The 57671-nt window shown below is 63.1% G+C and carries 48 protein-coding genes and 2 tRNA genes (2 of these 50 cut by a window edge); 37 read left to right on the plus strand and 13 right to left on the minus strand.

From position 1 onward, the window contains the following. Positions 1 to 1225 carry the 5' portion of a methyl-accepting chemotaxis protein gene (locus tag GEV01_RS31410; protein ID WP_152803157.1) on the minus strand. 437 nt of this gene lie to the left of the window's left edge, so the window shows 1225 of its 1662 coding nt (coding positions 1-1225); the start codon lies at positions 1223 to 1225; its stop codon lies beyond the left edge, outside the window. 139 nt (positions 1226 to 1364) lie between these two features. Here GEV01_RS31410 and bla point away from each other — a divergent pair, with 139 nt between their 5' ends. Together bla and GEV01_RS07740 are read left to right on the plus strand one after the other, a co-directional pair. Then, on the plus strand, positions 1365 to 2174 hold the full coding sequence (bla, locus tag GEV01_RS07735; RefSeq protein ID WP_235914276.1) for a subclass B3 metallo-beta-lactamase: 810 nt from the start codon (positions 1365 to 1367) through the stop codon (positions 2172 to 2174). Positions 2175 to 2188: 14 nt separating this feature from the next. Further along, a complete protein-coding gene (locus GEV01_RS07740; protein ID WP_328595456.1) occupies positions 2189 to 2878 on the plus strand; it encodes an alpha/beta fold hydrolase in 690 nt (229 codons plus the stop codon). Here GEV01_RS07740 and GEV01_RS07745 read toward each other — a convergent pair. The 7 genes from GEV01_RS07745 to fdnG form a co-directional block, all read right to left on the minus strand. After that, a tRNA-Sec gene (locus GEV01_RS07745) sits at positions 2863 to 2958 on the minus strand. The two genes, GEV01_RS07740 and GEV01_RS07745, sit on opposite strands and share 16 nt — an antisense overlap. 6 nt (positions 2959 to 2964) lie before the next feature. Further along, positions 2965 to 4866: a selenocysteine-specific translation elongation factor gene (gene selB, locus GEV01_RS07750; RefSeq protein ID WP_152803162.1), complete on the minus strand. Its 1902-nt coding sequence runs from the start codon at positions 4864 to 4866 to the stop codon at positions 2965 to 2967. Beyond that, a complete protein-coding gene (selA, locus tag GEV01_RS07755; RefSeq protein WP_408014823.1) occupies positions 4863 to 6341 on the minus strand; it encodes an L-seryl-tRNA(Sec) selenium transferase in 1479 nt (492 codons plus the stop codon). The genes selB and selA overlap by 4 nt, the downstream gene beginning before the upstream one ends. Then, positions 6338 to 7336, minus strand: a complete 999-nt coding sequence (fdhE, locus tag GEV01_RS07760) for a formate dehydrogenase accessory protein FdhE (RefSeq protein ID WP_152803164.1) — start codon at positions 7334 to 7336, stop codon at positions 6338 to 6340. The genes selA and fdhE overlap by 4 nt, the downstream gene beginning before the upstream one ends. Before the next feature lie 70 nt (positions 7337 to 7406). After that, positions 7407 to 8060 (minus strand): formate dehydrogenase subunit gamma, encoded by a 654-nt coding sequence (locus GEV01_RS07765; RefSeq protein ID WP_152803165.1) that lies wholly within the window; start codon positions 8058 to 8060, stop codon positions 7407 to 7409. After that, positions 8057 to 8971, minus strand: coding sequence for a formate dehydrogenase subunit beta (fdxH, locus tag GEV01_RS07770; protein WP_152803167.1), 915 nt, complete (start codon positions 8969 to 8971; stop codon positions 8057 to 8059). The genes GEV01_RS07765 and fdxH overlap by 4 nt, the downstream gene beginning before the upstream one ends. A gap of 19 nt (positions 8972 to 8990) precedes the next feature. Beyond that, on the minus strand, positions 8991 to 12062 hold the full coding sequence (fdnG, locus tag GEV01_RS07775) for a formate dehydrogenase-N subunit alpha (protein ID WP_152803169.1): 3072 nt from the start codon (positions 12060 to 12062) through the stop codon (positions 8991 to 8993). 247 nt (positions 12063 to 12309) lie between these two features. On the opposite strand from fdnG, the gene GEV01_RS07780 reads away from it, so the two are divergent. Genes GEV01_RS07780 through GEV01_RS07790 form a run of 3 tightly spaced genes read left to right on the plus strand, consistent with a single transcriptional unit; the run spans position 12310 to position 14627 of the window. Beyond that, positions 12310 to 12804 carry a nuclear transport factor 2 family protein gene (locus GEV01_RS07780; protein WP_152803170.1) on the plus strand — a complete coding sequence of 165 codons (495 nt, stop codon included), beginning with the start codon at positions 12310 to 12312 and terminating at the stop codon, positions 12802 to 12804. A 42-nt stretch (positions 12805 to 12846) separates the two neighbouring features. Further along, on the plus strand, positions 12847 to 13881 hold the full coding sequence (locus GEV01_RS07785; RefSeq protein ID WP_328595457.1) for a sensor histidine kinase: 1035 nt from the start codon (positions 12847 to 12849) through the stop codon (positions 13879 to 13881). Continuing rightward, entirely contained in the window at positions 13878 to 14627 is a 750-nt protein-coding gene (locus GEV01_RS07790; protein ID WP_152803173.1) for a LytR/AlgR family response regulator transcription factor, read from the plus strand. The genes GEV01_RS07785 and GEV01_RS07790 overlap by 4 nt, the downstream gene beginning before the upstream one ends. Here GEV01_RS07790 and GEV01_RS07795 read toward each other — a convergent pair. From GEV01_RS07795 to GEV01_RS07815, 5 genes are all read right to left on the minus strand, one after another. Continuing rightward, a complete protein-coding gene (locus GEV01_RS07795) occupies positions 14624 to 16171 on the minus strand; it encodes a histidine-type phosphatase (protein ID WP_152803175.1) in 1548 nt (515 codons plus the stop codon). The genes GEV01_RS07790 and GEV01_RS07795 overlap by 4 nt on opposite strands. A gap of 3 nt (positions 16172 to 16174) precedes the next feature. Beyond that, positions 16175 to 18286 (minus strand): TonB-dependent siderophore receptor, encoded by a 2112-nt coding sequence (locus GEV01_RS07800; RefSeq protein ID WP_152803177.1) that lies wholly within the window; start codon positions 18284 to 18286, stop codon positions 16175 to 16177. A 102-nt stretch (positions 18287 to 18388) separates the two neighbouring features. Beyond that, a complete protein-coding gene (locus GEV01_RS07805) occupies positions 18389 to 19297 on the minus strand; it encodes a carbohydrate kinase family protein (RefSeq protein WP_152803179.1) in 909 nt (302 codons plus the stop codon). A 1-nt stretch (position 19298) separates the two neighbouring features. After that, positions 19299 to 20507 (minus strand): AGE family epimerase/isomerase, encoded by a 1209-nt coding sequence (locus GEV01_RS07810; protein WP_175022977.1) that lies wholly within the window; start codon positions 20505 to 20507, stop codon positions 19299 to 19301. 2 nt (positions 20508 to 20509) lie between these two features. Further along, on the minus strand, positions 20510 to 21553 hold the full coding sequence (locus tag GEV01_RS07815) for a LacI family DNA-binding transcriptional regulator (protein ID WP_152803183.1): 1044 nt from the start codon (positions 21551 to 21553) through the stop codon (positions 20510 to 20512). A gap of 410 nt (positions 21554 to 21963) precedes the next feature. Here GEV01_RS07815 and GEV01_RS07820 point away from each other — a divergent pair, with 410 nt between their 5' ends. The 32 genes from GEV01_RS07820 to GEV01_RS07975 all read left to right on the plus strand — a co-directional run. Further along, on the plus strand, positions 21964 to 23214 hold the full coding sequence (locus GEV01_RS07820) for an ABC transporter substrate-binding protein (RefSeq protein WP_152803185.1): 1251 nt from the start codon (positions 21964 to 21966) through the stop codon (positions 23212 to 23214). A gap of 101 nt (positions 23215 to 23315) precedes the next feature. Continuing rightward, positions 23316 to 24242 carry a carbohydrate ABC transporter permease gene (locus GEV01_RS07825; RefSeq protein ID WP_152803187.1) on the plus strand — a complete coding sequence of 309 codons (927 nt, stop codon included), beginning with the start codon at positions 23316 to 23318 and terminating at the stop codon, positions 24240 to 24242. Positions 24243 to 24252: 10 nt separating this feature from the next. Then, complete coding sequence (locus GEV01_RS07830) at positions 24253 to 25119, plus strand: carbohydrate ABC transporter permease (protein WP_152803189.1); 867 nt, start codon at positions 24253 to 24255, stop codon at positions 25117 to 25119. Between the two features lie 24 nt (positions 25120 to 25143). Continuing rightward, positions 25144 to 26283, plus strand: coding sequence for an ABC transporter ATP-binding protein (locus GEV01_RS07835; RefSeq protein ID WP_152803191.1), 1140 nt, complete (start codon positions 25144 to 25146; stop codon positions 26281 to 26283). Positions 26284 to 26321: 38 nt separating this feature from the next. Next, positions 26322 to 28952: a TonB-dependent receptor gene (locus tag GEV01_RS07840; RefSeq protein WP_152803193.1), complete on the plus strand. Its 2631-nt coding sequence runs from the start codon at positions 26322 to 26324 to the stop codon at positions 28950 to 28952. A 93-nt stretch (positions 28953 to 29045) separates the two neighbouring features. After that, positions 29046 to 31694: a TonB-dependent receptor gene (locus GEV01_RS07845; RefSeq protein ID WP_235914277.1), complete on the plus strand. Its 2649-nt coding sequence runs from the start codon at positions 29046 to 29048 to the stop codon at positions 31692 to 31694. 15 nt (positions 31695 to 31709) lie between these two features. Further along, a complete protein-coding gene (locus GEV01_RS07850; RefSeq protein WP_152803197.1) occupies positions 31710 to 34304 on the plus strand; it encodes a family 20 glycosylhydrolase in 2595 nt (864 codons plus the stop codon). An 89-nt stretch (positions 34305 to 34393) separates the two neighbouring features. Then, positions 34394 to 35830, plus strand: a complete 1437-nt coding sequence (locus tag GEV01_RS07855; RefSeq protein WP_328595458.1) for an ABC transporter substrate-binding protein — start codon at positions 34394 to 34396, stop codon at positions 35828 to 35830. Continuing rightward, on the plus strand, positions 35802 to 36509 hold the full coding sequence (locus tag GEV01_RS07860; RefSeq protein ID WP_008450376.1) for a response regulator: 708 nt from the start codon (positions 35802 to 35804) through the stop codon (positions 36507 to 36509). Before GEV01_RS07855 ends, GEV01_RS07860 begins: the two co-directional genes overlap by 29 nt. Then, complete coding sequence (locus GEV01_RS07865) at positions 36502 to 37965, plus strand: ATP-binding protein (protein WP_152803199.1); 1464 nt, start codon at positions 36502 to 36504, stop codon at positions 37963 to 37965. The genes GEV01_RS07860 and GEV01_RS07865 overlap by 8 nt, the downstream gene beginning before the upstream one ends. Positions 37966 to 38195: 230 nt before the next feature. Continuing rightward, a complete protein-coding gene (locus GEV01_RS07870) occupies positions 38196 to 39308 on the plus strand; it encodes an acyltransferase family protein (RefSeq protein ID WP_152803200.1) in 1113 nt (370 codons plus the stop codon). A 15-nt stretch (positions 39309 to 39323) separates the two neighbouring features. Then, positions 39324 to 40478, plus strand: coding sequence for a glycosyl hydrolase family 18 protein (locus GEV01_RS07875; protein ID WP_152803202.1), 1155 nt, complete (start codon positions 39324 to 39326; stop codon positions 40476 to 40478). Between the two features lie 162 nt (positions 40479 to 40640). Next, positions 40641 to 40841, plus strand: coding sequence for a hypothetical protein (locus GEV01_RS07880; protein ID WP_152803205.1), 201 nt, complete (start codon positions 40641 to 40643; stop codon positions 40839 to 40841). Positions 40842 to 40938: 97 nt separating this feature from the next. Further along, positions 40939 to 41706 carry a GIN domain-containing protein gene (locus GEV01_RS07885; protein ID WP_008450364.1) on the plus strand — a complete coding sequence of 256 codons (768 nt, stop codon included), beginning with the start codon at positions 40939 to 40941 and terminating at the stop codon, positions 41704 to 41706. A gap of 20 nt (positions 41707 to 41726) precedes the next feature. After that, on the plus strand, positions 41727 to 42335 hold the full coding sequence (locus GEV01_RS07890; protein ID WP_152803207.1) for a tetratricopeptide repeat protein: 609 nt from the start codon (positions 41727 to 41729) through the stop codon (positions 42333 to 42335). Positions 42336 to 42381: 46 nt separating this feature from the next. Next, positions 42382 to 43362 carry an NAD(P)H-quinone oxidoreductase gene (locus GEV01_RS07895; RefSeq protein WP_152803209.1) on the plus strand — a complete coding sequence of 327 codons (981 nt, stop codon included), beginning with the start codon at positions 42382 to 42384 and terminating at the stop codon, positions 43360 to 43362. Positions 43363 to 43505: 143 nt separating this feature from the next. Then, the gene (gene tpiA / locus GEV01_RS07900) at positions 43506 to 44252 is read left to right on the plus strand and encodes a triose-phosphate isomerase (protein WP_152803211.1); all 747 of its coding nucleotides are present in this window, start codon (positions 43506 to 43508) and stop codon (positions 44250 to 44252) included. 48 nt (positions 44253 to 44300) lie between these two features. Continuing rightward, positions 44301 to 44717, plus strand: coding sequence for a preprotein translocase subunit SecG (gene secG / locus GEV01_RS07905; protein WP_152803213.1), 417 nt, complete (start codon positions 44301 to 44303; stop codon positions 44715 to 44717). Between the two features lie 218 nt (positions 44718 to 44935). After that, positions 44936 to 45020, plus strand: a tRNA-Leu gene (locus GEV01_RS07910). 172 nt (positions 45021 to 45192) lie between these two features. Continuing rightward, a complete protein-coding gene (locus tag GEV01_RS07915) occupies positions 45193 to 45552 on the plus strand; it encodes an NADH-quinone oxidoreductase subunit A (RefSeq protein ID WP_008450355.1) in 360 nt (119 codons plus the stop codon). A 3-nt stretch (positions 45553 to 45555) separates the two neighbouring features. Further along, positions 45556 to 46032 (plus strand): NuoB/complex I 20 kDa subunit family protein, encoded by a 477-nt coding sequence (locus tag GEV01_RS07920; protein ID WP_008450353.1) that lies wholly within the window; start codon positions 45556 to 45558, stop codon positions 46030 to 46032. Between the two features lie 18 nt (positions 46033 to 46050). Further along, complete coding sequence (locus GEV01_RS07925) at positions 46051 to 46641, plus strand: NADH-quinone oxidoreductase subunit C (RefSeq protein WP_070268888.1); 591 nt, start codon at positions 46051 to 46053, stop codon at positions 46639 to 46641. Between the two features lie 3 nt (positions 46642 to 46644). Further along, complete coding sequence (locus GEV01_RS07930) at positions 46645 to 47898, plus strand: NADH-quinone oxidoreductase subunit D (protein ID WP_152803215.1); 1254 nt, start codon at positions 46645 to 46647, stop codon at positions 47896 to 47898. Positions 47899 to 47907: 9 nt separating this feature from the next. Next, complete coding sequence (gene nuoE / locus GEV01_RS07935; RefSeq protein WP_152803217.1) at positions 47908 to 48387, plus strand: NADH-quinone oxidoreductase subunit NuoE; 480 nt, start codon at positions 47908 to 47910, stop codon at positions 48385 to 48387. Continuing rightward, a complete protein-coding gene (gene nuoF / locus GEV01_RS07940) occupies positions 48384 to 49679 on the plus strand; it encodes an NADH-quinone oxidoreductase subunit NuoF (protein ID WP_152803219.1) in 1296 nt (431 codons plus the stop codon). The genes nuoE and nuoF overlap by 4 nt, the downstream gene beginning before the upstream one ends. A 22-nt stretch (positions 49680 to 49701) precedes the next feature. Beyond that, on the plus strand, positions 49702 to 52023 hold the full coding sequence (nuoG, locus tag GEV01_RS07945; RefSeq protein WP_152803221.1) for an NADH-quinone oxidoreductase subunit NuoG: 2322 nt from the start codon (positions 49702 to 49704) through the stop codon (positions 52021 to 52023). After that, on the plus strand, positions 52023 to 53108 hold the full coding sequence (gene nuoH, locus GEV01_RS07950) for an NADH-quinone oxidoreductase subunit NuoH (protein ID WP_008450341.1): 1086 nt from the start codon (positions 52023 to 52025) through the stop codon (positions 53106 to 53108). The genes nuoG and nuoH overlap by 1 nt, the downstream gene beginning before the upstream one ends. A gap of 12 nt (positions 53109 to 53120) precedes the next feature. Then, the gene (gene nuoI, locus GEV01_RS07955) at positions 53121 to 53609 is read left to right on the plus strand and encodes an NADH-quinone oxidoreductase subunit NuoI (protein WP_008450339.1); all 489 of its coding nucleotides are present in this window, start codon (positions 53121 to 53123) and stop codon (positions 53607 to 53609) included. A gap of 79 nt (positions 53610 to 53688) precedes the next feature. Next, positions 53689 to 54327 carry an NADH-quinone oxidoreductase subunit J gene (locus tag GEV01_RS07960; RefSeq protein ID WP_152803223.1) on the plus strand — a complete coding sequence of 213 codons (639 nt, stop codon included), beginning with the start codon at positions 53689 to 53691 and terminating at the stop codon, positions 54325 to 54327. Beyond that, on the plus strand, positions 54324 to 54632 hold the full coding sequence (gene nuoK, locus GEV01_RS07965) for an NADH-quinone oxidoreductase subunit NuoK (protein ID WP_008450334.1): 309 nt from the start codon (positions 54324 to 54326) through the stop codon (positions 54630 to 54632). Before GEV01_RS07960 ends, nuoK begins: the two co-directional genes overlap by 4 nt. Positions 54633 to 54680: 48 nt before the next feature. Beyond that, the gene (gene nuoL / locus GEV01_RS07970; RefSeq protein WP_152803225.1) at positions 54681 to 56768 is read left to right on the plus strand and encodes an NADH-quinone oxidoreductase subunit L; all 2088 of its coding nucleotides are present in this window, start codon (positions 54681 to 54683) and stop codon (positions 56766 to 56768) included. Between the two features lie 31 nt (positions 56769 to 56799). Beyond that, positions 56800 to 57671, plus strand: the 5' portion of a protein-coding gene (locus GEV01_RS07975) for an NADH-quinone oxidoreductase subunit M (RefSeq protein WP_008450331.1). 634 nt of this gene lie beyond the right edge of the window; the window shows 872 of its 1506 coding nt (coding positions 1-872); its start codon is at positions 56800 to 56802; its stop codon lies beyond the right edge, outside the window.

The raw sequence follows: 57671 nt of genomic DNA on the forward strand, positions 1-57671 counted from the left end.
AGCGCTGCGCCAGGTTGCGCACCTCGGTGGCGACCACGGCGAAGCCGCGCCCCTGTTCGCCGGCCCGGGCCGCCTCCACCGCCGCGTTCAAGGCCAGCAGATTGGTCTGGAAGGCGATGCCGTCGATCACGCCGATGATGTCGACGATCTGTTTCGACGAGGCGGTGATCGACTCCATCGTCGTCACCACCTGCGCCACCACCTCGCCGCCGCGCGCGGCCACGCCGGACGCGGCCGACGCCAGCTGGTTGGCCTGGCGCGCAAACTCGGCGTTCTGCTTGACGGTGGCGGTCAGCTGCTCCATCGACGACGCCGTCTCTTCCAGCGAGCCGGCCTGCATCTCGGTGCGGGAAGACAGGTCCAGGTTGCCGCTGGCGATCTGGTTCGACGCCGTGGCGACCGCATCGGTGCCGGCGCGCACCTCGCCGACGATGGCCGACAGCCGCTCGCGCATCGCCGCGATGCTGTGCAGCAGGCTGGAACGATCGCCCGGCCGCAGTGCGACATGGACCGTCAGGTCGCCGGCGGCGATGCGGTCGGTGATGCCGGCGGCATAGGCCGGCTCGCCGCCCAGTTGCCGGATCAGCGAGCGGCTGATCAGCCAGCCCAGCGCCGCCGCCAGCAGCACCGAGGCTGCGCTCAGCGCCACGATCATCCATGCCGACTGCTCGCTGCGCTCATGGATGCCGACGCCGATCTCGTCGATCACCGCCGTCTGGCGCGCGATCAGCAGCTGCAGGCTGGCCAGGTAAGCCTCGCTGGCCGGCAGGAATTCCTGGTCGATCAGGCGGCGGACCTGCTCGGGATCGCCGCCGCTCTTTTCCGCCAGCAGGCGCTTGCGCACGGCCAGATACTGCGTGCGCTTGTCGGCGGCGGCCGCGAACAGCGCCTTGGCGGCCGGGTCGGTCATCAGTTCGGTGATTTGCCGCAGGTCTTCGGTGGCCAGCTTGGAAGTGCGGGCGATGCCGTCCTCGAAGAACTTCTGCATCGCCGGATCGGTGGCCTTGGCCGCCGCCAGCGATCGCTGCAGATTGACTTCGACCAGCGACTTCCAGTGCATGATCAGGCGCTCCACCTTGAGGCGCCCGGTCAGCAGATTGTTGGTGTCTTCGGCCGTGCTGCGTATGCTGAACCAGCTGGTGAGGGCGATGGACAGCAACAGCAGCAGGGTAGCGCCAAAGCCGATGGTTAGCCGTTTGCCAACCTTCATGTCAGATAAGTTCATGGGGCATGTCCTCGATGGAAAAGGACATACTGCTGCTGAAATAATCCACCCGTCTTGATCAAGGTACAATGCCGTGCTCTTCAACCCATCCCCAACACCATTCATGATCAAAATCTGCGTGGCGGGCGCGTTGTGCGCCATGGCCGCTTTCGCAAATGCGCATAATCTCGACGGCTGGAACAAACCGGTCGAGCCATTCCAGATCTACGGCAACAGCTACTATGTCGGCGTATCCGGCCTCAGTTCGGTGCTGGTGACGTCGCCCCAAGGCCACATCCTGATTGATGGCTTGCTTCCCGATTCCCCCAGGCTGATCGCCGCCAGCATCCGCAAGCTGGGCTTCCGCCTGCGCGACGTCAAGCTGATACTGAGTTCGCACGACCACTGGGACCACGCCGGCGGCATCGCCGAACTGCAGCGCATGACGGGGGCGGCGGTGGTCGCCAGCCCGGCGACGGCGGACGCGCTGAAGCAGGGCCACATGGGCGAGGACGATCCCCAGTTCGAAGGCAACACGCCATATGCCAGGGTGGCCAAGGTGCGCACGGTGCGCGATGGGGAAGTGGTCAAACTGGGACCGCTGGCCATGACCGCGCTGTACACGCCAGGCCACTCGACGGGCGGCACCAGCTGGACCTGGAACGCCTGCGAGCAGGGCCGCTGCGCCAGCATGGTGTTCGCGGACAGTATCAATCCGATATCCAGCGGCGACTACAAGTTCAGCGCCCATCCGGCCGTGTTGAAGCAGTATGAACAAAGCTACGCAGCGTTGGAAAAGGCGGCGTGCGACATCGTCGTCTCCGGGCACCCGGACTTCACCGGCATGTGGGACAAGGTCAAGAGCGGCAAGCCGCACGCCCTGCTCGATGGCGGCGAAGGCTGCAAGGCCTACGTCCAGCAGTCGCGCGAGAAGCTCAGCAAGCGCCTGGCAGAGGAGGCGGGCAACTGATCGTCGATTTCGATGTGGCCTACGAAGGCATCGTGCTGAAGGGCGACCAGTTCGTCGGCGCCGCCAGCAACCGCCTGATGTACCTGCACGGCGCGGGCACCGGCAGCCGCCATGGACATCATCTGTTGCGTAGCGCCTTGCAGCAGCGGGGCATAGGCAGCACCAGCTTCGACTGCATCGGCCATGGCGACACCGGCGGCGCGCTGGCGCAATCGTCGGTGGCCAGCCGCACGCGCCAGGCGCAGGCGGTGGTCGAGGCGCGCGGCGTGCCGCAGCCACTGGCGATCGTGGGCGCCAGCATGGGCGCCTACAACGCCGTGCGCATGACGCAAAGCCATCGCGTCGACGCGCTGGTGCTGATCGTGCCCGGCGTGTACACGCCGTCTGCATACGAGGTGCCGTTCGGTCCTGACTTCTCGGCGGTGATACGGCGCGAGCGCAGCTGGTCCGACAGCGACGCATGGGACATCCTGTCGCGCTTCGAAGGCCGGCTGCTGGTGATCGCCGCCGAACACGACGCCACCATCCCGCTGGAGATTCCGCAGCGCCTGGTCGCCGCCGCCACGCGCGCGCAATCGAGCCGCCTGCACGTGGTGCAGGGAGCGGAACACAATCGCCTATGGTCGCTGCTGGCGGAAGACCCGCCCAGCTTTGAAGCGGCCGTCGATATGGTGGCCGATACGGTGAATGGCGGAAGGCAGTAGGAGTCGAACTTACAGGGGAGCGTCTGACGCCCCCCACCGGGTTTGAAGCCCGGCCCCATCACCGGATGAGTATGCCTTCCCTGGTACTACTCGCCACTGTACAGCCAGACCGCGTTTGGCCGTATCAAGTGGGTGTTGCCCACGCGCCGAGTATAGCCGACGCGATCGAAGAACTCCAATATCTGTATGGCCCGCTTGCGACCCAGGCCGGCGGCGTCGCGGAACGAGGACGCTTGCACTTCGGGCAGCGCCATCACCAGCTCCGCCAGTTCGGCCAGGCGCTGCGGATGGTAGAACAGGTCCGGCACCACCTGGCTGATCTCTCCCGTCCGGGATAGCTTGAGTAGCAGGCGGCGCAGCTCCGCCTCCGGCAGCGCGTGTTCGCGCGACAGGTCGCGCACCCAGGGCGGATCGAAGCGGCCCTCCAGCAGGGACGCCAGCAACGGCGCGGCTTGCGCCTTCTCGCTGTCGCTCAGTTCTGCGCTGTGGCCTGGCAGGTGCAGGCTGCGTCCGCGCTGCCTTATCCGGTCGTCGCCGATCAAAGTGTCGATCAGGCGGCTCCACAAGCGGTCCTCCATTTCGGGCGCCACGATGCGCTTGAGGCGCCATCGTTCGGGGCCGGCGTCGTCGGGTGCGCGTTCGTGGAATCCGGCCAGGCCGTTCAGGATGAGCGCTTCCAGCGCCGGCACTTCGGCGCCGGCCAGCAGCAGCCGGTCGCCGCCCTGCAGGGCAATGTCGATGGTGTCTTGCGGCAGCGCGATCCGTTTGGCGGGAAGCTGCGACAGGCGTACCAGCGCCGACATCCGCAAGCCGAGCGGACTGCGCGCCAGCAGCGCGCCGATATCGCCGCCGTTGATGAAGTCCGACAAAGCCTGCAACCACGCCAGCCGCGCTGCGCTGCGCCGCTTGCGCGACGGGCCGAAGGGATCGAGCACGACGCCGCCGCCGACGGTGGCGGTGGCCTGGGCGTTGCGGATCACGAAGCGGTCGCCGGGAACGGCATGCACGGGCACGGGCAGCACCAGCTGCACGCGGGCGGTTTGTCCAGGCGCCAGCAGGTCGCCGTCCAGAAGCACTACGTTGGCCGTGCGATGCGCGGCGCCCAGGTGCACGTGCACCGGCGACCAGGGTTTCAATGTCTGGCCGCAGTCCGGCATCAGCGTCAGTTCGGCATCGATGCGTTCGGAGCAGGCCGCGAGCGCAGGCGCCACGACCCATGTTCCGCGCTCGATGTCTTCCTTGGCCACCCCGCCCAGGTTCAATGCCAGCCGCTGGCCGGCGCGGCCGGTATCGGCGCTGCTGTTCTGCGCGTGGATGCTGCGCACGCGCGCCTGCTGGCCGCCTGGGGCCAGCTGCAGCATGTCGCCGGCGCGGACGCTGCCCGCCAGCGCGGTGCCGGTGACGATGGTGCCCTGGCCCTGCAATGTGAATACCCGGTCCACGCCAAGCCGGAACAGGCGGCGTTCGTCGGCGGCAGGCAGCACCGCCGCCATCTCCGACAGATGCCGCAGCAGCGCATCGACGCCCGCGTCGCCGGCCGTGGCGGCGTTGGTGCGGAAGATCCGGGCGCCGGCGAAATCGGTGGATGCCAGCAGGGCCTCGATTTCAAGCGCCACCTGATCCACGCGCTGTGTGTCGGCCCGGTCTATCTTGGTCAGCGCCACCGCGCCGCGCCGCACGCCCAGCAGGCGCAGGATGGCGAGGTGCTCCAGCGTTTGCGGCATGATGCCGTCGTCGGCGGCGATCACCAGCAGTGCGGCGTCGATGCCGGTGACGCCGGCGGCCATGGTGCGGATGAATTTCTCGTGGCCCGGCACGTCGATTACGCCGAGGATCTCGCCGTTTTCAAGCGGCGCGTAGGCGTAACCGAGTTCGATCGAGATGCCGCGTGCCTTCTCTTCCTTCAGCCGGTCGGTATCGACGCCGGTGAGCGCGCGCGTGAGCGTGGTCTTGCCGTGGTCGATGTGGCCTGCGGTGCCGACGATCATACGGCCAGCAGCGCCAGTTGATCGGCAAAGCGCTGGCGCTGGTGGTCGTCCAGGCAGCGCAGGTCCAGCCACAGCGCATCCTGCGCGACGCGGCCGATCACCGGCAGCGGCAAGGCGCGCAGGCGCTGCTCCAGCAGGCCCAGCGCGTTGCTGACGCGGCCAGTCGCGGCGGCGCGTATCACCAGTCCGTGGCTGGGCAACTGGTCGACGGGCAGGGCGCCGCTGCCGATCTGGCTCATCATCGGCTCGGCGCCGACTTCATAGCCGGCGCCCAGCGCCGCCTGCAATGGCGGCAGCAGCGCCTGCGCCAGCTCGCGCATGGCTGCCGCGGGGCGGGTCAGCAGCTTCAGGGTGGTCAGGCGTTCGGGCAGCAGGTCCGGCGCGCGGTACAGCGCAAGCACCGGCTCCAGCGCCGCCAGCGTCAGTTTGCCGACGCGCAGTGCGCGCTTGAGCGGATTCTTCTTGATCTGGGCAATCAGGTCGGCGCGGCCGACGATGATGCCGCATTGCGGCCCGCCCAGCAGCTTGTCGCCGCTGAAGGTGACGAGGTCGGCGCCGCCTTCTATGGTCTCGCGCACCGTGGTCTCGTGCGGCAGGCCGTATTGTTCGAGGTCGACCAGCGTGCCACTGCCAAGGTCCACCGTCAGCGGGATGTGGTGCTGCTTCGACAGCGGCGCCAGCTCCGGCAGCTCCACGCTTTTGGTGAAGCCGGTGATGGCGTAGTTACTGCAATGGACCTTCATCATCAGCGCGGTCTGTGGGCCGGCGGCTTCGGCGTAGTCCTTCAGGTGGGTGCGGTTGGTGCTGCCCACTTCGCGCAGCACGGCGCCGGCGCGTGTCATGATGTCCGGGATGCGGAAGGCACCGCCGATTTCCACCAGCTCGCCGCGCGAGACGATCACCTCCTTGCCTTGGGCGAGGGTGTTCAGCATCAGCAGCACGGCGGCGGCGTTGTTGTTGACGATGGTGGCCGCTTCGGCGCCCGTCAGCTCCAGCAGCAGATCTTCGATCAGGTTGTCGCGGTCGCCGCGCTTGCCGGTGTCGATATCCCATTCCAGGTTCATCGGCCAGCGCAGCGCCTCGGCCACGGCTTGCACCGCGCTGTCGGGCAGCAGGGCGCGGCCAAGGTTGGTGTGCAGGACGGTGCCGGTCAGGTTGAAGACGGGCCGCAGCGGCGAGCGGTTGGCGTCGCGCAGGCGCTCGGACAGCATGGCCAGCAGGGCGGGGATGCCGGTGTCGCCCGTTGCGGCGACGGGCACGCCGTCACGGCGGCGAGCCAGCATGACGCTGCGCAGTTCGGCCAGCAGCACGCGGGCCGCTTCCAGCGTTTGTACGCGGCCGTATTCGGCGATCAGCGGCGCGCATGCGGCGTCGGACAGGATCAGGTGGACGGCCGGGAGGTGGATGGCGCCTGCCGCCATAGACGCGTGGGCTTCGGCGCGCGCAGGCGAGGTGGTTTCCGGCTTGGCGCTCATTCGGCGTTGAACCACAGCAGAGGGTTGCCGCTGGCGCGGGCGTAACCCGCTTCGCCGACCAGCAGATCCAGCGCCAGGCTGGCCAGGTCGTCCGCCAGCGGCTCCACGTTGTAGTCGTGTTCCTGATTGAAGATCTTGCGGTAGGTGCGGCAGTCATCGCAGGTTTCGGCGCGCGCGACCTTGCTGGGATCATTGGCCTTGCTGGTGCTTTCCGGTGCGTCGCTCGCATCGGCCGGCTCCAGGCTCTGGTAGGCGATGCGCGAGGTATGTTCGCAGCACGAGCACTTGACCCGCACCATATGCCATTCGCTTGCGCAGCAGCTGCACTGCAGGTAGCGGTAGCCCTGCGACTGGCCGCCGATGCGGATCACGCTGGCCACCGGATGCGCGCCGCACACCGGACACAGGGTGTTCGTCACCAGCGGCTGCACGCGCTGCGCATCGAGCTGGCCGGCACGCATGGTCCACATCACTTGCAGGGCCGCGGCCACGAACGGCGCGTGCAGCGGATGCACGCTGTCGGTCAGCTCGGCCAGCACGGCGTCGGCGCAGCCTTCCAGTTCCGCGCTTTCGAGCCCGCGCAGTTCGGCCAGCACGGCGGCAATCTGCGGCTGGCCTTCCGCCAGCGTGTCCAGCTGATCGAGCAAGGCGTCGAACACCGCGCGCCACGACGGCGGCCGCGCGCCGCTGACCGGCAGCGGCGGCATATTGTGCTCAAGCGAGACGTCGATGTCCGCCGCATCGGGCAGCGCGAAGGTCTCCGCCGGAAGGGCGTGCGCCACGGCGGCCTGCGCGTCCACCAGAGCCGCCATCAGCAGCAGATAGCCGCGCAGCGTTTCGCCGACGGGGATACCTTTGATTTCATTCTTGGCAAGCTGGCGAAGGCGGGCGGCGCGCGCCGCGAAGAGGCTGCGCGGTTGCGGCAGCAGCAGGCGTGGTATGGCGTTGTGATCGAGCGCTTCGATCTCGCCGGGGGCAAGCAGACGTTGTACCAAGATGTCTCCCAGATTGCCGGCGGCGACAGCGCCGCCGGCCCGAAGACTATTCTAATCCTAAAATGCCGGGCTAATCACGCGATTTGCGGGCGACCTCCTCAAACCAGCGCGGATGATGTTTTCGCGCCCAGCCATAGGTCACGGTGCCGCGCACCATGGCGCCGATCGACCCCTTCACCCACAGGCCGGCGTAGATGTGCACCACGATCGAGCAGATGATGACGAAAGCGCAGAACGCGTGCAGCAGCGCGGCGAAGCGCACGATCTCGATGGGGAAGTAGAACGCAAAGTATGTGCGCCAGATCACCACGCCGGACAGCAGCAGTCCGCACATGCAGAAGATCAGCACATAGAACAGCAGCTTCTGTCCCGCGTTGTAGCGGCCGACCTTGGGCAGCTTGTCCTCTCGGTTGTTGACGACGTCGCCGATCTGCTCCAGCCACTGCTTGTCGCCCGGCTCGAACCGGTTGTGATGCCAGAAGCGCAGCACCAGCAGCGCGAACGACACAAACATCACCAGCCCGATAAACGGATGCAGGATGCGGGTCCACTGGCCGCCGCCCAAAAACACGGCCAGCCAGGCGGTCGCCGGATGGAACATCGCCAGTCCGGACACCGCTAGCAGGATGAAGCAGATGGCGGTGATCCAGTGGTTGCTGCGTTCATTCGGCGTGTAGCGTTCGATCAGCGGATTGCCGTCCTTGTCGCGATCAGGGGTGTTCATTTTTCGCTCTCCCGGATACGGTTGGCCTCATGCAGCGCCTCGGCTTCTTCGTCCCTGCTGACCTCATTCGGACCCACGCGCGAGTAGTGGAACCAGCCCGCCAGCGCGGTGACGGCAATGCCGGCCAGCGCCAGTGGCTTGGTCAATCCCTTCCACAGGCCGACCATGGGGCTGATGCTCGGATTGGCTTTCAGGCCGTGGTAAAGGCCCGGCTGGTCCGCATGGTGCAGCACATACATCACGTGGGTGCCGCCGACGCCTGCCGGGTCATACAGGCCGGCGTTGGCGTAGCCGCGCGACTTCAGGTCTTCGATGCGTTCGGCGGCATGGTCCTTCATGTCCTCCTTGGTGCCGAAGACGATGGCGCCGGTGGGGCAGGTCTTGACGCAGGCCGGTTCCTGGCCCACGGCCACGCGGTCCGAGCACAGCGTGCACTTGTAGGCGCGGTCGTCCTTCTTGGAGATGCGCGGCACGTCGAACGGACAGCCGGCCACGCAGTAGCCGCAGCCGATGCAGTTCTCCTGATGGAAGTCGACGATGCCGTTGGTGTACTGGACGATGGCCCCCGGCGCGGGGCAGGCCTTGAGGCAGCCCGGATCCTCGCAGTGCATGCAGCCGTCTTTGCGTATCAGCCATTCGAGGTTGCCGTCGTTGGTCTCGTGTTCCGAGAAGCGCATCACGGTCCACGATTGCGGCGACAGGTCGATGGGATTGTCGTACACGCCGGTGGTTTCGCCGATGTCGTCGCGCAGGTCATTCCATTCCATGCAGGCGGTCTGGCAGGCCTTGCAGCCTATGCACTTCGACACGTCGATCAGCTTGGCGACGGTGCCGGTGACGGGCGTGCGCGCCTCCGGCTCCTGCACCGTCGTCGCCGACATGCGCTTGATATCAAGGGATTGCAGTGCCATGGCTATTCTCCTCGGGCCGTCATGTTTTTTCCACCTTCACCAGGAAGGACTTGAATTCCGGTGTCTGTGAATTGCCGTCACCAACCGTCGGCGTGAGGGTGTTGATCAGGTAGCCCGGTTTGGTGACTCCCTTGAACCCGAAGTGGATCGGCAGCCCGACCTGGTGGGTCTTTTTGCCGTCGATGATGAGCGCCTTGATGCGCTTGGTGACAACCGCCTTCGCTACGATATGGCCCCGTTTGGAGCTGACCTTGACGCGGTCTCCGTGCGCGACGCCGAGCTCCTTGCCCAGCTCCTCGCCGATTTCGACGAACTGCTCCGGCTGGATGATGGCGTTCAGGCGCGCATGCTTGGTCCAGTAGTGGAAGTGCTCCGTCAGGCGGTAGCTGGTCGCCACGTGCGGGTACTCCGCCGCCTTGCCCAGTTTTGCCCTGTCGTTCGGGAACATGCGGCCGGCCGGATTGCTGGTGGCGCGCGCATTCGTCGGATGCAGCGGGTTGTGGCCGATCGGCGTTTCGAACGGCTCGTAGTGCTCGGGGAACGGCCCTTCGGCCATGGCGTCGCGCGAGAAGAAGCGGGCCACGCCTTCTGCCAGCATGATGAAGGGCCCCATGCCGTTTTCCGGCGGCTCGTCGGCCTTGAAGTCGGGGATGTCCGGCCCGGCCCAGTTGGTGCCGTTCCAGCCTATCAGCTTGCGGGTGGCATCCCACGGCTTGCCTTTCGGGTCGCAGGAGGCGCGGTTGTACAGGATGCGGCGGTTGGCCGGCCAGGCCCAGGCCCAGTTCAGCGTCTGGCCGATGCCGCTCGGGTCGGAGTTGTCGCGCCGTCCCATCTGGTTGCCGGCCGCTGTCCAGCAGCCGGCGAAGATCCAGCAGCCGCAAGCCGTGCTGCCGTCGTCGCGCAGCTGCGCGAAGCCGGCGACCTGCTCGTTCTTCTTCAGGATAACCTTGGTCGGGTCCTTCGGATCGGTGAGCTCCTTGAGTGCCTTGCCGTTGTACTCCATCGCCAGTTCTTCCGGCGTCGGGCTGTATGGCTTGGCGTAAGGCCAGGTCAGGTTGATGATAGGGTCGGGGAACTTGCCGCCGTCGGCCTGGTACGCTTTTTTGATGCGCAGGAAGATGCCGGACATGATCTCCAGATCGCTCTTCGTTTGCCCCGGACCGTCCGCGCCTTGCCAGTGCCATTGCAGCACGCGCGAAGAGCTGACCAGCGAACCGCGCTCCTCGGCGAAGCAGGTGGTCGGCAGGCGGAACACCTCGGTCTGGATCTTGGTCGGATCGACCTGGTGGAACTCGCCGAACGGACGCCAGAACTCCGCCGTCTCCACGGCCAGCGGGTCCATCACCACCAGGAACTTCAGCTTGGACAAGGCTTCCGTGATCTTCTGCTTGTCCGGCGCCGAGGCCAGGATGTTGAAGCCCTGGCAGATGTAGCCGTTCATTTTCCCTTGATGCATCAGCTCAAACGCCTGCATCATGTCGTAGGGCTTGTCCAGCTTGGGCAGGTAGTCGAAGGCGTAGTTGTTTTCCTCCGTCGCCGCATCGCCCCACCAGCACTTCATGAAGCTGACCAGGAATTTCTTCGCATTGCTGTAGTAGCTGAGCTGATTCGGACGCAAAGGCTTGAGCGCGCGCTTGGCGGCGTAGGCCTCGAAGTCCTGCTCCGCCTCGCCGGGCAGTGTCAGGTAGCCGGGCAGCATATTGGTCAGCAGCCCCAGGTCGGTCAGGCCCTGGATGTTGGAGTGGCCGCGCAGCGCGTTCATGCCGCCGCCGGCAATGCCGATATTCCCCAGCAGGAGCTGCACCATGGCGCCGGTGCGCAGCGTTTCCGCGCCGGTGGAGTGCTGCGTCCAGCCCAGCGCATACAGGATGGTGGCGGCGCGGCCCGGCACGGCGGTCGACGCCAGCATCTCGGCGACCTTGTGGAATTTTTCCGGCGGCACGCCGCAGGCTTTCTCCACCATCTCCGGCGTGTAGCGCGAGTAGTGCTTCTTCATCAGCTGGTACACGCAGCGCGGGTGTTCGAGCGTGGGATCGATCTTGGCGAAACCGTCGTCGCCCATCTCGTAGTTCCAGCTGCTCTTGTCCGTGTACTTGCCGGCCTTTTCGTCCCAGCCCGAATACAGGCCGTCGTTGAAGGCGAAGTCCTCGCGCACGATGAAGGGCATGTCCGTGTAATTGCGGACGTACTCGTGCTGGATCTTGTCGTTCGTGAGCAGGTAGTTGATGATCCCGCCGAGGAAGACGATGTCCGCGCCCGTGCGGGTAGGGACGTAGTAGTCCGCCACCGAAGCGGTGCGGGTAAAGCGCGGATCGACCACGATCAACTTGGCGCCGCGATGCGCCTTCGCTTCCGTGACCCATTTAAAGCCGCAAGGGTGTGCTTCAGCTGCGTTGCCGCCCATGACCAGGATTACATCGGCGTTCTTGATGTCCACCCAGTGATTCGTCATCGCACCACGTCCAAATGTCGAGGCAAGACCTGCCACCGTCGGACCGTGTCATACGCGTGCTTGATTGTCGAATGCCAGCATGCCCAGACTGCGCATGGTTTTGTGGGTCAGGTAGCCTACCTCGTTGGTGCCCGCCGACGCGCACAGCATGCCGGTGGTGGTCCAGCGGTTGACGGTCTTGCCGTCCGCCGTCTTGTCGATGAAATTGGCGTCGCGATCGGCCTTCATCAACTTGGCGATGCGGGTCAGCGCATCATCCCAGGACATCTTGCTCCATTCGGTCGCACCGGGTGCGCGGTACTCGGGCACCAGCAGGCGGTTTTCGGAGTGGATGAAATCGATGAGGCTTGCGCCCTTCGGGCACAGCGTGCCGCGGTTGACCGGATGGTCTGCATCACCTTCGATGTGGATGATGCTGGCCTTGGCGTTCTTGGCGCCGTCGCCCAGACCGTACATGAGTATCCCGCAGCCTACGGAGCAGTAGGGGCAGGTGTTACGGGTTTCGGTGCTGCGCGCCAGCTTGTACTGCCGGACTTCGGCCAGGGCCGTTGCCGGCGCAAAGCCGAGGAGCGCGATGCTCGAACCCGCGATGGTTGCGCCAGTCACCCGAAGGAACTGACGCCTGGTCATCTGGTTCATGGGGGAAGCCTCTCATAATATGAAAAGACCTACCAAGTCTATCACTATAAAAAAGAGAGCCTCGTAACGATTTGAATCAAACGTTGCGTTTGTGACAGTGAATAGTTTCCGTGTGGATACAATCACCGCCTGCGAGGGGCTACACCGCTTCGCCGCAATCCTTGCACGGCCCGGCGCATTCCGCTGGACCGGCGCGCATGGGGTGCTTATCGTGACTTCTTTACTTTTTAGTCACTTTGGAGCCTGTATGCGCATATTGTCTTCCCTTGCTTTTGTCGTCGCCGTATTGATATCGTGCGTCGCACCTGCGCGCGCCGCCGACGCAGCGCATGACGCCGACGTGGCGGCCATCCGCCAGGTCGTGCAGCAGTTTCAAGCCGCGATCATCGCCCATGACGGGAAAACCCTGGGCAGCCTGTTCCTGCAGGACCACGATAGCTGGCTGGCGGTCGACGATGCCACGACCTGGAACGAGATCAAGGCGAAGTTCCCGACGGCGCGCAAGGTGCGGCGCTCGACCTGGCAAAAGTTCGTGGAGTTTGTCCAGACGTCTCCCCAGCCGATCGAGGAGCGGTTCTACGATGTGCGCATCGATACGAATGGCGCCGTGGGTTCGGTGTACTTCAACTTCGACTTCCTCGCCGGCGGCAAGATCAACAACCGTGGCGCCGAAAGCTGGCAGATGGTGTACACCGAAGAGGGCTGGAAGATCAGCTCCATGCTTTTCTCGATCGGCAGCTAACACGTTAGAATCGCTGGTTTCCTATTTCCCCGGACAGTCTGCGTGAAAGAACCCGCTCCACACCTCGTCGCTGTCCTCGCGGCGCTGCCTGTCGCCGTCTGCATGGCGATCCTTGGATTGCCTGAGCTCGGCCACGGCTACGCCGCCGCCTTTCGCGGCTTGTATTTCGTGACCTGCATGGCGTGGATCGTTCCATTGGCCCTGCTGCAGCGCGCCTTGTGGCGCCGTGAGAGTTCGCTGCTGTTCACGGCGGTGGTGCTGCTGGCGGTCAGTTACCTGATGTCGATCGCGAATGCGGTGGCGGGGCAGTGCCTGGCAATCGCACTTGGGCTGCGGACCGATTATCGCTGGACAGGTCTGGCAAGGGAACTCGATGGCTGCTGGCTCGCGCTGATTGCCTTCTGCGCGGTGCATGCGGTGGCGGTGTACTACCTGTCTCTGCAACGCGCCCAGCTGCACCTCGCGCAAGCCCTCGCGCACGCGCGGGACGCCGAGCTGCGCGCCTTGCGTTTGCAGGTGAATCCGCACTTCCTCTTCAATACGCTGAACGGGATATCGGCTCTCGTCTCCGCCGGGGATAATCGCGAAGCCAATCGCATGATCAGCCGCGTTGCCGATTTTCTGCGCGCCACCCTCGCGCACGACGGTCGCCACGAACACGCGCTGGCCGAGGAACTGGCACTGATCGAGGCCTATCTCGACATCGAACAGGCCCGACTCGGCGAACGCCTGCGGGTGACGATGACGGCGGGTCCTGATGTGCTGGACGCTGCGGTTCCGTACCTGTTGCTGCAACCGCTGGTCGAGAATGCAATCCGTCACGGAATCGCACCGCTAGGCACGGCGGGCCGGCTCGACATCCGCGTGGAGCACACCGGCACGCACCTGGCTGTCGATTTGCTCAACGATGGACGCCGATCGGTATCCGAGGCGAGCGCCGGTTCCGGCATCGGCCTGGTCAACGTAGCCGAACGCCTGCGTCACCTGTACGGCGAGGAGCACCAGTTCAACGCCGATTGGCGCGACGACAGCCGCTTCCATGTGCGCCTGATGCTGCCGCTGCGTGCCGCAGCATGAAGTCCATCCCGATACGCGTTGCGATAGTCGACGACGAACCACTGGCGCGGCTCGCGCTGAGAACTCGGCTTGAGAACAGACCTGGCTTCGAGCTGGTCGCGGAATATGGCGACGGCGACACTGCCGTCGAGGGTCTGGCCGCGCTGCGTCCGGACCTCGTGTTCGTCGACGTCGAGATGCCCGGCCGTAGCGGCCTTGAAGTGCTGCGCGCACTGCCCAGTGACAGCAGGCCAATGGCGGTCCTGGTCACGGCCTACGACAGCTTCGCGTTGCAGGCATTCGATCTGGCCGCGCTTGACTACTTGCTCAAGCCAGTCGATGACGAGCGCCTGGACGAGGCGTTGGATCGCGCACGCCGCGCCTTCCCCTGGCGCCGGCAGAGCGACGCCACCCAGCCCGCGCCCTGGATACAGACGTTCACAGTACGGGCGGGAGCAAGCACTGTACTGGTGCGTACCAGCGAAGTTGAACGCATCGAATCGGATGGCGACTACGCGACGCTGTACGTGAGCGAGAAGACTTATCTGGTGCGCGAACGGTTGCACCAGCTTGCCATGCAGCTCGACCCGCTGCAATTCCAGCGTGTGCACCGCTCGGCGATTGTACGCATCGACATGGTGGCCGAACTGCGGGCGTTGACCAATCGCGACGCCATGCTGCGCTTGCGGGACGGCCGCCTCCTGCGCGCCAGCCGCACCTACATGCCGGCGTTACGGGAAGCGCTTGAGCGCCACAACGCGCGCTAGTTCGGCAGGTAGCAGGCGCGCAGCCGGGCGTAGTCGTAGAAATGGCTGCCGGGTGCGATCTTCGCCTGCGCGCATTCGCGCTTGAAGTCGAGTTCCTTCTCGTTGTACAGCATGCGAACCAGCGTGCGGCCCTGGTCATTGGTGTAGACATCCCATTGGATGTTGGCCGCCATCGGCGCGACCTGATCGCCGCGCCAGTTGCTGTTGCTGTAGCTGTAGGTCACGGCACGCGGCAGCTGCTCGGACATGCCGGGCAGGCCGAGTATGGCCGCCATCGGGATGACGATTTCGGCGTGGGCGAAGCGCAGCTTGGCGGCGTGCGACAGATTGCCCTTGGCGATGGCGTCCACTTCGCTGAAAAAATCGTCCAGCAGCGTTTGCGCCATGCGGTAATTGACTCCGCCGTTTTCGGCGATGCCTGGACCTTTGGTGTAGAAGGCGATGGCATCCTCGGTGGCCGCGAACACGGCGGCCTGCTGCGCGGGCATGTAGCGTGTGAAGTCGGCTTTCAGTTCGGCCTTCATGTCGGCGGCGGCCGCGTACAGGTCGTACAGCGCTTGCGCGGTGTCGACGGCGGATTTGATTTCGGTGTCGCCGTCGCCGGTCAGCTTGTTGGTGAACTTGCCGTCGGCGCTGGTGTAGCTGTAAGTGCCGGTGTTGGCGGCGCTGTAGCGGCCTTGGTCCAGACCCGCGACGAAGGCTGGCGTGAACAGGCGCTCCAGCACTGCCTTGGCGGCGGCAGACACCTGCGGCTGCGCCAGCAAGGCGGCCTCGCGTGCGTGCAGCTCCTCGCTCTTTGCCCATGCCTGGTATTGCTGGCTGGCCTGGTAGGTGGCGTGCAGCGGATCGCTGCTGTCGGCCACCGTGTCCTGCTTTGCGCTCAGCTTGTGGAAGTAGAGCAGGAAGCGGTCGGTGCCTGCGGGGCGGCTGTCGTGGTTCGTTTCGGCGCGCGGCGCCAGCGATGGCGGGCGCACGATCAGCGCTTGCAGATTCGGTTGTTGCGCCACCAGCGAGCCGGCGAAGTAGTCGCCGCTGTCGACGGCGCGGTCTTTGCCGGAGGTGACGAGCATGATCTGGCGCGGCTGTCTGCCTGCGCCGCCTGCGGCATCGAGGAACAGCTGCGGCAGGCGGCGCATCATGCGCTCGGCCAGCTGCTTGTGCTCCGTCACACCCTGCATGGTCTCGTTGCCGTAGCCCGGCCTGGTGATGCCCGTCACGCCGTAGCCCAGCAACGCATTGGCCTTCATCATTTGCAGAAGATCGTCACCCAGTTGCGCGCCCAGCGGCGTCAAGGCCTGTTCCTTGCCGGCCAACTGCCACAGCTGGTACAACGCCAGATCGGTCTTCATGCTGCTCAAACCGCGCGACCCATGCCGCGCCAGTAGCTGGGTGTAGACCGCGCGGTAGCCTTGCGGTGCGGCTTCGTAGCTGGCGCTGGCCTGCTGCGGTTGATACGGCGTCTTGGTTTGATAATACTGCTCGCCGAACGCGTTCAACAGCAACAGGGATAGCGCGGCGCCGGCCGCAAGGCGTGGTGGTTTCATACCTTAGAAGTCTACGCGAACATTCACGCTGGCGGTACGTGGCGAGCCGACGTTCAGGTAGTTCTCCTGGTAGTAGGTCCAGTACTTGCGGTTGGCGATATTCGAGATGTTGGCGCGCACGCTGACCATCTTGCCGAAGTAGCGGTGACGGTAGTTGAAGCCCGCGTCAAACAGCGTGTACGCAGGTAGCGTGTTGACGTTGGCTGCATCCATCGGCAACTCGCCCAGATACTGGGTGCCTACATGCAGGGCCAGGCCTGGCTGCACTTCGCGCCAGGTCGCCTGCACCGACACCTGACGACGCGGGGCGCCGACGGCGCGCTTGCCGGTGTAGGCCGCGGCGGCGTTTTCCAGCTTTGCGTCCAGCAGCATCAAGCCGCCTTCGATCGACAGATTCCTCGCAGCCTGCACCACGGTGTTGAATTCCACACCCTGATACTTGGATTCGCCGTCCGCCACATAGACGTTGGCGGCGTTGGTGTATTGCGCGCCGCGCTTGATGTGGAACAGCGCCGCGCTGGCGTTCCAGAAGCTGCGCTCCGTCTTGATGCCGACTTCGGCCTGCTTGCTCTTCAGCGGTGCGAAAGTCTGGTTGGCGTTGACGGTGGAAGTCGGCGCGCTGGAAGCCTGCTCCATCGCCTCGACGTAGCTGCCGTAGACGGTGGTGTCGGCGGCCGGCTTGTACATCAGCGCCACGGTCGGCGTGGTGCGCTGCGCCGGGTAGTTGGCGATGACGAGGCCCTTGGTGGAGTAGGCGTTGTCGTTGTAGCGGGTGTAGCGCGCGCCGGCCAGCACCGACCAGTTGTCGTTCAGTTTTACGGTGTCGCTGGCGAAGGCTGCTTCCTGGCGGGTGGCTTCGTCGCGGTAGGTGCCGCCGCTCCAGTTGATGCTGTCGACGTTTATGATGGTCGGCGCGTACAGGTTGCCGGTGCCCAGATAGGTCTTGGGTGTGACGGCCGAGGAGGTCGACGACAGGTTTTGCGAAGTGATGCCGGCGACGATTTCATGCGACAGGCCGAAGGCGTTGACCTTGCCTTCGAAGCTGGCCTGCGCCTGGTCGAAGTGGTAGCCGTGCAGCTCGGAGGTGACGCGGTCCTTGTAGTCGCCCTTGTTGCTGGTGATGTAGTACTGGTCCTTCTTGTAGACGCGGGTCGAGTTCGAAGTGCGGTACGACAGGTTGGCAATCCATTCAGGGCTAAGGCGGTATTCCATGCCGACGGTGGAAAGAGCGAATTCGACGTCGCTGCCTGCGCCCACGCTATTGAGTTTGCTGTCGCCGGCGATAGGCGAAGGCACCACGAACGATGGCGAGATGACGACATCGGTGCCGCCCACGCTCTTGCGGCGCTGGTAGATCGCATCGTAGGTGATCGCCACGTCGCGGTTGACGCGCCACTCCAGGTTCAGGCCCGCCGCGTTGCGTTTGATGGAGCCACTTTCTTCCTGTACGCCGCCGTCTTCATGCAGCAGGTTCAGACGATATCCGAAGTCGCCTTCCTGGCCCATGCGGCCGCCCATGTCGATATGTTCCTTGATCGCGCCGCCTTCCTGGTAGCCCAGCGCCGCGCTGAAGCTCTTGTCGGTGGTGGGGCGTTTGCTGACGTAGTTGACGATACCGCCCGGCGAACCGAAGCCGTACATAAAGCCGGTGAGGCCTTTCAGCACTTCCACGCTCTCGAACATCTCCAACGGCATTTCGGTGCCGCGGTTGACGTTGGCCAGGCCGTTGACCTTGTATCCGTTCAGGTCATCAAGGCGCAGGCCGCGCATCTGGATGGTGGCGGGGTGGGTGCTGATCGGCGGGCTGATGGCCGTCACCGAGGCGTCGTACTTCAACACTTCGGAAATGCTGGTGGCCAGGCGGTCCTCGATCTCGTCGCTGCTGACAGCCTTGGTGGAGAAGGGCGTATCCAGTTCCGACTTGCGGCCTAATGCACCGCCGCTCACGCTGTCGCCCAGTTTTTTCTTTTCCACCGTCGCCTTGATGACGACCTTGGACAGTGCGCCTTCGTTGCCGTCTTCAGTGGCAAAAGCGGCGCCGTGCAGCGCGCACAGGCCGGCGGCCGCGAGGGCCAGGTGCAAACGGGATCGGACGAACGGAGTAGTCGGGAACATGAGGACCTAGGGAAGAGGGACAATGGGTTTTATACAAAGTCGGCAATCTTATCGAACTTGTATGACAACCGTATGACGGTGTCCCTGTCTCTTCCCCAGGTTTTACTTGATCAGCGCCTCGATCTGCGCCAGCGATGGCGGCGATGCGCCGGGCGCCATGCAGGCGGCGGCGCCCGCGGCCACCGTGAACTGCAAATGCTGCGCAGGCTGATGCTGCGGCCGATGCATCATGCTCCAGGCCAGCGCCGCGATGCTGGCGTCGCCCGCGCCGACGGTGTCGGCCACGGTGATGGACGGCGCCGGAAGATGCCAGGCGACGTCGCCGATGTGCAGCGATGCGCCGTCGCCGCCCTTGGTGTACAGGCAGGTGGCGGCTGGGTTCCAGCTGCGCAGCGTGGCGAAGGCCTGGTCGATGTCGTAGGTGCGGAACAGGCCTTCCAGATCCTCTTCCGATACCTTGATCACGTCCGCCAGTTCGGTCATGCGGCGCAGCGTGGCGTCGTAACGCTGGTCCATCAGCAGGCGGTAGTTGGGATCGTAGCTGATGCGTACACCGTCGCGTTTGAGCTGTTCGGCCAGCGCCACCAGCTTGTCCGCCAGCGGTTGCCGGGCCAGGCTGATGCCGCCGAAGTGCGCCCACTTGCAGTGCGCGCGCCAGCCCTGCGGCAGCGCCGCCGCGTCGAATTGCAGGTCCGCGCTGTCGTCGCCGACGAAGAAGTAGGCCGGCGGATCGGTGCGGTGCACGATCGCCAGCAGCGGCGATTTGTCATAGCGTTGCAGGAAGCGCAGGTCCAGCCTCGCGGCTTCGCTGGCCTGCCACAACGCGTCGCCGAACACGTCGCGGCTGATGGCGCCGGCGAAGGCGGTCGGCGTATCCAGCCTGGCCATGGCGCGCGCCACGTTCCAGGTCGAGCCGCCGGTCTGGCTGAGCCACTGGCGTTGCGCCGGGTCTTGCACGATCATGTCGGTCAGCGCTTCGCCCGCCGCCACGAAGATGGGAAATGCCGTCATCTCAATCCTTCAATACGTTCAGTACTTCGTAGCACGCGCCCATGGTGTGGTAGTCCACCTTGCCGGCCGGGCTTTTCTCGTCGGTCAGCTTGCTGTTGTCTGTGCCCAGGATGCGGTACCACGCGCCGTAGCGGTGGTCGACGAAATGCACCCAGCTGTAGGCCCAGATTTTGTCGTACCAGGTCCAGTAGCGGGTCTGGCCGGTGCGCGCGGCCAGCAGCGCGGCGGCGGCCAGGCTTTCGGCCTGTACCCAGAAGTATTTGAGATCGTCGCAGATGCTGCCGTCCGGCGCGAAGCCGTAGTAGACGCCACCATGCTCATGATCCCAGGCCTTGGCCAGCGCGCTGTCGAACAATTCTGCGGCGCGCGGCAGCAGCCAGTTGGTGCCGCCTGCGAGATGTTCGCCGTGGCGCTCCAGCAGCAGCAACAGCTTGGCCCATTCCGTCAGGTGGCCCGGCTGATAACCCCACGGACGGAAGATGTTGCTCTTGTCGTGGCGGTTGTATTCGGTATCGACCGACCAGTCGGCGTGGTAGTGCTCCCAAATCAGGTTGCCGGACAGCGCGGCCTGGCGTTGCGTGATGTTGCGGGCCAGCGTTTCCGCCCGCAGCAGGTAGGCACGTTCGCCGGTCGCTTCGAAGGCGGCGATCAGCGCTTCGCAGGCGTGCATATTGGCGTTCTGGCCGCGATAAGGCGACAGGTAGGACCAGTCGGAACTGGCTTCGTCCGCATACAGGCCGTGGGCCGATTGCCAGAAGCGCAGCTCCATCAGCGCGTAGGTTTCGGCGATCCATTCGCGGGCCTGGGTTTCTCCCGCCATCAGCGCGTGGCTGTAGGCCAGCAGCACGAAGGCCAGGCCGTAGCAGTGGTTGGTGCCGTCGGTAACGGTGCCGCTGCCGTTGCTCCAGTCCAGTTGCCAGGCGTAGCCGCCGGTGGCCGGGTTGCGGTGGGCGTCGCGCAGGAAGGCCAGTGCGTGGCGCAGGCGCTGCTGGTCCGCCGCCTCGCCGAACTGGCGCCACGCCATCGCGTAGTTGAACACGAAACGCGTGCTGCTCACGACGTGGCGGGTGTGCTTGTCGTAGACGGTGCCGTCGTCTTTGTAGAAGTGATAGAAGCCGCCGCTGGGGTCCACGCAACGCGGATCGTAGAACTGCTTGGTGTGGCGGATGTGGTCCAGCAGGGTGCTGCGGGACTGAAAATCTGGGGCCATCGTCAGGTCCATTTAGGGGTTGCGGGATGCTTCGGGCGCCAGCCTTCGACCACGGTGCTGGCGCGTACGATCAATTCCACCGGCGCGATTTTTTCCACCGGCCCCGCCATCTGGCCTTGCAGCAGCAGCTCGACGCCCAGCGCGCCCAGTGCTTTTTTGTCGATGCGCAGCGTCGTCAACGGACGGTGCCCCAGTACGGCGGTGGCGATGTCGTCGAAGCCCACGATCGCGATGTCGTGCGGGACTTTCAGGCCCTTGGCCAGGCAGCAGCGCATCGCCACCAGGGCGGCGCTGTCGTTGTAGCAGAACACGGCGTCTGGTGGATGGGGCAGGGACAGCAGCTGCTCCATCGCTTCCCATGCGCCGGTTTCAAGGTCGACGCCATCGGGCAGGCCGGCCTCCAGGCGCGGGTCGGCCAGTATGCCTTCCTCGAACAGCGCCTGGCGGTAGCCGCGTGCGCGCTCGCGGATGCTGTAGTGCGACAGCGGGCCGGAGATCAGGCCCACGCGCGTGCGGCCCGCGTCGATCAGGTGTTTGGTGGCGAGGTAGCCGCCCATCATATTGTCCGGATTGACGGAGCTGTAACCGCGCAGCTTCATATCGATCAGCACCAACTGCTTGCCGGTGGAGCGCAGCGCTTCCAGCGTCTCCGGTTCGAAGAAGCCGGCGCAGACGATGCCGTCCGGCGCGTGCATGCGTATCTGGTCGATCAAACCATCCGCCGGGCCGACCGCCATGAAGGACAGTACGATGCCTTGCTTACGGCAGGCCTCTTCGGCACCGTGCAGCACCGGCGAGTAGAACGGGCTGCTGGAGGCGGTGTTGTGCTGGCGGTGCAGCAGGAAGGTCAGGCGGCGCAGGCGTTTCGGACGCAGTTTGCAGAAGTCGTAGCCGAGTTCCCGCGCTGCCTCCAGCACCATCTGGCGCGTGGCTTCGGTCAATCCTGGTTCGTTTTTCAACGCGCGCGAAATCGTCCCGGCGGACACCCCGGCGACGCGGGCGATATCCCTGATCGTCACTGCGACGTCTTTGGTGGCTTGGTCCATCTTGTCTCCATTATTTTTCGAGAAGTCTGCATCAGCGTCCTGCCAGGGTCAAACGACTTGGCGGCTTAGGTGAAAAGTTTAGCGCAGGTTTACTAAACAAGGCTTTATCTGGTGATCGCGGCCGCTTTGCCTCCTTCCTGCAACAGGCGCCACAACAGTTTTGTTAAGTTTTGTAAGCATTTCTTGCGAAGCCTTGCACAGTGCTGCGCCAACCCGGGGCGCAGACCCCGTTGCGGCCCCTTCGGCGGTAAGGAAATGTAATGCGGTGGCCGTCCCGGAAAAACTTATCCCAATAAATTCAATGTCTTATGTGTTTAATTCCATAATGCAACTAACCCTCTTGTCACAGAAAAGCCAATGCTAGAATAAATTCATCGTTGTAAATAAAGCTACGCAAAAAGGACTTAACCATGCAAGTACGCCGGATTGTTCGCAACGCTCTGTTGACCGCCATGTTCTCCGCCCAGGCCGCGCAGGCTGGCACGCTGGTGATCGAAAGCTGGCGCGTCGACGACAAGACGCTGTGGGAAAAGGTATTGCTGCCGGCCTTCGAGAAAAGTAATCCCGGCATCGAAGTGAAGTTCGCGCCGACCGCGCCGACCGAATACGACTCCAGCCTGGCCGCGCGCCTGGCCGGCGGCACGGCCGGCGACTTGATCGCCTGCCGTCCGTTCGACGTATCGCTGTCGCTGTACAAGAAGGGGCACCTGGAAAAACTGGACGGCAAAGCGGGCATGCAGAACTTCGCGCCCACGTCGACGGTGGCCTGGCAGACCGACGACGCCAAGGACACCTTCTGCATGCCGGTGGCTTCCGTGATCCACGGTTTTTTGTACAACAAGAAGATCTTCAAGAAGCTGAACCTGCAACCGCCGAAAACGGTGGATGAATTCTTCGGCGTGCTGGAGGCGTTGAAGAAGGGCGGCGTAGCGCCGCTGGCGCTGGGCACTGCCGACCAGTGGGAATCGAGCCAAATGGTTTATACCAATATCGGCCCGAACTTCTGGCGCGGCGAGGAAGGGCGCAAGGCCCTCATATCCGGCAAAGCCAAGCTGACCGATGCTCCCTTCGTCGAGGCCTTGCAGTTCGAGCAGCGCATGGGTACTTATCTGAGCAAGGGCGCCAGCGCCCAGACCTACGGCGACAGCCAGAACCAGTTCGCGCTGGGCCGCGCTGCGATCTACCCGACCGGCTCGTGGGATATCTCGTACTTCGGCCAGACGCCGGGCCTGGAGCTGGGCGCGTTTCCGCCGCCGGTGCGCAAGGCGGGCGACCCGTGCTTCATCTCCGACCACATGGACATCGGCATCGGCATCAACAAAAAGTCGCGCAACAAGGACGACGCCTTCAAATTCCTGGCCTGGGTGGGCTCGCAGGAATTCGCGGACATCTACACCAACCGCGTGACCGGTTTCTTCTCGCTGTCCAACCACCTGATCGCGGTGCGCGACCCGGTAGCCAAGCAGATGGCGGAATGGCGCAGCACCTGCGCTTCCACCATCCGCTTCAACGCCCAGGTGCTGAATCGCGGCCAGCCCAGCATGGAGAGCGAACTGTGGAACATCAACGCCCAGGTATTGAACGGCAAGCTGGCGCCCAAGGACGCCGCCACCAAGCTGCAAAACGGATTTGCGAAGTGGTACAAGCCACAGCAAAAGTAGTATCACACCAATCCCTCCCCCTGATTGTGTGATTCCTTTGGCCGGCGCCGGGCGCGGCGCCGGCTCTTTTTTTGCCCGAATTCTGAATTCTGGAGGCTTATTTGAAACATGCGGTTAATACGGTGCGGCCCTGGCAGCTGCTGCTGTTCCTGGCGCCGGCGGTGCTGATCTATTCTCTGTTCAGCGCACTGCCGCTGGTGCAGACGCTGGGGCAGGGCTTCTTCAACGCCGACGACAGCGGCAAGACCGTCTTCGTCGGCCTGGAGAACTTCCGCACCATCCTGCTCGATCCCGACTGGTCGGCCGGCTTCTGGAACGCGATGGCCAACAACGCCAAGTTCTTCTGCATCCATATGCTGCTGCAGAACCCCATCGGCCTGCTGCTGGCGACGCTGTTTAGTTTGAAAGGGCTGCGCGGCGCCCGTACCTACCGCACGCTGATCTTTTTGCCGACGCTGCTGTCGGTGGTGATCATCGGCTTTATCTGGCAGCTGATCCTGTCGCCGCTGTGGGGCGTGGGTGAAAAGCTGATGGGCTTTGCCGGCCTGGCCGACTGGTTCGCGCCGTGGATGGGGCAGGAGGAAACCGCGCTGGCGACGCTCTCGATGATCTCGGTGTGGCAGTACATCGGCATGCCGATGATGCTGATCTACGCCGCGCTGCTGGCGGTGCCGGAGGAAATCGTCGAAGCGGCGCACGTGGAAGGCGCCGGTGCGCTGCGCATCTTCTGGCAGATCAAGCTGCCGCTGATTTATCCGACCTTGGGCCTGGTGACGATACTGACCTTCGTCGCCAACTTCAACGCCTTTGACCTGATCTACTCGATCAAGGGCGCGCTGGCCGGGCCGAACTATTCGACCGATATCCTGGGCACGCTGTTCTACCGCACCTTCTTCGGCTACCAGGCGCAGGTCGGCAATGCCTACCTGGGTTCCGCCGTCGCCACGCTGATGTTCCTGGTGATCCTGGCCGGCGTGGGCGTTTATTTTGTCGGTGTCCAGCGCAGGCTGACCCGCTTTGCACTGTGAGGGCCGCGCCATGACCGCTATCGCCATGAACCCACCCGTACCGCTGGCCAGCCGTTTCGAACCGGGCCGCCTGATGGTGCACGCCGCGCTGATCGCCTACACCGTGCTGGCGCTGTTCCCGATCGCGCTGATCCTGATTAACTCGGTCAAGAGCCGCGCCGCCATCTTTGACGATCCGCTGGCGCTGCCGACGATGGATTCGCTGACCTTCATCGGCTTCCAGAAAGTCCTGGCCAGCACCAACTTCCTGCTCTACTTTGGCAACAGCTTGTATGTGACTCTGCTGGCGCTGTTGTGCATCGTGCTGTTCGGCGCGATGGCGGCATGGGCGCTGTCGGAATACAGCTTCATGGGCAACCGCGTGCTGACGCTGTTCCTCGCCCTCGGCATCATGATCCCGATCCGCCTCGGCACCGTGGCGATCCTGGAGCTGATGGTCAAGCTGGAACTGGTCAACACGCTGGCCGCGCTGATCCTGGTGTACACGGCGCAGGGCCTGCCGCTGGCGGTCATGATCCTGTCCGAATTCATGCGCCAGGTGCCGTCGGAGCTGAAGGACGCGGCGCGCTGCGACGGCGTCGGCGAGGTGCGCATCTTCTTCCAGGTGGTGCTGCCGCTGATACGGCCGGCGATTGCGACGGTGGCGGTGTTCACCATGATCCCGGCGTGGAACGACCTGTGGTTCCCGCTGATCCTGGCGCCGTCCGACCGCACCAAGACCGTCACGCTGGGCGTGCAGCAGTTCATCGGCCAGTACGTCACCGACTGGAATTCCGTGCTGGCGGCGCTGTCGCTGGCCGTGATACCGATGCTGATTTTGTACGCGCTGTTTTCGCGCCAGTTGATCCGCGGCCTGACGGCTGGCGCGGTCAAGTAACCCAATAACTGAAAGAGGAATGTAATGGCAAGTGTCAGCCTGAAGCAGCTGCGTAAATCCTACGATGGCAAGACCGATGTCCTGGCCGGCATCGATCTGGATATCGCACACGGCGAGTTCGTGGTGCTGGTCGGCCCGTCCGGCTGCGGCAAATCGACGCTGCTGCGGATGCTGTGTGGCCTGGAGAGCATCACCGGCGGCAGCATGTCCATCGGCGACGAGGTGGTCAACCATCTGCCGCCGGCAGAACGCGGCATCGCCATGGTGTTCCAGAGCTACGCGCTGTATCCGCACATGACGGTGTTCCAGAATATGGCCTTCGGCCTGAAGGTGGCGGGGCAGGGCAAGGCGGCGATCAAGGAGCGCATCACCCGCGCCGCCGCCACGCTGAAGATCGAGCATCTGCTGGAACGCCTGCCGCGCGAGCTGTCCGGCGGCCAGCGACAGCGGGTGGCCATCGGCCGCGCCATCGTGCGCGAACCGCGCCTGTTCCTGTTCGACGAGCCGCTGTCCAACCTGGACGCCGCGCTGCGCGTGCAGACCCGCCTTGAGATCGCCAAGCTGCACCGCCAGCTCGACGCCACCATCGTCTACGTCACGCACGACCAGGTCGAGGCGATGACCTTGGGCGACAAGATCGTCGTCATGCACGAAGGGAAGATCCAGCAGGCCGGCACGCCGCTGGACCTGTACCAGCAGCCGCGCAACCTGTTCGTGGCGAGCTTTATCGGCTCGCCGAAGATGAACCTGATGGCCGGCACCATCGCCGAGGCGGGCCCCGGCGGCGTGCTGGTGCTGCTGCCCAGCGGCGAGTCGGTGCGCGCCTATGTCGACGGCAGCGGCCTGCGCATCGGCACAAAGGTGACGCTGGGCCTGCGCGCCGAACATATCAGCGAATTGCGCGCCGGTTCGGAAGTTTTCAAAGGCGAGGTCAGTGTGGTCGAACACCTGGGCGAAGCCAATTACATCTACGTCAGTCGTGAGGGTGGAGAAGACGTGGTGATACGCGGAGACGGCGAACGTCACGTCGAGATCGGACAATCCATCGTCTTCTCGGCCGACAGCACCGCCTTCCACGTGTTTGACGAAGGGGGACAGGCGCTACGACGCCTGCGTCCGGGGAATATGGTTTCGGCCGCGCGCGGCATGATGCGCAGTGTCTGAGATCTATGCGGTTCACATTTTCAAACAAGGAGAATTGAATGACTAAGCCGGTATTTAAGAAAAAACTACTACCTAACTTGATCGCGCTGGCGCTGAGCGGCGGCTTTGCGCACCATGCTTACGCAGCCGATCCAGTTGCGGCCGAAGCGGCGCAGGCCAGCGACGCGGTACCCGCTGGCGACACCGCAACCGTTGAGGTGCGCGGCATCCGCGAGCGCCTGAAGCGCAACCTGGCCGAGAAGCGCGATTCCGGCAACGTCATCGACACCGTGACCGCCGAGGAAGTCGGCAAGTTCCCCGACAAGAACGTGGCCGACTCGCTGCAGCGCGTGCCGGGCATCTCCGTGGACCGCACCTGGGGCGAGGGCCGCGACATCTTCGTACGCGGCACCGACAAGAACCTGAACCTGACGCAGTTGAACGGCCAGGCAGTCGCCTCGGGCTACTGGTGGAAGAACGATTCGCAGAGCCGTGGCTTCAACTACGACATCCTTGCATCGGAACTGGTGGGCAGCATCGACGTGTACAAAAGCCCGTCGGCCGACCTGGACGAGGGCAGCATCGGTGGCCTGGTCATCGTCAAGACCCGCAAGCCATTCCAGCTGAAGCCACTGGTGGCGCAGGTGTCGGCGGAAGCGACCTACAGCAAGCTGCCGAAGAAGACCGACCCGCAGCTCTCCGGTTTGCTGAGCTGGACCAATGAACAGAAGACCTTCGGCGCACTGGTCGCCCTGAGCCGCCAGCAGCGCACCATGCGCCGCGACGGCCTGGAAAACTTCACCGATTCGACCAAGTACAACATCGTCGACCAGAACGGCGTCGTTACGCCAGGCGCTTATGCGTCGTGGGGCGGCGGCTCGGCCATCTTCCGCCAGGACCGCAAGCGCACCACCGGCGACATCACGCTGCAGGCCCGCCCGAACGCCAACACCGACCTCTCGCTGAACTACATGAACTCGGATATGAGCATGGACAACAGCAACCAGAACTACCTGTGGGAAGCGGGCGGTCTGGCGGACAAGAAGGGCAATATCGCCGTCACCAATCCAAAGTTCATCACCACCTCCGACGGCACCAAGGCGCTGGTCGGCGGCACCGTCGGCCCGACGGGCGGCGTGTCGTTCGAGCCTATCTTCCGCCAGTCCTACGTGAAGTCGGAAGTGCTGGACCTGGAAGGCACCTACGATGCGGACAACTGGAAATTCCACGGCCAGGCCGGTACCACCAAAGGCTCCGGCGGCAGTGACCATGACCGCAACTTCTGGTTCGTCGGGAACACCCGCACCACCTTCAACATCGCGCCGGACACCTATGAGGTCAAGTACCTGGACATCAATCCGCTCGACGCGAGCAAGCTGACTTTGCAAAGCTCGCGCGACTGGATCCGCCGCATGGAGACCAAGGAGAACTACGCGCAGGGCGACCTGACGCTGGACTTGAACAACGGCTTCCTGAAGTCGATCAAGGTGGGCGCCAAGTTCCGCGACACCACGGTGCAGAACCATCGCATCATCGGCACCGACGGCCCTGGCAACGTGGGCTGGCAGTCGTTCTCGTTGGCCGATCTGTCGACCGGTGCGTCGCCGCTGTTAAGCCAGAAGGCCGCCAATCCTGGCTCGCTGACCCAGTATGCGTGGGTGGATGACGGCCTGGCTTACTCCAAAGGCTTCCCGATGTACGACAAGGGCATGGTCTACGCGGAAGCGAAGGGCGAGTACTACAAGATCAAGGAAAAGATCTACGCGACCTATGCGCGTGCGGACTTCGCCTTCGGCCAATGGCGCGGCGACTTCGGCGCCCGCATCGTCAAGGCCGACCAGAACTCCGAGGCTTACCAGGACTTGACGGGCACCGGCAACTACTCGCTGGCCAACGTCAGCCGCAGCTACACCGATGTGCTGCCCAACCTGAACGCGGTCTACACCGTCAACAAGGACCTGCTGGTGCGTGGCGCCGTGGCGCGTGTGATGGCGCGTAACACCTACAGCGATTTGAGCGCCAGTACGGAAGTCAGCGGCACCACCAACGCCGCCACTTCCGGCAATCCGCTGCTCAAGCCTTACCACGCCAACCAGGCGGAGATCGGCGCCGAGTGGTACTACGCCGATGCGTCGCTGCTGTCGGCGACCTTGTTTGCCAAGAAGCTGGACACCTTCATCTACACGCAGACGACGCAGGAAAACGTGGCCGGTGTGGTGCGTCCTGTGACTCGCCCGTACAACGCCAACAACGGCGAAACGGTCAACGGCCTGGAACTGCAATGGCAGCAAGCCTTCAGCAGCGGCTTCGGCGCCATCGTCAACTACACCTACACCGACGCCAAGACCGGCGCAAATGCGGGTGGCGTGAAGCTGAACGTGGTGGGCAACTCGCGCAACCAAGCCAACATCACCGGCTTCTTCGAGAAGAACGGCTACAGCGCGCGGCTGTCGTACAACTACCGCTCCAAGGCCTACGGTGCCCTGGATGAGGGCGGCCAGGATGTGACCAGCGCCTACGGCCAGTGGGATGCGTCGGCCAGCTGGGATATCACGCCGAAGGTCAGCCTGTACTTCACGGCGGTGAACATCACCAATGAAGTCATCCGGACCAATACCACCGACGGCCTGCCGGTGGGTGTGTATGAAAACGGTGCGCGCTACAGCGTTGGCTTGAAAGCCAAGTTCTAAAAAAGCTGAGCGTAATGCTGGGTAGATGGCGGGATAAATAACGTTTTAATCGGGAGAGCAATGATGTCGCATCACAGTACCAATAAAAAGTTAATGAGTCTCGCCATCGCCAGCGCCTGCGCTGGCATGGCTGGCGGCGCGGCGGCGCAGCAGCAGGAAGGCTCCGATGCGTCGGCCATCGCCACCAAGGACCAGGTGGCGGAAGTCAAGGTAACGGCGACGCGCCATTCCACGTCGCTGCTCAAGACGCCGGTAGCGGTAACGGCGGTGACACAGGAAGCATTGAGCCGTGACGGCATCACCGACGTGCGCGGCTTGAGCGGCCAGATCCCCAATCTGCAACTGGGGACGTCGAACGATGGCAGCGGCGGGGTGCAGATCGCGATCCGGGGCGTGAGCAGTTCCGACTTCACGGAGATCGGCAACCCGGCCGTCGGCCTGCACGTGGCGGGGCTGTATCAGCCGCGGCCCCAGGCTGCGCTGGCGCTGATGTTCGACCTGGATCAGGTCGAGGTGCTGCGCGGCCCGCAGGGCACGCTGTTCGGCCGTAACTCGACCGGCGGCAGCATCAACATCATCCCGGCCAAGCCGGAATTCGGCAGCAGCTACGGCACCGTCGAGGCGGATGTGAGCAACTACCGTGGACGCCAGATATCGGCGGTGCAGAACATCCCGGTCAGCGACAACTTCGCGCTGCGCGTGACGGCGATGAAGATCAAGCGCGACGGCTACATCAACCAGCAGCAGGACTTCTACGCGGCGGACTTCCCGGCGCTGGGCATCGTGCCTGCGCGCGACGCCGCCGGCAAGATCATTCCGGACGTCGACCAGCGCTTCAACCAGAAGGTCGGCGCCAACAAGTTCTACACCAACAAAGACGAATACGCGGCGCGCTTGCAGGCGCGCTGGAAAATCCGCCCGGACCTGGACTGGCGCCTGACGTACGAGAAGTACCAGAACAACGGCGCGGGCGACCTGCCGATCAAGGACTGCGAACAGGCGGCCGGCACGCCCTACGCCTGCACGGGTGGGCAGTGGGACGTGAAGGTCAACGTGCCGGGCGTGATGGACATGACCATCGACACCGTGCGCAGCGGCCTGGTATGGGACTTGAACCCGTCCACCACCATCGAATACAACGCATCGTGGTCGAGCCAGAAGCGGCGCGAAATCCAGGACAGCGACAGCGGCTACCAGCCTATCGAGAGCGAGCTGGCCACGCGGCCTGGCACATCTCCGTTCAACGACTTCGCCACCTACACCACTGCGTCGAAGTATGTCTCCACCGTCCATGAGCTGCAACTGCGCGGCAAGTACGACCGCCTGCGCTACGTGGCCGGCCTGTTCTGGATGCACGAGAAGAACATGATCGACTACGCGCAGGACTACCTGGGTGCGTCGTGGGGCACTTATGGTTTCCCGGCCGAGTCGTACTTCTACCACCAGGCCGACCGCCAGTCCGATTCCAAGGCCATCTTCGCGCAGGCCGATTGGGAATTCGCGCCAACCTGGAACCTGACCGTTGGCGGCCGCATGACCCGCGACACCCGCAAGGACGTCGGCGGTCAATACTGGGATACGGCGTTCTCGGACGATCCGGCGATCTACTTCAAGGGGCTGCATAATCCCGGCACGCCGGGAACTCCGGGCTTCGTCCCGTTCAACAGCTCGGACCTGAAGCCGGGCATGGGCGGCTACTACGGCGCGGGCGGTTTCGATTCGTCCATTCATCCGGTGGTCAGCGACGATTCGGCGTCGTGGAAGAAGTTCACCTGGCGCCTGGGCCTGAGCCGCCAGCTGACGCCGCGCGACCTGGTCTACACCTCGCTGTCGACCGGCTACAAGGCCGGTGGCTTCAGCGACAAGGAGGACATCTGCCGCACCGGCTTGAACGGCAATTGCGCCGGCATGACGCCGGGACCGCACTACACCAACATGCCGTGGAACCCGGAGACGCTGACCAACTTCGAGCTGGGTTACAAGGGGCGCCTGCTGAACAACAAGCTGACCTTCTCGGCCACCGCGTTCTACAGCCGCTACAAGGACATGCAGCTGACCGGCGGCGTCACTGTCGGCAAGATCATTCCGAAGGTGCCGTGCACCGTCACCAATCCTTACTGCGACAGCGTGGTCATTTACGGCACGCAGAATGCGGCGCAGGCGAATATCTCCGGCCTGGAGATCGAGGGCGAGTACAAGCCCTGGCCAGGTTCGCACATCGGCTATTCGTATTCGCACCTGAAGGCGGTCATCAAGTCCTATCCGACCTACAGCGAGGACAGTTCGATCAGCTGTAATATCCGCGAGAAGTATGGCGCTCCGCCTTGCGTCGCGTACGAGGGCACGGACCCGCTGTTCGCCGGTAAATTCCCGTTGAATATCGCGGGCAACCGCCTGCCGTATGCGCCGGCCAATACGCTGAACCTGAACGCGTCGCAGGACTTTGAGATTGGCGAGTACACGTTGACGCCATGGATTTCGGCGCGCTGGCAGGACAAGATGTACTTCTCGCTGCGGAATCTGGATAATCCCCACATCTCCGATGCGCAGAAAGCCTACACCACGGTCGATGCGGCGCTCAAGCTGGTTTCGCCGAACGGAAAATGGCATGTGGAGGCTTATGTGAAAAACTGGGGGCAGACGCTGGCGAAGAACTATGCAAGCGTGGTGGACCCCGGCTATGTAACGGCATCCTATAACGACCCGCGCATCTACGGCATCCGTTTTGGCGCGACCTGGTAAATGAAAAGGAATCGAATGCGTAAGCAAAGCAAGGGCGGTGGTTTCGTTTTGGCCTCGTGGCTGATGGTGGCGATGGCGGGCGGTTCGTTGGTGCAGGTGGTGCATGCAGCGCCGGAAGCGAAGGCGCCAGCGGCCCGGGGGGCGCTGGAGGGCTATGCCAGCGGCGCGCAGCTTCGCCTGCGCTGGGAACTGGTGCGCAATGTGTTCACGCCCGAGTCGCCGGGCGGTGGAACACAGGCGCGGTTCATCCTGTCCAACGTTGACCAGCAGCCTTTGCCTGCGCAGGGCTGGTCGCTGTACTTCAATGTCATGGACGGCGTGTCGACCGGGCCGCTGGAGGGCAAGCTGGTGCTGGAGCAGGTTGCCGGCAATCTGTTCCGCATTCGTCCCGCACCGGGCTTCGCTGGCGTGCCGGCCGGGCAGACGCTGAATATCGCCTACAACCATCCGGACCTGGTCATCAAGCTTGCCAAGGCGCCGGCCGGGCCTTACCTGGTCTACGATGACGCGCCGGATGTCGGCCAGGCCATCGCCGATTATCAGCTGCTGCCGGTTACGCGCCCGGAGCAGCTGGACAAGGGCAGCAGCGGCGCCAAGCCTGTCGTCACCGTGCAGGATATCTATCGCCGCAACGCCAACGCTGATTGGCTGCCGGCCGCCGCGTTGCCGCCGGTGTTCCCGACGCCGCAGCATCTGGAGGCTGGCGGCGGCAAACTGAAACTGGCCGCGCTGCCGAATATCGCCGCACCGGCCGCGCTGAAGACCGAAGCCGCATTCGCGCGCACGCTGTTCGCGGCCAGCCTGCCGGCCAGCAGCACCGGCGCGACCGCGCTGCGCCTGAGCGTGGGCACGGTGTCCGGCTCCACCTCGCCGGAAGCCTACACGCTGACGATCAAGGCAGGCAGCGGCATCGACATCGTCGGCAACAGCGCCGCCGGCGTCGCCTACGGCCTGCAATCGCTGCGCGACCTGCTGCCGTTGCCTGGCGCGGAAGCGGGCAGCATCGAGCTGCCGGAGCTGACCATCACCGACGCGCCACGCTTCGAGTATCGAGGCTTCCAGCTCGATGTCGGCCGCAACTTCCACACCAAGCAGACCGTGTTCAAGCTGCTGGACCTGATGGCCCGCTACAAGCTCAATAAATTCCACTTCCACCTGACCGAAGACGAAGGCTGGCGGCTGGAGATCGCCGGCCTGCCCGAGCTGACCACCATCGGCGCAGTACGCGGCCATAGCGCGGAGCAGGGCGTGCGCCTGCAACCGGCCTACGGCTCCGGCCCGAACCCGGCTGACGCCAGCGGCACCGGCTACTACACCCGCGCCGAATACATCGAGATCCTGCGCTACGCCGCCGCCCGCCATATCGAGGTGATTCCCGAAATCGAAATGCCGGGCCACGCCCGCGCCGCCGTCAAGGCGATGGAGGCCCGCTACCACCGCCTGAAAGCCGCAGGCAAGGGCGACGCCGCCAAATACCTGCTCAACGATTTCGCCGACAAGTCGGTCTACAAATCGCCGCAGCTGTACAACGACCACGTGATCAATCCCGGCCTGGAATCCAGCTTCACCTTCATCGACCATGTCATCGCGCAGGTTGTGGCGATGCACAAGGAGGCCGGCGCACCGCTGCACACCATCCATGTCGGCGGCGACGAGCTGCCGGGCGGCGCATGGGAGCAGTCGCCCGCCAGCCGTATGGTCATGCAGAAGAAGAAACTGGAAAGCACCGCCGAACTGTGGGACTACTTCTACGACCGCGTCGACGCCATCCTGCGCAAGCACGGCCTGTACGCCTCCGGCTGGGAAGAGATGGCTGCCCGCGCCACCAAAGTGCGCGGCGAGCATAAGCTGATCCCCAATCCACGCTTCACGCAGCGCGGCTTCAGCGCCTACGTCTGGAACAACACGGAAGGCGCCGAGGACTTCGCCTACCGCCTGGCCAACGCCGGTTACGACATTGTGCTGGCGCCGGTGACGAAGATGTACATGGACATGGCCTACAACGCCAACCCCGAAGAACCGGGAGTGAACTGGGGCGACTACGTCGAACTGGATACGGTCTACGACTTCATCCCGCTGGACTACCTGAAGAACGCCAATCCGCCGCTGGTTGGCAAGGACGCACTGACCGACTACGGCAAGCGCCGCATACGCGGGCTGGAGGCGACGCTGTTCACGGAAACCGTACGCACGACGGAACGCATGGACTACCTCGTCATGCCACGCCTGCTGGCGATGGCCGAGCGTTCATGGGCGCCCGATCCCGCCTGGGCGACGGAGACCGACGCCGCCAAAGCCGCCGCGCTGCATCGCACCGCATGGTCCGGCTTCGTCAACACGCTGAGCCAACGCGTGCTGCCACGCCTGGACCTGGAGCGCACCGGCGTTGACTACCGCATCGCGCCTCCCGGGCTGGTGGTCGATAACGGCAAGGTGCTGGTCAATCACGTCCTGCCGGGTATCGCGATGCGCTACACCAGTGATGGCAGTGAGCCGAATACCACTAGCAAACCAGTTAGCGGACCCATATCGGACAAGGGCCAGATCAAGGTCGCCGCGTTCGGCCGCAACGGCAGGCCGGGTGTGGTGTCGCGCATCGACAACCCCTGAGCGGGGAGGGGCCGCGCAAAGCATACCAATTCATCCCGGAGGCTACCTTCTCCGTTATAATCGTGGCACTGTTTTATTCGGGATAACGAGTGATTGCGTCGACAGAAAAAGTAGCCTTGCCGTGGTCAGACTGGTTACGCTTTCGTTCGACCGCCCGCCGCGCGCCGCCCGCCAAGGCCTGGTCCTTCGGCTTGCTGGCCGCCGCCTGCGCCTTCAACTGCGGCGCATTGACCATGGCCCAGGCCACGCAACTGCCGCAGCAGCCTGCGGCGGCCGGCGCGACGTCACCGGTCGCCTCGCTCAATACGCTGCAGGTGCTGCACTGGTGGACCTCCAGCAGCGAGCGCAAGGCCGCCAATGTTCTGGCCTCCCGCATGGCCGACGAAGGCCTCGAATGGAAGGACGCCGCGATTCCCGGCGGCGCGGGGCTGGGCGCCGGCAAGGTGCTGAAGAGCCGCGTGCTGGCGGGCGATGCGCCCGAAGTCACGCAGATCATCGGCGTTTCCGTCGCCGAATGGGCGGAACTGGGCCTGCTGCTGGAAATCGACAACGTGGCCAGCGCGGGCAACTGGAACGGCTTCCTCTTCCCCACCATCCAGGTGCTGATCCAGCACCGCAAGCACGTGGTGGCTGCGCCGCTCGGCATCCACCGCGTCAATACGCTGTACTACAACCGCGCGCTGTTCGCCCAGCTCAAACTGGCGCCGCCGCAGACGTGGGCGGAATTCCAGAACGTCGCGCTCAAGTTCAAGGCCGCCGGCATCACGCCGCTGGCGCAGAGCAGCGAAGCCTGGCAGGTCGCCGCGCTGTTCGAGAACCTGGTGTTGGCCGAAAGCGGCCCTGAGTTCTATCGCGATCTGTTCGTGCGCCGCAATCCCGCTGCCGCCATCGACCGCCGCACCACCGAGGCGCTGGAGAGGCTGCGCGTGGTCAAGGGCTGGATCAGCGGCCAGCTCGATGAGCGTCCATGGCCGGAAGTGGTGCGCCAGTTCGCGCGCCGCGAGGCCGCGATGATGATTATGGGCGACTGGGCCAAGCCGGAGCTGGCCGAACGCGGTATGGCGCTGGACGACGACTATGCCTGCGGCACCGCGCCGGACACGGGCAAGTACCACCTGTACAGCGTCGATACGCTCACCATGTTCGCGGGCGACTACCGCCACATGGCGTCGCAGGAAAAGATGGCGCGGCTGCTGGTGTCGTCGCCGGCGCAGGCCGAGTTCAACGCGCTAAAGGGCGCGGTGCCGGTGCGGCGCGACGCCGACGTGTCGAAGATGGACAGCTGCGCGCGCGCCTCCTGGACCACCTTCGCGCAGGGCGCGGCGGTGCAAGCGCCAAGCCTGGTGCACCGCATGGCCACCGACGAAGCAAGCCGCGACGCCATCATCGCCGAAATCCACCGATATTTTCTAGACGACCGGGCCACGCCGGCCGAGGCGCAACGCCGCCTGGGCGCGCTGTTCCGCTTGTTTAACCTCAGAAGCCAAGGAGCACCCGGTGCGCAAGATACTGATCGTAGACGATGACCAAAAGACCCGCGTCCTGCTCAAGACCTACCTGGAGAAAAACCAGTACGAGGTGATCCTGTCGCACAACGGCGAGAGCTTCCTGGCCGAGCTGCACGCGCACACCGACCAGCTGTCGCTGGTGATCCTGGACGTGATGCTGCCCGATACCGACGGTTTCGCGCTGTGCAAGCAGGTGCGCCAGCGCTCGAATGTCCCCATCATCATGCTGACCGCCAGCTCCGACGAGACCGACCGCATCGTCGGCCTGGAGCTGGGCGCGGACGATTACATCGCCAAGCCATACAGCCCGCGCGAGCTGCTGGCCCGCATCAAGGCCATCCTGCGCCGCACCGCGCTGGAGACGCCGTCGGCGCGCTACTACCGCTTTGTCGGTTTCACGCTGGACCTGATGGAGCGCAAGGTGCTCGACAACGCCGGCGCCGTGGTCGCGCTGACGGGGCTGGACTTCCAGCTGCTGAAGTACTTCGTCGAACATCCGGGTGTGATCCTGGACCGCAGCGTGCTGTGCGAAGAGACTCGTGGCCGCGACGCCGGCCCGCTGGACCGTTCGCTGGACGTGCAGATCAGCCGTTTGCGCCTGCGCCTCAACGACGACGGCAAGCAGCCGGCCCTGATCAAGACCGTGCGTGGCGCCGGCTACGTGTTCTCGGCCGATGTCAGCGTCTCGCATGCTTAAGCGAGTGCCTGAACGGCTGGGCAGGATCTGGCCGCAGTCGCTGCTGGGCCGCCTGATGCTGGTGATGGCGGCCGGCCTGCTGGTGACGCAGCTGGCGGCCAGCGTGATCTGGGCCAGCCAGCTGCGCGCCAAGGCGCAGGTGGAGGCGCAGTCGGCGTCGCAGTACATGGCGCACGGCGCTTCCGGCGCGATCCGTTTCTTCCGCAGCCTGCCGCCGAACTACCGCCTGCTGCTGATCCAGCAGCTGCGCGAGATGGGCGGCACGCGCTTCTTCGTCAACCTCAATCACGCCTACGTGCCGGTGCAGCAGATCGCTCCACATCCGCTGGCCAGCAGCGTGCTGGCGACGGTGGGCGCGACGCTGAAAAGCGATCTGCCGCATTCGCCCAGCTTCCACCTGGCTTTCGCCTGGCCGGAGCAGCTGGTGGTGTCCGAAGACGGCGTGCACCTGAGCGACCTGCCGGACGCCTGGGTCCAGCACATCCTGCTGCTGCAACCGGACCCCGCGCCCATCCTGGTGATCCAGACCGAGATCGAGCCGGGCAACTGGCTGTACATGGCGGCGCTGATGCCCAACCCGTACTTCTTGAGCAGTAACGATCCGCTGGCGTGGGACCGCCTGTCCCTGCAAGGCCTGTCGCTGGCCGTGGTGCTGCTGCTTTGCCTGCTGGTGGTGCGCTGGATCACGCGCCCGCTGGCCGCCTTGTCCGATGCCGCCGCCGCCTTTGGCCAGGGCCAGGACGACCGCGCGCCGCCGCTGCCGGAGACGGGCAGCCGGGAATTCATCAACACCGCACGCGCCTTCAGCGCCATGCGCGAGCGCATCCAGCGCTACATCGAGGATCGCGAGCGGCTGTTCATCTCGATCTCGCACGACTTGCGCACGCCGATCACGCGCCTCAAGCTGCGCTCCGAACTGCTGGACGACGAGGCGCTGCGCAACGAGTTCGAAGAGGACCTCGATGAACTGGACATGATGGTCAAAGGTGCGCTGCAATGCGTGAAGGACAGCGACATCCATGAGAACCCGGCCGAGGTCAAGCTGGACGCGCTGCTGGGCCGCCTGGTGCGCAGCGCGCGGCTGGCCGGACACGAAGTGGGCTATCGCGACAGCAGCATCACGGTGCGTGCCAAGCCGCTGGCCTTGAAGCGCGCCATCGGCAACCTGCTGGACAACGCCTTGTACTACGGCGACCGCGCCGAGATCAGCGTCAGCAGCGGGCCGGACGTGGTGGCGATCGCCGTGCGCGACCACGGCCCCGGCGTGCCGGACGATGCTTTCGCCAGCCTGTTCGATCCCTACGTGCGGCTGGCGCACGGCCGCGAGCAGAACGACGCCGGCATGGGCCTGGGCCTGGGCATCGCCCGCAGCGTGATCGAAGCCCACGGCGGCCAGCTGGTGCTGGAGAACCATCCCGAAGGAGGCTTGAACGCCACCATCCGCCTGCCGGCTTGAGCATAAACGCAACAGCATGCAACAGCGCGCAATACATTTTGTAAGGCTCTGTGAAGTTTTGTTGCAGCCGCCGTCACGCGCTCCCGCCAGGCCCGTCCTTACGCGTAAGGAACTGTAAGCCGGGCAGGGAATTGAATAATGAAATCAAAGGCTTATGGTCATTCGCCGTGCCTTGGCGAAGATGATAACGTTTGCAGCAACCCAATACATTCACTGAAAGTCGACGATCAATGAAAACACAGCATCAACGTTCGCAAGCCATCGACGTGCTGCGGGGCCTGACGGTCGCGCTGATGATCATGGTGAACATGCCGGGCACGCCGGCCACCACCTACGCGCCTTTCCTGCACGCCGAATGGCACGGCCTGACGTTGACCGACCTGGTGTTCCCGACCTTTATGTTCGTGGTGGGCACGGCGCTCAGCTTCACGCTGGAGAAGTACGAGGGCATGGGCGAGGCGGCGGTGCTGAAGAAAATCTTCACCCGCACAGCGCTGATCTTCCTGTGCGGTTTCCTGATGTACTGGTATCCGTTCTTCAGTACCGAGGGTGGTTCGCTGACTGTACTGCCGCTGTCCGGCACCCGTATCTTCGGTGTACTGCAACGCATCGCGCTCGGTTACTGCGCCGGTTCGCTGATCCTGCATTACTGGAAGGAGAAGGGCGCGCTGGTGTTCGCGGTGCTGGCGCTGCTGGGCTACTGGGCCGTCATGTACGGCTTCGGCGACTACACGCTGGCCGGCAACGCGCAGCGCAAGCTGGACCTGCTGGTGCTGGGCGAGGCGCATATGTATCACGGCGAAGGCATCGCCTTCGATCCGGAGGGCATATTGAGCACGCTGCCATCTATCGTCAATGTGTTGGCCGGTTACTTCGCGGGTCGCCTGGTGCGCCGGCTGGGCGCCAGCTACGAGACGGTCGCCAAGCTGGCCATGTCCGGCGCTGTGCTGACTGTACTGGCACTGTGCTGGAGCAGTGTATTCCCGCTGAATAAAAAACTGTGGACCAGCTCCTATACGCTGATCACCATCGCCATCGACCTGTTCACGCTGTCCTTGCTGCTGTATGTGATCGACATGCTGGGCAAGCGTGGCTGGACCTACTTCTTCGAAGTCTTCGGCCGCAACACGCTGTTCATCTACCTGTTCAGCGAAGTGGTGGCGACCACCTTCTTCCTCTTCAAGATCGGCGACCTGAATGTCTTCGATTGGATCTACCTGAATCTGTTCCGTCCGTGGGCGGGTGCCTACAACGGGACGTTGCTGTGGGCGGTGGTGTACATGCTGGGCTGCTGGTTGGTCGGGTATGTGCTGGACCGTCAAAAAATTTATATCAAACTTTAATCGGAGGAATACGCGATGAAAAAATTACTGATAGCGGCCTGTATCGCCGCTGCGTTGGCCGGTTGCGGGGGCTCCGACCCCGCAGGCCAGCAATCGCCCAAAGCCATGGCGCGCATGGGCAATCTGGCTGCGGGGCGTGTCGCGCCGCTGCCGGACACGCCGGCCGATGCCGGCGGCGAGCGCGTGGTGCAGGGCGGCGCGCCTGGCAGCAAGGCGCTGGCCAACGGCAAGATGGTGCTGGCCTATTATTCGGGCTACAGCAACAACTACAATTCGCTGACCAAGTACTACGCCAACGTCAACGCGGTGGCCATCGACTTCTGGAACATCACCAGCGCCGGCGCCATTGTCGGCAACGGCGATCCGACGCCGAGCAACGCCATCACCTTCCTCAAGTCCAAGGGCATACCGATTTATGGCTGCATCTCCAACGTCTCCAACGACGGCTGGGATCCGCTCATCTCGCATGCGGTCACGGGCGCCAAGCGCGCCACGGCGGTGGCCAACCTGGTTGCCTTCGCCAAGGCCAACGGCTTCGCCGGCATCAATGTCGATTTCGAAGCGGTGGACCAGGCAGATCGCGCCAACCTCAGCGCGTTCTCCGCTGCGTTGTCCACGGCGCTGCACGCGCAGGGCCTGAAGCTGATCATGACGGTGCCGGCCTTCTCGGCCACCGACGAAAACGATCCTTACAACCTGCCGTTCGACCTGGCCGCGCTGGGCCAGTCGGCCGACTATATCCAGGTGATGACCTACGACGAGGCGATCCCTGCCTGGGCGCCGGGCGCGGTCGCCGGTTCCGACTGGATGGAGAACGCGCTGGACTATGCCACCAGCAAGGCGCCGGCGGCCAAGGTGTTGAACGGCATTCCGGCCTACGGCTATGACTGGGTGAAGGAAGGCGAGGGCAGCCAGCTGTTCTGGCGTAACGTGCCGGCGCTGCTGACCAAGTACGGCGTCACGCCGAAGTACGATAACAACGTCAACGCCATCACCTTCAACTACACCACCGGCGGCAAGAAGCACACGGTGTGGAATGAGAACGCCAAGAGCGTGACCATGAAAACCGGCCTGGTGAGTGCCTACGGCCTGGCCGGCACCTCGATCTACGCCTTCGGCATGGAGGACGCCAGCTTCTGGAGCGCCGTCAACGCCGGTCTGAATCAGTAACATCCCCTCGCGCAGCGGCGTCCGCCGCTGCGCATTCCAGCCCTATTCCCGGTTTTCTGTCGCCCAGTCCCCCATTTGTGCAGTTCGTCGCAATCCGCATGATCGTTCGTCAAGTGATGGCTATAGTGATCACATACCGAAACGCATTCAAGGAGAGCAAAAATGAACATCGCCAAAAACATGGAAGCCATCTTCGTCACCGCCGCCGTTCTGCTGGGCGTATCCGCCTACGCCAGCGCCGCCGCCGAAGCCACCGTCGCCCTGCAACCCGCCATCCACGTTGCCGCCGCCCACGCTCCGATGCAAGTTGTCGTCATCAAGGCCAAACGCCTGACCGCAGTGAAAAAAGCCAGCCTGTCGTAATTTGACAATTGGTCGTACTGCAAAGATTGCTAGAAAGCTTAGTGCGCTGCTACATTAGCCCTTTGCCGCACCAAGAACAACATCAGAGGAACCGATAATGAACAAGCTTTTCCAATTTGGCCTGCTGTTTGCCGCTTTCTGTGCGCTGTTTGGCCGCGCCCAGGCTGCCGACGAAGCCACCGAGAAGCGCGTCATCACGCTGGATGCCCGCGTGGTGCGCGTCAAGCTCGACGGCGTACTCGACTTGAAGCTGCGCCAGGGCGCCACGCCTTCGTTGACGCTCTACGCGGACAAGCGCACCATGGAAAAGATTACGACATCGACCGCCGGCGATACGCTGCACCTGGAGACCGAAGGGCGGGGGCTGAAGATAGGCCGCTCCTCCACGCGTGCCGAGCTGGTGCTGCCGATGTTGCGGGAAGTGGTGTCCGAGGGCGTGGGCTCGACCGAGATCAACGGCTTCAGCGGAGACGAACTGGAATTGACGATGGATGGCGCCGGCACGATGAAGGTGGTCTGTGACTACAAAGTCCTGAAGGCCAACCTGGGCGGCGTCGGCAGCATGCATCTGTGGGTCAGCGAGAACGACAGCGTGGAACTGGATCTGCGCGGCGCCGGCTACATCACGCTGGGCGGCAACAGCAAGTCGCTGAAGGCGACGCTGGGCGGACTGGGCGGATTGAATGCGCAGAAGTTCCAGGCCGACTCCGTCAACATCGACCTGAGCGGTCTGGGCAACGCCACGGTCAACGCCAAGACCAATGCGACATTGAACTTGAGCGGCCTGGGATCGGTCACTGTCTATGGCAAGCCCCTGAACCGCAACGTGAGCGTTGACGGTCTGGGCAAGGTAAGTTGGAAGTAAAACACACACACCTACGCGACATGAAAAAATTCATACTAGCGATCGGTCTCGCACTGGGCCTGCAACAGGCTGCGATGGCCGGATTCGCCGAAGGCGCTACCGCCTATAACAACAAAAACTACTCGGCGGCCTTGAAAGAGATATCGCCGCTCGCCAAAGCCGGCAATGCCGACGCCCAGCACCTGCTGGGCTTGATGTATTACATGGGCCGTGGCGTCACCCAGGATTACAAGCAGGCGCTGGAGTGGCACCGCAAGGCCGCGCTGCAGGGCAAGGCCGACGCGCAGTATGTGGTCGGCGCCATGTACTACACCGGCAATGCCGTGATCCAGGACCACAAGCAGGCCGTCACCTGGTTCCGCAAGGCGGCCGAGCAGGGCCACCCGGACGCGCAGCAGGCGCTGGGGCTGATGTATCGCTATCACATGGCCGGCATGCCGCAGGATAACGTAATCGCCTACATGCTGTGGAACCTGGCTGCGGCCAACGGTTCGATGAACGCGGCCGAGCAGCGTTCGGCCGTGGTCAAGAGCATGACGCCGGAGCAGATCGAGGAAGGGCAGGCGCTGTCGGCCGCCTGGAAACCGAACACGCCCTTGCCCAAGCAATCGCGCACCGGCGGCAGCTAATTTTCAGCTGTCGTACAATCGCCCTTTCTTCACGAGAGGGCGAGCCATGCGCGCGATTGAAATCACCCATCCCGGCCCGGCCGATGTCCTGAAACTGTGCGAACGGCCGATGCCGGTCGTCCGAGGCGGCGAAGTACTGATCAAGGTCCATGCGGCCGGCGTCAACCGCCCCGACGTGTTCCAGCGCATGGGCAACTACGCGCCGCCAGCAGGCGCTTCCGACCTGCCTGGCCTGGAGGTGGCCGGCGAGATCGTCGACGGCGATCTCGATTACACCACCTTCGATATCGGCGACAAGGTTTGCGCGCTGGTGCAGGGCGGCGGCTACGCCGAGTACGTGGTCGCGCCGCTGGAGCAGGTGCTGCCCATCCCCAAGGGCTGGAGCATGCTGGAAGCCGCCACCATCCCCGAAAACTACTACACCGTGTGGAGCAATGTGTTCGACCGCGCCCATCTGAGCGAGGGCGAGACGCTGCTGGTGCAGGGCGGCAGCTCGGGCATCGGCGTGACGGCGATCCAGCTGGCCAGCGCGCTGGGCCACCGCGTGTTCGCCACCGCAGGCAGCGACGACAAGGTCGCCGCCTGCATGCAGCTGGGCGCCGAGCGCGGCATCAATTACAAGACCGAGGATTTCGCCACCGTCGTCAAGTCGCTGACCAATGACCGCGGCGCCGACGTCATCCTCGACATGGTGGGCGGCGACTACCTGCCGCGTGAGATATCCTGCCTGGCCGACGACGGCCGCATCGCGCTGATCGCCACGCTGGGCGGCGGCAAGGCCACGGTGGACCTGGGCCAGGTGCTGCGCCGCCGGCTGACCATCACCGGTTCGACCCTGCGCCCGCGTTCGGCCGCCTTCAAGGGCGCGATCGCCAAGCAGCTGCTGGACAAGGTCTGGCCGCTGATGGCGGCGCGCAAGCTCAAGCCGGTGATCTACGAAGTGTTCCCGCTGGAGCAGGCCGCCGCCGCGCACGCGCTGATGGAGAGCAGCAATCATGTCGGCAAGATCATGTTGCAAGTCATCTAGGTCAATTCCGGGTCAAGAATGGCGCAGGGAGCTGGGCTCGACCGTAGTATTTTTGCGATTTCCGGGGCGACGCGCCCAGCCGCTGGTTTGACCGGGCTTCCAGCCTCGCGTTAAAATAGCGGGTTATTGAATTTTAGGCTACTATGCGTCGCAAACTCGTCATCGGCAACTGGAAAATGAACGGCAATCGGGCCGGCAACACTGCTTTATTGTCGGGCATTATCGCCGGCTTGAACGACTTTGGCGCCGATTGCGCAGTCTGCGTACCGGCTCCTTACCTGGCCCAGTGCCAGGCTGAACTGCAAGACAGCCCGGTCGCCTGGGGCGCGCAGGATCTGTCGGTTCACGCAGCCGGCGCCTACACCGGCGAAGTCTCGGCCGCGATGCTGGTCGATTTCGGTGCCCGCTATGTGCTGTGCGGTCACTCCGAGCGCCGCGCCTATCACAAGGAAAGCAGCGAGCTGGTGGCGCAGAAAGCCGTCGCGGCGCTGGCTGCCGGCTTGACGCCGGTGGTGTGTGTGGGCGAAACGCTGGAGCAGCGCGAAGCAGGGGAGACCGAAGCGGTCATCTGCGGCCAGCTGCAAGCAGTGCTGGATGTGGTTGCCGCCGACGACCTGGCCAAGATTGTTGTTGCTTACGAGCCTGTCTGGGCCATCGGCACCGGCAAGACCGCCACGCCGCAGATCGCCCAGGAGGCGCACGCCTTGCTGCGCGCGCGCGTGGCGCAGAAGAATGCGCCGGTCGCGGCCGGCATGCAGATTTTGTACGGCGGCAGCATGAAGCCGGACAATGCGAAAGAATTGATGGCCCAGCCTGATATCGACGGCGGCCTGATAGGTGGTGCCGCATTAAAAGCGGCGGATTTCCTCGGGATTATCCAGGCCGTGTAAGTTGTAGAAACAAAACGATACAAATCTTTTATTTTTGAATGGAATAACATGAACTCCTTGTTCAATCTGGTTATCGTAGTGCAGGTGGTCTCCGCAATCGCCATTATCGGCCTGGTATTGCTGCAACATGGCAAGGGCGCCGACATGGGCGCGGCCTTCGGTTCGGGCGCCTCGGGCAGCCTGTTCGGCGCCACCGGCTCGTCGAACTTCATGTCCAAGTCGACCGGCGTTGCTGCCGCGATCTTCTTCAGCGCCACGCTGGCCCTGTCGTACATCTCGACCCAGCACAGCAGCGGCGTAGTCAGCGGCGGCGTGATGGACAAGGCCGTGCCAGCGGCGCCAGCCCCGGTTCCAGCGACCGGCGCAGCAGCGATTCCGACCGCGCCCGCAGCAGCACCGGCCGCTCCGGCAGCCGCTCCAGCCGCTCCGGCAGCAACGGGTCCTGCAGCTTCGATCCCAAAGTAATACAATACTGAACTAAGTAGCGAAGCAAGTTGTAAAATAAGTTGAAGTCCCTTAGCAACTTTTTAAGTTGTTTGCTCATTGTTTTGGCAGTACATTAGCGTTGCAAGCTAGAAAAACAATTCAGAGTAAAAAGAAGCAAAGATTTATCGTTTTTCTTCTTGTTTTGGCGCAATACGGATTAACAACCGCGTGAAAACACAGTAGAATAGCGGCCTTACGCCGACGTGGTGAAATTGGTAGACACGCTATCTTGAGGGGGTAGTGGCGCAAGCTGTACGAGTTCGAGTCTCGTCGTCGGCACCAGAAATATAAGGCCAGCAAGGGAGCACCGAAGTGTACCTGAGCTGGCTTTTTTACGAGGATGTGTCGTTCGATCCTGGTCTAAGCGGTTTTACGATTGGGTCGAACGTTAAGAGCACCGCAGAACATCGCAGTGTGTCCTTTTAACCGACCGTTCAATATAAGCTCATCAATCGTGAACCTCGAAAATTATCTCCCCGTCCTGTTGTTCATCCTCGTCGGTCTCGGCGTAGGCATCGCTCCCCAAGTCCTTGGCCACTTACTCGGGCCGAACAAGCCTGACTCCGCCAAGCTCTCCCCATATGAATGCGGCTTCGAAGCTTTCGAAGACGCGCGCATGAAATTCGACGTCCGGTACTACCTGGTCGCGATCCTCTTTATTTTGTTCGATCTGGAAACGGCATTCTTCTTCCCGTGGGGCGTATCCATGCGCGAACTGGGCTGGGGCGGCTTCGTCACGATGATGGTGTTCATCGCCGAATTCGTCGTCGGTTTTTGGTATATCTGGAAGAAAGGTGCCCTTGATTGGGAATAAGCCATGGCTATTGAAGGCGTATTAAACGAAGGTTTCATCACCACCTCGGCCGACAAGCTGATCAACTGGGCGCGCACGGGTTCGATGTTCCCGATGACGTTCGGTCTGGCATGCTGTGCGGTTGAAATGATGCACGTGGGCGCAGCCCGTTACGATATGGACCGCTTCGGCGTTGTGTTCCGCCCATCGCCGCGTCAATCCGACGTGATGATCGTGGCCGGCACGCTGTGCAACAAGATGGCTCCCGCGCTGCGCAAGGTCTACGACCAGATGCCGGAACCGCGCTGGGTCATCTCGATGGGCTCCTGCGCCAACGGCGGCGGCTACTATCACTACTCCTACTCCGTGGTGCGCGGTTGCGACCGCATCGTCCCGGTGGATGTCTACGTGCCGGGCTGTCCGCCGACGGCCGAGGCTCTGCTGTACGGCATCATGCAGCTGCAAAACAAGATCAAGCGCACCAATACGATCGCACGCTAACGGGGCTGCTTCAAGAATATGACTACACATCTGGAACAACTGCAAACCGCCCTCGGCACTGCCCTGGGCGATCGCGTTACTACGACCGTGGCGTTGGGCGAAATCACGCTGGTCGTGAAAGCCGCCGACTACTACGGCGTGATGCAAACGCTGCGCGACGACAAGTCGCTGGGCTTCGATCAGCTGATCGACCTGGCCGGCGTCGACTACCTGAACTACGGCGATGGCGCCTGGGACGGCCTGCGATTCGCAGTGGTCGTCCATTTGCTGTCGGTGAAGCACAACTGGCGCGTGCGCGTGCGCGCGTTCTGCGCCGACGACGAAATGCCGCTGCTGCCGTCGCTGGTGCCGCTGTGGCGTGCCGTCAACTGGTACGAGCGCGAAGCGTTCGACATGTTCGGCATCCTGTTCGAAGGCCACAACGACCTGCGCCGCATCCTGACCGACTACGGTTTCATCGGCCATCCGTTCCGCAAGGACTTCCCGGTATCGGGCTATGTCGAAATGCGCTACGACCCCGAGCAGAAGCGCGTGATCTACCAGCCGGTCACCATCGAGCCGCGTGAAAACGTGCCTCGCGTGATCCGCGAAGAAAACTACGGGAAGTAAAACATGGCTGAAATTAAGAACTACACCCTGAACTTCGGTCCGCAACACCCGGCCGCGCACGGCGTGCTGCGCCTGGTGCTGGAGCTGGACGGCGAAGTGATCCAGCGTGCCGACCCGCACATCGGCCTGCTGCACCGCGGCACCGAGAAGCTGGCTGAACAGAAGACCTACCTGCAGTCCGTGCCTTACATGGACCGCCTCGACTACGTCTCGATGATGTGCAACGAGCACGCCTACGTGATGGCCATCGAGAAGCTGCTGGGCCTGGAAGTGCCGCTGCGCGCGCAATACATCCGCGTGATGTTCGACGAGATCACCCGCATCCTGAACCACCTGATGTGGCTGGGCGCGCACGCGCTGGACGTCGGCGCCATGGGCCCGTTCCTGTACTGCTTCCGCGACCGCGAAGACCTGTTCGACTGCTACGAAGCGGTGTCGGGCGCGCGCATGCACGCGGCCTACTACCGTCCGGGCGGCGTGTACCGCGACCTGCCGGACGCGATGCCGCAGCACAAGCCGTCGATCATCCGCTCGGCCAAGGCCGTCGCCGGCCTGAACGAGCACCGCCAGGGTTCGCTGCTGGACTTCATCGAAGCGTTCACCGGCCGTTTCCCGACCTACGTCGACGAATACGAAACCCTGCTGACCGACAACCGTATCTGGAAACAGCGTACCGTCGGCATCGGCGTGGTGGCGCCGGAAGATGCGCTGGCCATGGGCTTCACCGGCGCCATGCTGCGCGGTTCGGGCATCCAGTGGGACTTGCGCAAGCACCAGCCGTACGAAGTGTACGACCTGATGGACTTCGACGTGCCTATCGGCACCAACGGCGACTGCTACGACCGCTACCTGGTGCGCGTGGAAGAACTGCGCCAGTCGAACAAGATCATCAAGCAATGCGTGGAATGGCTGCGCAACAATCCGGGTCCGGTCATGACCGACAACCGCAAGGTAGCGCCTCCGGGCCGCGTCGACATGAAGACCAATATGGAATCGCTGATTCACCACTTCAAGCTGTTCACCGAAGGCTTCCACGTGCCGCCGGGCGAAGCGTACAGCGCGGTGGAGCATCCGAAGGGCGAGTTCGGCATCTATCTGCTGTCCGACGGCGCCAACAAGCCATACCGCATGAAGCTGCGCGCTCCCGATTACGCGCACTTGCAGTCGCTGGATGAAATGGCGCGCGGCCACATGATTGCCGACGCCGTGACCATCATCGGTACGCAAGATATCGTGTTCGGCAGTATCGACCGCTAAGGAAAAAGTATGTTGTTATCAGAGCAGTGCTACAAAAAAATCGACCGCGAGTTGGCCAAGTATCCGGCCGACCAACGCCAGTCGGCCGTGATGGCCTCGCTGGCCCACGCCCAGGTTGAACTGGGCTGGATCTCGTCGGAAGTGATGGCTGAGTTGGCCGACTACATCCGCATGCCGGCCATCGCCGTGCAGGAAGTCGCGACCTTCTACAATATGTACAACCTGAAGCCGGTCGGCAAGCACAAGATTTCCGTGTGCACCAACCTGCCATGCGCCCTGTCGGGCGGCGTGCGCGCGGCCAACCACCTGAAAGAAAAGCTGGGCATCGACTTCCGTGACACCACGGCCGACGGCGCTTTCACGCTGGTGGAAGGCGAGTGCATGGGCGCCTGCGGCGACGCGCCAGTGATGCTGGTGAACGACCAGCGCATGTGCAGCTTCATGTCCAACGACAAGATCGACACCCTCGTGGAGGAACTGAAGAAATGACGTCACTCCACAATCGTCACATCGACCCAGTCATTCTCGCCGGCCTGGACGGCAAGAACTGGCACCTGGAAGATTACGTCAAGCGCGGCGGCTACAGCGCCCTGCGCAAGATCATCGAAGAGAAGATCACCCCGGAACAAATCATCGCCGACCTGAAAGCGTCGTCGTTGCGCGGCCGTGGCGGCGCGGGTTTCCCTACCGGCCTGAAGTGGAGCTTCATGCCACGCCAGTTCCCGGGCCAGAAGTACCTGGTATGCAACTCAGATGAGGGCGAGCCGGGCACTTTCAAGGACCGCGACATCATGCGCTACAACCCGCACGCGCTGATCGAGGGCATGGCCATTGGCGCTTACGCCATGGGCATCACCGTGGGCTACAACTACATCCACGGCGAGATCTTCGAGGTCTACACCCAGTTTGAAGATGCACTGGAAGAGGCGCGCGCCGCCGGCTTCCTGGGCGACAAGATCATGGGCAGCGAGTTCAGCTTCCAGCTGCACGCGCACCATGGCTATGGCGCTTACATCTGCGGCGAGGAAACCGCGCTGCTGGAGTCGCTGGAAGGCAAAAAAGGCCAACCGCGCTTCAAGCCGCCTTTCCCTGCGTCGTTCGGCCTGTACGGCAAGCCGACCACCATCAACAACACCGAGACGTTCGCGGCTGTTCCGTTCATCCTGAACATGGGTCCTGAAAAGTACCTGGGCATGGGACGTCCGAACAACGGCGGTTCGAAGATCTTCTCGATCTCGGGCGACGTTGAACTGCCGGGCAACTACGAGGTACCGCTGGGTACCCCGTTCGCCAAACTGCTGGAACTGGCAGGCGGCATGCGCGGCGGCAAAAAGATCAAGGCTGTGATCCCTGGCGGCTCGTCCGCTCCGGTGATCCGCGGCGAACTGATGATGAACACCGACCTGGACTACGACTCGATCGCCAAAGCTGGCTCGATGCTCGGTTCGGGCGCCGTCATCGTCATGGATGAAACGCGTTGCATGGTCAAGGCGATGGAGCGTCTGGCGTACTTCTACTTTGAAGAGTCGTGCGGCCAGTGCACCCCATGCCGTGAAGGTACGGGTTGGATGTACCGCATGATTCACCGCATCGAAAACGGCCAGGGACGTCCTTCGGATCTGGACGTGCTGAACTCGATCTGCGACAACATCCAGGGCCGCACCATTTGCGCGCTGGGCGATGCCGCGGCGATGCCGATGCGCGCGTTCATCAAGCAATTCCGCGAAGAATTTGAATATCACGTCGAGCACAAGCATTGCTTAGTGCCCGCTTACATCTAAGCTGCGTCAGGTAACGATCACCATGGTTGAAATCGAAATAGACGGCAAAAAAGTCGAAGTCCCTGCTGGTAGCATGGTGATGGACGCCGCCAACAAATTGGGAACCTACATTCCGCACTTCTGCTATCACAAGAAATTGTCGATCGCTGCGAACTGCCGTATGTGCCTCGTCGAAGTGGAAAAGGCGCCTAAGCCTTTGCCAGCATGCGCAACGCCGGTCTCGGCAGGCATGATTGTGCGCTCCGCTTCGGACAAGGCCGTACAGGCACAGAAGTCCGTCATGGAATTCCTGTTGATTAACCACCCGCTGGACTGCCCGATCTGCGATCAGGGCGGCGAGTGCCAGTTGCAAGACTTGGCAGTCGGCTACGGCAAGGGCGAATCGCGCTACGAAGAAGACAAGCGCGTCGTCGTGCCGAAAGATGCCGGCCCGCTGGTCTCCATGCAGGAGATGGCGCGCTGCATCCAGTGCACCCGTTGCGTACGCTTTGGCCAGGAAGTGGCCGGCGTGATGGAACTGGGCATGATCGGCCGCGGCGAACACTCGGAAATCACCGCGTTCGTCGGCCAGACCGTCAACTCTGAGATGTCCGGCAACATGATTGACCTGTGCCCGGTAGGCGCACTGACGTCGAAGCCGTTCCGCTACAGCGCCCGTTCGTGGGAACTGTCTCGCCGCAAATCGGTATCGCCGCACGACGGCCTGGGCGCCAACCTGATCGTTCAGGTTAAAGCCGGCAAGGTCAAGCGCGTACTGCCGCTGGAAAACGACGCCGTCAACGAGTGCTGGATTTCCGACAAGGACCGCTTCTCGTACGAAGGCCTGGAAGCCGCCGACCGTCTGACTCAGCCTATGCTGAAGCAGGGCGGCGAGTGGAAAGAAGTCGACTGGCAAACCGCGCTGGAATACGTGGCGCACGGCCTGAAGAACATCAAGCACGAACACGGCGCCAACGCGCTGGCCGCACTGGCCACGCCGCACTCGACGCTGGAAGAACTGCACCTGCTGCAAAAGCTGACCCGCGCCATGGGCTCGGACAGCGTGGACACGCGTCTGCGTCACAGCGACTTCTCGCTGAGCGATGTGACCCCTTGGCTGGGCATGTCGATCACCGAGTTCGGCCAGCTGAACCGCGCCTTCGTCATCGGCTCGTTCCTGCGCAAGGATCACCCGCTGCTGGCTACCCGTCTGCGCACGGCAGTGAAGGGCGGCGCCAAGCTGTCCATCCTGCACGCAAGCGACGACGACCAGCTGATGAACATCGCGAACAAGATGATCGTTGCTCCGTCGGAGTGGCTGTCGGCGCTGTCGCAAGTTGTCGTGGCCGTGGCTAAAGCTAAAGAAGTGGCAGCTCCTGCCGGCTTCGAAGGCGTACAAGCTTCCGACGTCGCCAACGCGATCGCAGCCTCGCTGATTTCCGGCGAGAACAAGGCTGTCTTCCTGGGTAACGCGGCAACGCAGCACCCGCAAGCCGCCGCGCTGCACGCCGCCGCACAATGGATCGCCGAACAAACCGGCGCCAAGCTGGGCTACCTGACCGAAGCCGCCAACACCGTCGGCGCTTACCTGGTCAACGCCAACGGCGCCAAGGCTCCTGCGTTCTCCGAACAGAAGCAGGCTTACCTGCTGCTGAACGCCGAACCAGAACTGGACGCACACAACCCGCAAGCCGCCGCCGCCGCACTGAAACACGCGGAGATGGTCGTCGTCATGTCGGCCTACAAGCACGGCATGGACTACGCCGACGTACTGCTGCCGGTGTCGCCATTCAGCGAAACCTCGGGCACCTTCGTCAACTGCGAAGGCCGCGCTCAAAGCTTCAACGGCACCGTCAAGCCGCTGCTGGAAACCCGCCCTGCGTGGAAAGTCCTGCGCGTGCTGGGTAACATCCTCGGCCTGTCCGGTTTCGACTACGACACTTCCGAAGCGATCCGCGATGAAGTGCTGGGCGCCGGCGTGACCGACCTGTCGGCCAAGCTGAACAACACCACCAAGCAAGCTGTCGTCGCCGCCGCTGCGGTTTCGACGGGTACGGAACGTATCGCAGACGTGCCTATCTACTTCGCCGACGCCGTAGTGCGTCGCGCCGAGTCGTTGCAGAAGATGGCCGATGCGGCTGCGCCTAAAGCGCACCTGTCGTCCGCTCTGGCGCAGCAACTGGGTGTCGCCGCCGGCGACAAGGTCAAGGTCACGCAAGGTTCCGGCAGCGCGATCCTGGTCGCCGCTGTTGATGCCAAACTGCCAGCCAACGCAGTCCGCGTCGCCGCCGCTCACGCGTCGACCGCTGCACTGGGCGGCATGTTCGGCTCCATCACCGTTGAAAAAGCAGGGGAGGGTAAATAATGGCTCTGCCTGAATTCGTCACTACTATTAATGCCATGGGCGCCAACAGCGTCCTGGCGCCGGCCTGGCCGCTGATCTGGGCGCTGATCCGTGTGATCGTCGTGCTGCTGCCGCTGATGGGCCTGGTTGCCTACCTGACGCTGTGGGAACGTAAGTTCATCGGCTGGATCCAGATCCGCGTCGGTCCTAACCGCGTTGGTCCTATGGGCCTGCTGCAGCCTATCGCCGATGCGCTCAAGCTGCTGTTCAAAGAGATCATCACCCCGGCCAAGGCCAACCCTGGCCTGTTCGTGATCGGTCCTATCATGACCATCATGCCGGCGCTGGCCGCCTGGGCGGTCGTACCGTTCGGCGCCGAAGCCGTGCTGGCCAACGTCAACGCCGGCCTGCTGCTGCTGATGGCAATCACTTCGATGGAAGTCTACGGCATCATCATCGCCGGCTGGGCTTCGAACTCGAAGTACTCGTTCATGGGTGCAATGCGCGCCTCGGCGCAGATGATCTCCTACGAAATCCCGATGGGCTTCGTACTGGTGGTCGTGCTGATGGTGTCCGGTTCGCTGAACTTCGGCGACATCGTCGCCGGCCAGCAGAAGGGCATGTTCGCCGACCACGGCCTGAACATCCTGTCGTGGAACTGGCTGCCGCTGCTGCCGCTGTTCGTGGTCTACCTGACCTCGGGCCTGGCGGAGTGCAACCGTCACCCGTTCGACGTGGTCGAGGGCGAGTCCGAGATCGTTGCCGGCCACATGGTCGAGTACTCGGGCATGGCCTACGCCATGTTCATGCTGGCCGAATACGCCAACATGATTCTGATCGCGACCCTGGGTTCGATCATGTTCCTGGGCGGCTGGTCCGCACCGTTTGCCTTCCTCGAATTCTGGGGCGGTTTCGGCGGCTTCTTCTGGTTGTTCGCCAAGGCGTTCTTCCTGGTGTCCGTCTTCATCTGGGTGCGCGGTACTTTCCCACGCTACCGTTATGACCAGATCATGCGTCTGGGCTGGAAAGTGTTTATCCCTCTGACGCTGGTGTACCTGGTGTTCGTGGCCGGCTGGATGCAGACATCCTGGAATATCTGGAAGTAAGGACTGGAAAAAATGGAACGTTTAAAAGACTTTATCGGCAGCTTCATGCTGACCGAATTGATCAAAGGGATGGCGCTGACGGGCAAGTATATGTTCTCGCGCAAGATCACCGTGCAGTACCCGGAAGAGAAGACGCCGATGTCGCCGCGCTTCCGCGGCCTGCACGCGCTGCGCCGCTATCCGAATGGTGAAGAACGCTGCATCGCCTGCAAACTGTGCGAAGCAGTGTGCCCGGCGATGGCGATCACCATCGAATCCGAGCAGCGCGACGATGGTTCGCGCCGCACCACGCGTTACGACATCGATCTGACCAAGTGCATCTTCTGCGGTTTCTGCGAAGAGTCGTGCCCGGTCGATTCGATCGTTGAAACGCACGTGCTGGAATACCACGGCGAGAAACGCGGCGATCTGTACTACACGAAAGAGATGCTGCTGGCCGTTGGCGATCGCTACGAAAACGAGATCGCCGAAGCCCGCGCAGCGGACGCTCCTTACCGCTGACGGAAGGCGGGCCCGGCTCCGGTCGGGTTCCGCCGCAGCGGTGTGTTGATCAATAAACTGTACGTCTCTTGGGTTAGTTATGGAATTTAAAACTGCTTTGTTCTACGCCTTCTCAGCCATCATGATATTGGCTGCGACGCGCGTTATCACGGCCCGCAATCCGGTGCATGCGGCACTGTTCCTGGTGCTGGCGTTCTTCTCCGCTGCCGGCATCTGGATGCTGCTCGAGGCTGAGTTCCTCGCCATCGTGCTGGTACTGGTCTACGTCGGCGCCGTCATGGTGCTGTTCCTGTTCGTGGTCATGATGCTCGACATCGATACGGACAAGATGCGCGAAGGCTTCTGGGGCTACCTGCCGCTGGCGTCCTTCGTCGGCGTCATCATCGTGCTGGAAATGGCGGCCGTGCTGTGGCGCTCCTTCCTGTCGTTCGACCAGCAGCCTGTCAACGCCGGCAACATCGGCGGCACCAAGGAACTGGGCCTGCTGATCTACACCAAATACGTCTACGGCTTTGAAGTCGCCGGCATCATCCTGCTGGTTGCGATTATCGCCGCCGTGGCGCTGACCCTGCGCAAGCGCAAGGACACCAAACATTTCGACCCAGCCGACGCCGTACGCGTCAAGCGCAATGACCGCCTGAAGATCGTCAAGATCGCTCCGGTCACCACGCGCGGCCAAGATGCTGCTGGTTCGGCAGAAGTTAAGGAGGCACCATGACTTTATCGCTCGCTCACTACCTCGTTCTTGGCGCGATACTGTTCGCGATCTCGATCGTCGGTATTTTCCTGAACCGCAAGAACATCATCGTTCTGCTGATGGCCATCGAACTGATGCTGCTGGCAGTGAACATGAACTTCATCGCGTTCTCGCACTACCTGGGCGATGCGGCCGGGCAGATCTTTGTGTTCTTCATCCTGACCGTGGCGGCTGCTGAATCGGCAATCGGCCTCGCGATCCTGGTGGTGATGTTCCGTAACCTGGACACCATCAACGTTGAAGACCTGGATAGCCTGAAGGGTTGATCCCGTGGCTAAAGTTCAAACCTCGAAAAATAACGATTAAGGTTCATCATGGCGGTTACTCTTAACCCTAATCTCCTGCTAGCCGTACCCTTGGCGCCGCTGGCCGGCGCCGCGATTGCGGGCTTGTTAGGAACTAAATTCTTCGGCAACGTCGTAGGTCGCAAGACCTCGCACACCGCGACCATCCTGGGCGTGCTGGTTGCCTTCATCCTGTCGGCGATGACGCTGAACGATGTCGTCAACGGCGCCCACTACAACGGCACCGTCTACAACTGGATGACCGTGGCCGGCCTGAAGCTGGAAATCGGCTTCCAGATCGACGCCCTGTCGGCGATGATGATGTGCGTCGTCACCTTCGTGTCGCTGATGGTGCACGTGTACACCATCGGCTACATGGCGGAAGACGAAGGCTACAACCGCTTCTTCTCGTACATCTCGCTGTTCACGTTCTCGATGCTGATGCTGGTCATGGCGAACAACTTCCTGCAGCTGTTCTTCGGCTGGGAAGCGGTGGGCCTGGTTTCCTACCTGCTGATCGGCTTCTGGTACACCCGCCCAACGGCGATCGTGGCCAACATGAAGGCTTTCCTGGTCAACCGCGTCGGCGACTTCGGCTTCATCCTGGGTATCGGCCTGCTGCTGGCCTACGCCGGTTCGATGGACTATCAGGAAGTCTTCGCCAAGAAAGAACAGCTGATGACGATGACCCTGCCGGGCACCGACTGGGCGCTGTTGACCGTTGCCTGCATCTGCCTGTTCATCGGCGCGATGGGCAAATCGGCACAGTTCCCGCTGCACGTCTGGCTGCCTGACTCGATGGAAGGCCCAACCCCGATCTCCGCACTGATCCACGCCGCGACCATGGTTACGGCAGGTATCTTCATGGTGACGCGTATGTCGCCGCTGTTCGAACTGTCGGACACCGCTCTGTCGTTCATCCTGGTCATCGGTTCGATCACCGCGCTGTTCATGGGCTTCCTGGGCATCATCCAGAACGACATCAAGCGCGTGGTCGCTTACTCGACGCTGTCGCAGCTGGGCTACATGACCGTGGCCCTGGGTTCGTCCGCTTACTCGGTGGCTGTGTTCCACCTGATGACCCACGCATTCTTCAAAGCGCTGCTGTTCCTTGGCGCCGGTTCGGTCATCATCGGCATGCACCACGACCAGGACATCCGCAACATGGGCGGCCTGCGCAAGTACATGCCTATCACCTGGATCACTTCCTTGCTGGGTTCCCTGGCGCTGATTGGCACGCCGTTCTTCTCGGGCTTCTACTCGAAGGATTCGATCATCGAAGCCGTCGCCGAGACCCATATCTGGGGCGCAGGCTTCGCTAACTTCGCCGTGCTGGCTGGCGTGTTCGTGACCGCGTTCTACTCGTTCCGTATGTACTTCCTGGTATTCCACGGCGAAGAGCGTTTCGGCAAGGCCCATGCGCATGACGATCATCACCATGCTCCGGCCAAGGCACATGACGACGGTCACGGTCACGACGACCATGGCCACGACGAGGAAGACGACCACGCGCACCACGGTCTGGCACCAGGCCAGAAACCGCATGAATCGCCATTCGTGGTCTGGTTCCCGCTGGCGATGCTGGCCATCCCTTCGGTCATCATCGGCTACCTGACCATCGGTCCTATGCTGTTCGGCGACTTCTTCAAAGGTGTGATCACCTTCGGCGAAAACCACCATGCGATGGAACTGCTGAAAGAGGAATACCACGGCCCGATGGCGATGGCGATGCACTCGCTGACGTCGCTGCCGCTGTGGCTGGCCATCTCCGGTGTCGCTACCGCGTACTACTGCTACATGATCAACCCACGCGTACCGGCCTGGTTCTACGCCAAGTTCAAGTTCCTGCACACGCTGCTGGACAACAAGTACTACATGGACAAGTTCAACGAGGTCGTATTCGCCGGCGGCGCGCGCGTCCTGGGCAATGGCCTGTGGAACATCGGCGACAAGACCCTGATCGACGGCCTGCTGGTCAACGGCAGCGCCAAAGTGGTGGGCTGGTTCTCGACGCTGACCCGTTTGGCGCAGACTGGTTATATCTACCACTACGCGTTCGTCATGATCCTCGGCATTCTGGGGTTCCTGGTCTACTTCCTGCCGTTTTGGCACGCTTAATTAGCTGATACGCAAAGAGATAACGATAACCATGATGCAGTCAACCATATCTACACTACCTCCTTACCTGAGCCTCGCGATCTGGCTCCCGATTATCTTCGGCCTGATCGTGCTGGCTGTAGGCCGTGATACCAATGCGGCGCTGGTCCGCGTTGGATCGCTGATCGGCGCGATCGTCAGCTTCGCCGCGACCATCCCGCTGATCACCAATTTCAGCAACACCGCCCACGGCATGCAGTTCGTCGAGAAGTCGCCGTGGATCGAGCGCTTCAACATCTACTACTCGCTGGGCATCGACGGCCTGTCGCTGTGGTTCGTACCGCTGACCGCCTTCATCACCGTGATCGTCGTGATCTCGGCCTGGCAGGTGATCCAGAAGCGCGTCGCTCAATACATGGGCGCCTTCCTGATCCTGTCCGGCCTGATGATCGGCGTGTTCTGCGCGATGGACGGCCTGCTGTTCTACTTCTTCTTCGAAGCGACCCTGATCCCGATGTACATCATCATCGGCGTGTGGGGCGGCGAGAACCGCGTGTACGCATCGTTCAAGTTCTTCCTGTACACCTTCTTCGGCTCGCTGCTGACGCTGGTCGCCATCATCTACCTGTACAAGGTATCGGGCGGCAGCTTCGACATCCTGATGTGGCACAAGATCGCCCTGACGATGAAAGAACAGATCTTCATCTTCATCGCCTTCTTCATGGCCTTCGCCGTCAAAGTACCGATGTTCCCGGTCCACACCTGGCTGCCGGACGTCCACGTGGAAGCGCCGACCGGCGGCTCCGCCGTGCTGGCCGCGATCATGCTGAAGCTGGGCGCTTATGGTTTCCTTCGTTTTTCGCTGCCTATCGTTCCTGACGCATCGCACTACATGGCGCCGTTCGTCATCACCCTGTCGCTGAT

Origin of the sequence: Rugamonas rivuli, assembly GCF_009380165.1 — a bacterium.
GTDB classification, from domain to species: Bacteria; Pseudomonadota; Gammaproteobacteria; order Burkholderiales; family Burkholderiaceae_D; genus Rugamonas; species Rugamonas rivuli.

Coding starts and splice junctions, on each gene's coding strand:
- bla (WP_235914276.1), top strand. CDS start 1,365: ATGGCCGCTTTCGCAAATGCGCATAATCTCGACGGCTGGAACAAACCG.
- selB (WP_152803162.1), bottom strand. CDS start 4,866: ATGATCGTCGGCACCGCAGGCCACATCGACCACGGCAAGACCACGCTC.
- selA (WP_408014823.1), bottom strand. CDS start 6,341: ATGAGCGCCAAGCCGGAAACCACCTCGCCTGCGCGCGCCGAAGCCCAC.
- GEV01_RS07765 (WP_152803165.1), bottom strand. CDS start 8,060: ATGAACACCCCTGATCGCGACAAGGACGGCAATCCGCTGATCGAACGC.
- fdxH (WP_152803167.1), bottom strand. CDS start 8,971: ATGGCACTGCAATCCCTTGATATCAAGCGCATGTCGGCGACGACGGTG.
- GEV01_RS07780 (WP_152803170.1), top strand. CDS start 12,310: ATGCGCATATTGTCTTCCCTTGCTTTTGTCGTCGCCGTATTGATATCG.
- GEV01_RS07790 (WP_152803173.1), top strand. CDS start 13,878: ATGAAGTCCATCCCGATACGCGTTGCGATAGTCGACGACGAACCACTG.
- GEV01_RS07795 (WP_152803175.1), bottom strand. CDS start 16,171: ATGAAACCACCACGCCTTGCGGCCGGCGCCGCGCTATCCCTGTTGCTG.
- GEV01_RS07800 (WP_152803177.1), bottom strand. CDS start 18,286: ATGTTCCCGACTACTCCGTTCGTCCGATCCCGTTTGCACCTGGCCCTC.
- GEV01_RS07805 (WP_152803179.1), bottom strand. CDS start 19,297: ATGACGGCATTTCCCATCTTCGTGGCGGCGGGCGAAGCGCTGACCGAC.
- GEV01_RS07810 (WP_175022977.1), bottom strand. CDS start 20,507: ATGGCCCCAGATTTTCAGTCCCGCAGCACCCTGCTGGACCACATCCGC.
- GEV01_RS07815 (WP_152803183.1), bottom strand. CDS start 21,553: ATGGACCAAGCCACCAAAGACGTCGCAGTGACGATCAGGGATATCGCC.
- GEV01_RS07820 (WP_152803185.1), top strand. CDS start 21,964: ATGCAAGTACGCCGGATTGTTCGCAACGCTCTGTTGACCGCCATGTTC.
- GEV01_RS07830 (WP_152803189.1), top strand. CDS start 24,253: ATGACCGCTATCGCCATGAACCCACCCGTACCGCTGGCCAGCCGTTTC.
- GEV01_RS07835 (WP_152803191.1), top strand. CDS start 25,144: ATGGCAAGTGTCAGCCTGAAGCAGCTGCGTAAATCCTACGATGGCAAG.
- GEV01_RS07840 (WP_152803193.1), top strand. CDS start 26,322: ATGACTAAGCCGGTATTTAAGAAAAAACTACTACCTAACTTGATCGCG.
- GEV01_RS07845 (WP_235914277.1), top strand. CDS start 29,046: ATGAGTCTCGCCATCGCCAGCGCCTGCGCTGGCATGGCTGGCGGCGCG.
- GEV01_RS07850 (WP_152803197.1), top strand. CDS start 31,710: ATGCGTAAGCAAAGCAAGGGCGGTGGTTTCGTTTTGGCCTCGTGGCTG.
- GEV01_RS07865 (WP_152803199.1), top strand. CDS start 36,502: ATGCTTAAGCGAGTGCCTGAACGGCTGGGCAGGATCTGGCCGCAGTCG.
- GEV01_RS07870 (WP_152803200.1), top strand. CDS start 38,196: ATGAAAACACAGCATCAACGTTCGCAAGCCATCGACGTGCTGCGGGGC.
- GEV01_RS07875 (WP_152803202.1), top strand. CDS start 39,324: ATGAAAAAATTACTGATAGCGGCCTGTATCGCCGCTGCGTTGGCCGGT.
- GEV01_RS07880 (WP_152803205.1), top strand. CDS start 40,641: ATGAACATCGCCAAAAACATGGAAGCCATCTTCGTCACCGCCGCCGTT.
- GEV01_RS07885 (WP_008450364.1), top strand. CDS start 40,939: ATGAACAAGCTTTTCCAATTTGGCCTGCTGTTTGCCGCTTTCTGTGCG.
- GEV01_RS07890 (WP_152803207.1), top strand. CDS start 41,727: ATGAAAAAATTCATACTAGCGATCGGTCTCGCACTGGGCCTGCAACAG.
- GEV01_RS07895 (WP_152803209.1), top strand. CDS start 42,382: ATGCGCGCGATTGAAATCACCCATCCCGGCCCGGCCGATGTCCTGAAA.
- tpiA (WP_152803211.1), top strand. CDS start 43,506: ATGCGTCGCAAACTCGTCATCGGCAACTGGAAAATGAACGGCAATCGG.
- secG (WP_152803213.1), top strand. CDS start 44,301: ATGAACTCCTTGTTCAATCTGGTTATCGTAGTGCAGGTGGTCTCCGCA.
- GEV01_RS07920 (WP_008450353.1), top strand. CDS start 45,556: ATGGCTATTGAAGGCGTATTAAACGAAGGTTTCATCACCACCTCGGCC.
- GEV01_RS07925 (WP_070268888.1), top strand. CDS start 46,051: ATGACTACACATCTGGAACAACTGCAAACCGCCCTCGGCACTGCCCTG.
- GEV01_RS07930 (WP_152803215.1), top strand. CDS start 46,645: ATGGCTGAAATTAAGAACTACACCCTGAACTTCGGTCCGCAACACCCG.
- nuoE (WP_152803217.1), top strand. CDS start 47,908: ATGTTGTTATCAGAGCAGTGCTACAAAAAAATCGACCGCGAGTTGGCC.
- nuoF (WP_152803219.1), top strand. CDS start 48,384: ATGACGTCACTCCACAATCGTCACATCGACCCAGTCATTCTCGCCGGC.
- nuoG (WP_152803221.1), top strand. CDS start 49,702: ATGGTTGAAATCGAAATAGACGGCAAAAAAGTCGAAGTCCCTGCTGGT.
- nuoH (WP_008450341.1), top strand. CDS start 52,023: ATGGCTCTGCCTGAATTCGTCACTACTATTAATGCCATGGGCGCCAAC.
- nuoI (WP_008450339.1), top strand. CDS start 53,121: ATGGAACGTTTAAAAGACTTTATCGGCAGCTTCATGCTGACCGAATTG.
- GEV01_RS07960 (WP_152803223.1), top strand. CDS start 53,689: ATGGAATTTAAAACTGCTTTGTTCTACGCCTTCTCAGCCATCATGATA.
- nuoK (WP_008450334.1), top strand. CDS start 54,324: ATGACTTTATCGCTCGCTCACTACCTCGTTCTTGGCGCGATACTGTTC.
- nuoL (WP_152803225.1), top strand. CDS start 54,681: ATGGCGGTTACTCTTAACCCTAATCTCCTGCTAGCCGTACCCTTGGCG.